The organism is Pseudomonas sp. Irchel s3a18, assembly GCF_900187535.1.
Classification (GTDB): domain Bacteria; phylum Pseudomonadota; class Gammaproteobacteria; order Pseudomonadales; family Pseudomonadaceae; genus Aquipseudomonas.
Genome location: NZ_FYDV01000020.1, coordinates 1 through 56843 on the forward strand (window position 1 = coordinate 1; position 56843 = coordinate 56843).

Sequence of the window (56843 nt, forward strand, 5' to 3'; positions counted from 1 at the left end):
TCTTGGCCAGGTCGACCCCAATTCGCATAAGCTTCATGTGTGGACTCCTTCTCACCGTTGACTGTGGTTCGCACTTTCAGTCTGGCACTCAAGATGCCGAAGTGAGGAGGAGTCCATCCCATTGCTTATGGCTGATTGCTGCCTGTCGCAGAAAGGCAGTGTCCGCCCCATAGGCGACGTTCGTCGATTGAACAACGGCATCGATGGCTGGGCCGTTGAACGTCAGGGACCTGAATCCTGGGTCGAGAGCTAACCGTTATGATAGATAGCTCTAGACCATGGCGGCATTTGTAACGGAAACCGCTAGCAAACATTCACGCTACGCCTGCTAGCGGAATTCGCGCTATGGGCTATCGTTTGTGCCAGCATATTGGAATCACGATCTGAAGCGCAGGTGATTTCGAACCAATAAGGATGGGCTACGGTGTTTTCAAAAGCTGATGGCTCGGTACAGCCGCTGCTTAATCATCTCTTGGGCGAGCAGCTACAAACGGAAGGTTTACGACATGTCTAGATGTACAGCACCGGTACATGGTCATCGTTCGGCAAGCGCAAGAGCAGCGTGTCCCGCATGTGGCAGCGGATATAGCGGGTACGGATCGCGATCGTATTCATCCTCGTCCTACGCACCATCCTATTCGTCCCCGTCTCATGGCGGGGGTGGTCGCAGTAGCGGCGGTTCATCCAGCAGCGCAAAGCCGCGCTGGTCGAAACCCGGATCCTCTGTGGCCTACACCTCCGCCGAGGTACGAACGCTCACACCGGTACGCGAAAATGTCGAGAGGCGTGCGACAGTACCTGATCTACGTGACGTATTTCTTTGTCACGCCTGGGACGACCGGAAAGGATCCGCGAAGGAGCTGCATGATGTACTCGAATCGCTCGGTGTTTCCGTTTGGTTCAGCGAGAAAGATGTCCTTCTAGGCTCTTCGTTACTGCGTGAAATTGATAAGGGATTGGCAAAGTCTCGAGTAGGAATTGTGCTGGTCACCCCTGCTTTGCTGCGCCGCCTAGCAGCCGAAGGCATCGCCGACAAAGAGCTTTCCGCGCTCCTCGCAAGGGATCTGCTGGTTCCCATCATTCACGACACAACATACGAATCACTGCGCGAAGTCAGTCCTCTACTCGGTTCGAGAAGCGGCCTAAGCACTGCTGAAGATACGTTTGCAGATATCGCGGCCAAGCTTTCCGAGTTGGTCGCCCCGTAGCTTCACTGTCCATGCGTACGGCTTTACTTACAGACCCGTTATCAATCGAAGGAGGTGAACACATGAGTATTAAACCCGGCCCCAAACCGATCGCTGAATCCACCGGCAAAAAGGACCAGCGCCGTCGTGTTACTGAAGAAAACAAACCCAAACATCCTGATCTGGAAGTACATAAACACAAAAAAGGTGACTGACTTTAAAAGCAGTGAGAGGGGGGCGAGTCACGTAGGTTAGGCCACTTCTGGCCGATAGCTACCTTTTAGCAACCACAGCTTTGAGCCGTTTGCTGTCGCTTAGCAAAGCTGGGGAGCAGTGTCCCCCTTGTCAGCATGACAGGCTGCCATGCCTCGAGGGCAATCGGTCGTAGTTTGGCTTTGCTTGCCTCTATGAAAGATCGAGCGAATCCCAAAGGATAGTTTTAGAGATAGAGAGCCGTACGCAAAAAAATAAAAACATTACAAATCATATAGTTATTAATATTTTCGACTCCTGGTGCCGAAACAACAAAGCCCTCGCAGAAATACGAGGGCTTCGTTGTTTCTGGGGTTTGAACATCCCCATCCTCCTGCCCTACCCAAATGATGGCTCACGGCCATCATTTTTCTTGACACCCCCTCGCATCTCCCTTAAAAAGCCGGCATATCGCCACTATCGAGCCAAGGATGTCGGCTAAATTCCCTCTGTTCAGCCTCAAGCAGTACGCGCTTGGGTTGGTAGTCCTGCTGATCGCATTGCTCGACCCTTTTGGTCTGTCGAGTTCGAGCGACAATGCTTCTGCCCAATGGCTGAACCGCATGTTCGCCAGCCTTTACGACAGCAAGGGCCAACAGCAGATCGCGGTCGTGGTGATCGACGATGCCTATCTGCTGCGCAACAACACTTTCTGGCCAATGCCTTATGGCGAGCAGAGCAAGCTGTTCAAGCGCTTGCTGGCTTACAAACCCAAGGCCGTGTTTGTCGATCTCCTGTATAGCCACGACCACTCGCCGGGCGACCCTGCGCAAGGCAGTCAATTACTGGCGAATGTGTTCGACCGCTACCGGCATCAGGGCATTCCCTTGCTGCTGGCCAACACGGGGCGACCGCGCGGGGAAGAGGGGCAAGCCAATACGCTCGAGCACCTGGCCCAGGTCACGACCCCGGTGCTGGTGGTATGGAGCGGGGTCGGCGACAAGTACCCGCTGGCCTTTGACACATCGCTGGGCTTGATGGAGACGCCTGCACTCGCGTTGTATCGCCAGTACTGTCAGGCCCATCAATGCCCGGATCTGCCAGGCGATGCGCAAGCGGCTGCGCAGGCGCCGCCAATCGCCATCCAGTGGGGGCTTGAGCTCGCCCCCGAGCAGGCGCGGATTGCCAACACTGCGGACTGTTCAACCGTTGATGGCTTCTTCTCGCAAACGCTCAAGCAGCTGGCCGAGGCGATTTTCTGGAAACTGGGCAAGTCCGCCCAGGCCAGTTGCCCCTACAGCCTGACCCTCACGGCCAGCGACCTGGAAGTCAGCGAGCCACAGGACCGTGCATTGATCGCCGAACTGCTGCGCGATCGACTGGTACTGGTCGGTGCACACATCACCTCCACCGGCGACCTGGTGCAGTCGCCCGTGCACGGCAAGCTTCCCGGGATCTATCTGCACGCCATGGCTCTGGATAACTTGCTCTCCGAGGGCATGTCTTACAAGCACGAGCCAGACAGCCTGCCACGCGTGGATATCAATTGGCTGGATCTGGTTGAAATCGCGCTGTTGGTGTTGATTGTCGTGCTCAAGGCCCTGCACGAGCACCGAGCGGCCAAGCATCGAACGCTAACGCCATGGCGGCGATGGGAGATCCGATTTTTCCACTCTCCTTGCCCTTCCTGGCTACTGGTCATGACGGTACTGACCGTCGCCAGCATCGCGCTGTATTTCGCCAACATCACCCCGGTCAACGTGCTGGGTATCGCCGTGCTTTCTCTGGTGCTGTTCAGCGAAAAAATCGAGGCGCTGCTCGGCTCCAAAAGCTGACGCTCCAGTGTTCGTCTAATTCAAGGAAACCAAGAATGACCAGAACAGCCGTTTTCCTCCTCAGCGTCGTGTTCAGCCAGGCGGCGTTTGCAGCGGCCTCTATTGTGAGCCCTCTCACCAATGACCCGGTGGAAGTACTCGATGAGCAGGGCAAAATGGTGCAAGAACTGCCACTCAAGGATGTGCCGAAAAATCCGCTGCCGGTGTTGCAGTACAACGAAGCTCTGGATCTGGTTCAGGTTGAGATGCTGGGTAAGCGGATCTGGCTGGACACCGTGACCCTGGACATCGATCCCCCCTTGAGCAAGGTGGTCAACCTGCCTTGTCAGAAAATGACTAAAAGCCAGGCCAAGGACAGCGAGAACAACTCGACCATCGGCTTTGGCCCAGGTTGCAACAAGTGAGCGGGCTACGGGCAAAGGGATCGCTGCTGGGGCTCAGCTTCGTCGCCGGGTCGCTACTGAGCGGTTGCAACACCATCAAAGGTGCCGACGATGCCTTTATGAATCTGGTTGGCCCTTCGACTCAGTCGCGGGTGACTGGACGTTATGTCGAGCACACCGAAGTGCGTCAGTACTACGTGCTGGATGTGCAGCAGCAAAGCAAGCAACGCTTGAGTTACGACGGCCATGCCATCCCTGCCGCACAGACACGCCAGCAAAACCTGGTGGATATCCCGATGCTGCAGAGCTACTTGCAGGGCATCGTCACGCGCCTGTCCAAAGGCTGGCCGGGCGAACTGCCGAAGTTGCAAGTGCGGATCACCGACAGCTATAGCTTCGGTCCGTCCACCGATCCGTTCGGCAACCTGTTCGTTCCGCTGGGCATGCTCGATAACGTCCAGAGTGAAGACGAAATCGCCGCGATGCTGGGCCACGAAATGAGTCACGTACTGTTGCGCCATCACGATCGCTTGGCAGCCTTCGAGCAGCAGAAAGAACTGATGTCCACCGTCGCAACCACCGTGGTGTTTGCTGCCATGGCCAGCAACACAGGTGTGGACAGAAGCTCCGGCCAGATGAAACTGGTCAGCAAAGACCCCCTCGGCACCCAGAAGACCATTGGCAACACCGTGCTCTATACCGCACTGGCCAACAGTTTTTCGGACAACATCTGGAGCACCGCCTGGGGTCGTAGCCAGGAAGACCAGGCCGATCTGCTGGGCACCGACCTGATGGTCCGCGCAGGCTACGCCCCCCGCGCCGCGACCTACAGCCTGCAACGGCTGAACGACTTCCAGGGCAAGCAGAAACCATTGCTCGGTAGCTTTCTCAGCGCTCGCACCACTGCGATGCAAGCGTCGCTGGAGCAGTTCAACCTCAACCGCTTCACTCAAGAGCTGAACGTGTTTCTCGACCAGGGACTGAGCACCAGCATCAACGCGGCGGGCCAGTACTTCAACCGCTCGCACATGTCGCCCATGGACCGCGAAGCCGACCTGAAACAGTACCTGCAACGCGAGTACCGTCAGGAGCGCCGCGCCCGGGTCGACCCGCACAGTTGGCCGAAAGTGCGCGATGCCGCGCCCGTCGCCACGGCCCTGCAAGGCTACAAGGACGCCTACACCGCTACCGCGGCCCTGGAACAAGGCAAGGTGCGCGAAGCTGATACCTTCAATCAACGCGCACTGGCGTCCCCGGTGAAGGACCAACCCGGTATCCGTCGCACCGCCTTCAGCGTGCACCTCGCCCAGGGCAAGAGCCAGGAAGCATTGAAGGATCTGGAGTCGATCAAGGACTGGTCCCTGGCCGGACCGTCCATCTACGACCTGATGATCTCGTACCACCTCAAGCGAGGCGATCCGCAATCGGCCTTGACCATGATCGACAAGGCCGAACGCAACCTGGGGTCACAAGAGCTGTTCATCACCGAGAAGCTACTGGCCAACCAGCAGTTGAAGAACGAATCGCAAGTGAAGAACGTTTTGCGCCAATGCGAGCAGTACCCGTCCCGCAAGGAGAGCTGCAAAAAACTGGCGCCGGTCAAAGCATGAGAAACGAGCATTCACAACGCTCTGTTGGCGTGAACGCGGTGTAGCCGATAAACGAAAAAGCCCCGAATCAGTCGGGGCTTTCTCATTTCAACCTTGTATCAGGCCGCACTCACAGCATCAGAAAACGTTGATCGGGTAATCCACGAACACACGCACTTCGTTGCCGCTGACGTTGTACTCGCTGGACTTCTGCGACACGCGCAGGACCGAGCTGCGCAGTTTCACGCTCAGGTCCTTGGCCGGGCCGCTCTGGACCACGTACTTGAACTGGTTGAAGATCTCGCGCTCGGTGCCACCGGTGCTGGTGGAGGTGGTGATGTTGTCGCCACGCACGTAAGCCACGTTGTAGGTCAGGCCTGGCACGCCGAAAGTGCCGAAGTCGAGGCCGTAGCCCAGCTGCCAGCTGCGTTCGTCTTCAGCGTTGAAGTCGGACCAGTAGGAGTTGGCCAGGTAGATGGTGTTGCCACCGTCACCGACGCGGCCCTGGTCTTTCTGGTAGCCGCCGTAGGCATAGCCCAGGTTGCTGTCGCCCGTGCTGCGCTGGTGAGCGAGGGTGAACGAGTGCGGGCCGGTGGCGAAGGTCGCTGCCAGGCTCCAGATCTTGTTGTCGTCGCCCGTGGCGCCGCTTTCACGAACGTAGGAATCTTCCAGCTTGGTGCGGTAGCCGTTCAGGTCCAGGGTCAGGGACTGATCGGTGGCCAGCGGGAATACGTAGTTCAGGTTGATGTACTGCTTCTTCAGCACGTCTTCGACGTCGGAAGCGTACAAGCCGCCTTTGAACTGTTCGGTGAACTGGTAGCTACCGCCCAGGACGTTGATCGACTTCAGACCACCGCTGTCATGGCCTTCGGCGCTTTTGCGCGATTCGGCGGTGAAACGACCGGCGTTCAGCTCCAGGCCTTCGATCTCTTTGGAGGTGATCAAGGTACCGGTGTAGCTTTCCGGCAGCAGGCGGGAGTTGTCGTAGTTCAGCACCGGCAGGGCCGGCATCTGGTCACCGTAGGTCAGCACGGTGCTCGACAGGCGGAACTTGACCGCCGCGCCAGCCTTGGCCAGGTCGCTGGCAGCGTTGCCGCTGTCGCCTTGCTTGAAGAAGTCGATGCCACCGGCACCGCTACGGCCCTTGCCACCATCCAGGCGCAACGCGTAGAGACCGAAGGCATCAACACCAACACCGACGGTGCCTTGGGTGAAACCCGAGGAGAAGGTGCCGATGGCAGCCTGGCCCCACTCGGCCTTGTCTTCGTTGCCGTCCTTGTAATCGCGATTCATGTAAGCGTTGCGCAGCAACACTTTCAGGCTGCTGTCTTGCACAAAACCTTTGGACTCGGCTTGGTCATTGGCCATTGCTTGAGTCGCGCTCAACATCCCCAGTGCGATCAGACTAATACGCTTGTTCAACATGTTATTTTCCTTATTACGGGTTGATACGCGCTGTGACCGCTGGCTGAAATGGCTGCTTTTGCGCTCTTTTTTCATCCTTAAACAAAAGGGCCCGCCCACGCAGAAGCGTGGCGGGCCCTTTTATTGTTTTGAGGTCGTGGCTGCAAGCCACAGGCGTTGGGACGGATCCTAGCCGCGCCTATAACAAAGTGTCAATTTCGTGAATCTTCTGTAATAAGGCAAAAAATGTCTAAGAAATCACTTGCCTGCGATCGCCATTTGCACCGTGTGGCTGTCAACGAACTGCTCGAAGTGCGTGACTTTTCCGTTCGCCAGCGTCCACAAATGGGCCACACGAGCGTTCATCGGGCGGCCGGTCGCCTTATAGAGGCCACAGTAGTTCCCGTAGGCAAACACCTTGTCGCCTTGGGCGACATAGCTCTCGACCTTGAACTGAAAACCCTCCCATTCCGTGGCCAGGCGCTGGAAGACGTTCTCCACGATGGCCTCAAAACCAACGTAAGTCCCCGCATACGGGAACCCGGCCGCTTCGGTCCAGCTTGCATCGACGGCCAATGCGGCGGCGGTGTTGCGCGCGTTCTCCTGGGAGTTGGCGCCTTCGTAGGTACTTTTGATCAGGCTCAGGTTATCCATGGGCAGCTCCGGGTGAGTTCAGTGGGCGCAGCCGTCGAGGCCACAGGTTTGCGCGGTCAAAGAGGCTTCAGCGGTGGGCAGTGACTGACTCAACCATTGCGCGAAGGCTTGCGGCTTGCCGAACCAGGGGCCGATGTCGATCAGGGTGAATTGACCGTTGCGCTCCAGGACAAAGGTCGGGAAGCCCTGGCCACCCACCTTGGACAGCAGTGCGCGACTGTCCTTGATGTGGCCTTCGGTGTCGGCCGTCATGCATGCCTGCTGGAACGCTTGGGCATCCAGCCCCATTTGCGCGGCGAACGCCTGCAAAACCGCTTCGTCGGCGATGCGCTGCCCTTCCACGTAGTGAGCGCTCTGCAAACGTCCCAGCAGTTCGAGACCGCGACCCGCGATCTGTTCGGCGGCAAGAACCGCCGCGATCGGTGGCGCGGAATCGAAGACCGCCGTGTGGTCGCGCAACAGGCCCTCGAAGTACGCCTCACCGAACGGCTGGCCGGTGTACTCGGCAATGCGCCGATCATGGGGGATCACGTAGTTGCGCAATTGTGCCGAGACCGTCTGCCGGTTGGCACCGGTCATCATGCCGCCACCGTGGCCGAGCACTGGTAATACCGCCTGGGCGGCTTGCACCAGGGGCTTGGCGCCGTAGCACCATCCGCACAACGGGTCGTAGATGTAGTGAAGGATCATCGGAGGGCTCCGGCAAAAAGGTAGGAAAACGTGATGCCGGCAGACTAACCCTCTGTTGGTTGCTGAAAAACGCCGCAATGGCTACCAGTCTGTTTCAGTAATCGGACGAATCTATTACAGCCATTGTGTCGAGACAGACACAATTCGAAACAAACAAGCAATAAAGCGCATGAATAATTGCTCACGAAAGCAAATAACAAGCATTACCATTCGTACCCTTCTCGCTACACCCTCAACATCTACGGATACGCTTTTTAATGCCTGCCCCATTTCGTCTTACGCCCTTCAGCCTTGGCCTGTCTGCTTTGCTGACTGCCGGTTTTTCCTACGCTGAAACTACAACCTTGCCAGCAACGTCCATCAGTGCCGAAGCAGAGGTCGATGATCCACGGGTCAAGGAAGTCAGCACCGCGACGCGGACCGCAACCCCCGTACGCTACGTCCCGCAGGCCATCGACTCGGTGAAGACCTCGAACGTCTCCGACTATGGCACCAACGATCTGGGCACGGCATTGAGCGGCATCCCCAACGTCAGCAGCGGCGCCGACACCCGCTTCGACAGCTTGCGCATTCGCGGCTTCGACGCCAGCAACGACTTCTACCTCGACGGTATCCGTGACGACAGCCAGTACGTGCGCGACCTGCACAACATCGAGCGCATTGAAGTGCTCAAAGGCCCGGCCGCCGTGCTGTATGGCCGTGGCAGCCAGGGCGGGATCGTCAATCGGGTGAGCAAGTTGCCGGAGTTCGGCCGCCGCTCGACCCTCGAGGCCCAGGGCGGCAGCGAAGATTTGCGCAGCCTGTATGCCGACCTGAGCACCGACCCGACCGAGAACATCAGCCTGCGCCTGAACATGGGCAACATGGACGAAAACAGCTTCCGCGACGGGGTCAGCGGCAGCCGCCAGCTGTTCGCGCCATCGATGAGCTGGCAGTTGACCCCGGATCTGAACTGGCTGGTGCAGTACGAGTACAGCCGTTACAACCGCACCCCCGATCGCGGTATTCCCGGTATTGATGGACGCCCCGCCGATGTGGGCCGCGATACCACCTACGGCACTGACAACGACTTCATCGACGACAAGTCGCAATCCCTGCGCTCGAAACTCAGCTATGAGGTTGCCGACAACTGGCAACTGCGCCACACCCTCGGGGTGTTCAAGCTCAACAGCGATTTCGACAACACCTACGTGACCGGTTACACACCAGCGACCAATAAGGTGGTGCGCCAGCACTGGCAGCAGGACCTGAACACCCGCAACGTGTTCAACAACCTCGAACTCGAGGGCGGCTTCGACACCTTTGGCCTCGAGCACCGCTTGCTCACCGGGCTTGAGTTGGGCAGCCAACGCCGCGACCCGAAGCTGTACAACGCGGCCACCACGCCACCGGGCAACAGCCCCGTGCCGGGGCTGGATCTGTACAACCCCGACCGCAACATCGTCCACACCGGACGCATGCAGGTCTTCAGCGACTCGCACACCGAAGTTGAAAGCCGCGCCATCTACCTCCAGGACCAACTGCGCCTGAACGATCAATGGCAGCTGCTGGCCGGTGTGCGCTACGACACCTTCGAGGTCGACTCGACCAACCAACTCAAGGACATCTCCGAAAACCGTGACAGCCACAGCACCAGCCCACGGCTCGGTGTGGTCTGGACGCCGCTGCAGAACCACTCGTTCTACGCTTCCTGGAGCAAGACCTTCTCGCCGGTCGGTGGCGGTCTGATCGGCATCACGCCAGGGGTGACCACCAACGTCAACGACCTGAGCCCCGAGCTGACCAAACAGAAAGAAATCGGTGTGAAGAGTGACTGGCTCGACGACCGCTTGAGCACCACCCTGGCAATCTACGAGCTCGAGCTCTACAACCGCCGCACCAGTGACCCGAACGATCCCACCATCACCTTGCTCACGGGCGTGCAACGCTCAAGGGGTATCGAGCTGACCGGTGCGGGGAAAATCACCGGCAACTGGTACGTACGCGGCGGTGTAGGTTTCCAGGACGCAACCGTCGAGAAAGACAACAACGGCTTTGAAGGCAAACGCATCAGCAATGTGGCCAAGCGCAACGGTAGCCTGTTCATTACCTGGAAGCCGGAGCTGGGCTGGTATGCCGAGACCGGTCTGACCCTGGTCGGTGACCGCTACGCCGACAACCTCAACACCACCGTGTTGCCGGGTTATGGTCGTTGGGATGCGCTGGCCGGGTTCCGTCAGAAGGACTGGGACTTGCGTGCTGCGGTGAACAACATCAGCGACAAGACGTACTACGAGTCGTCCACCAGCGCCTACCAGATCCAGCCGGGCGCGCCACGCAGCCTGGTCGTCACGGGAACCTACAGTTTCTGACGGTGAGCCCTCAAGGGCCTGATGTTGACCGCCTATCCATGGACAAAAAAAAGCGCTGCCATCCGGGCAGCGCTTTACCAATCCTTTGCTTGCTATCCTTCCATCACATCCCACAACGCTTCAAGTTCTGCCTCGCTGAATAAACCAGCCGGGTATCGCTCGATCATCATCCTGCGCGGGTCAGTTTCCCTGACCTGTCGCGTTCCGTTGGACTTCAACCATTGCGCCAGCACCTGAAGCGATTCGCCATTCATAGCCAAGGGATGCGATGTTCGCTCGCTGACCCTGTTCATCCCAGCGCTCTCTCCTGGTTTGTGAGCGGCTAACTTATCCAAGGTTTATGACAGAACAATGCTGTTCCACATTCCCAAGAATGACTCTCAAACAGATACAAGAGCTATGCCAAAGTGCCAGACTGCCCGGCAGGCGACCATAAAAAAGCCCGCAGACCATAAGGGCTGCGGGCTCTGTCGGCGGGTCAGCGATTGAGGAAGCCAGAGACCTCCTCAATCAGCTGCCAACACTTGTTACAACTTCACTCAACCTTTGTGCGGGGCTGGCTGCTGTTGGGTAAGGCAATGAATATTACCGCCGCCCAGTAACAGTTCACGACCCGGCACCATCACCACTTCATGCTGCGGGAACAGGTTCTGCAGGATTTCCCTGGCCGGCGCGTCCAGCGGATCGTCAAAGCTCGGCGCAATGATGCCACCGTTGACGATCAGGAAGTTCACGTAGGAACCGGCCAGGCGCACCGAAGGATTGCGCTCCTGAGTACCGTCCACCGGGTCGACACCGGCACACTCTTCCTCGGTCGCATACAGGGGGCCGGGTATCGGCATCTTGTGCACGATGAACGGGCGACCCTTGGCGTCGGTGCTGCTTTCCAGCACGTTCATCGCCGCCTGGCAACGCGGGTAGTTGGGGTTTTGTGGGTCATCGGTCCAGGCCAGCAGCACTTCACCCGGTCGCACATAGCAGCAGAAGTTATCCACATGACCATCGGTTTCGTCGTTGTACAAACCGTCCGGCAACCAGATGATTTTATCCACAGCCAAATTGGCACTGAGCACCGCTTCGATTTCGTCACGGCTCATGTGCGCGTTGCGATTGCGGTTGAGCAGGCACTCTTCGGTCGTGATCAGCGTGCCTTCGCCATCGACGTGAATCGAACCGCCTTCGAGCACGAAACCCTCGGTGCGGTAACGCGCACTGCGCTCGATTTCGAGGATCTTGCCGGCCACTTGCGAATCCCGATTCCAGGGCGAGTACAGGCCGCCATCAAAACCACCCCAGGCGTTGAAGTCCCAATCGACGCCACGGACTTCGCCGCTGTTGTCGATGACGAATGTCGGGCCGGTATCACGGACCCAGGCGTCGTCGCTGGACATCTCGACCAGGCGGATATTCGGCACGTCCAGGCGGGCCCGGGCGTTTTCGTACTGGGCGGCCGACACGGCAACGGTCACTGGCTCAAACCGGGCGATGGCCTTGGCCACCGCCACGTGAGCGGCTTGTGCCGGCTTGCCTCCCAGGCGCCAGTTGTCCGGGCGCTCTGGCCAGACCATCCAGGCCTGGGTCTGGGGCGCCCATTCGGCGGGCATGTAAAAGCCGTCGGCGCGAGGTGTGCTGTTCAAAGTGGTCATGGCAATCAGGATTCCAGGGAGCCGTCGAGGGTTTTAAGGGCGCCATACAGGTTCGGGCGGCGGTCACGGAACGAACCCCAGGCGCTGCGGATGTGCTCCAGCTCGTCCAGGTCAAAGCTCTGAACCAGAACGCCTTCTTCGGTTTCGTTGAGTTCCTGAACCTTCTCGCCGAACTGATTGGCGATAAACGACGAGCCGTAGAAGGTGATGTCGTAGCCGTCCTGTTCTTCGTTGCCGATACGATTGCTGGCAATCAGCGGCATCAGGTTGGCGCCGGCATGACCCTGCTGCACGCGCTGCCAATGATCGCGCGAGGAGATGGTTTTGTCATGCGGTTCGCTGCCGATGGCAGTCGGGTAGAACAGGATTTCCGCGCCTTGCAGCGCCATGCTGCGGGCGCATTCCGGGAACCACTGGTCCCAGCAGATGCCCACGCCGATTTTTGCGTAGCGGGTGTTCCAGACTTTGAAGCCGGTATCGCCCGGGTTGAAGTAGTACTTTTCGTGGTAGCCAGGACCATCCGGGATATGGCTTTTACGATAAATCCCGAGGTTGCTGCCATCGGCATCGATGATCGCGATGCTGTTGAAACGGGCACGACCGGCCAGCTCGAAGAAGCTGATCGGCAGGACGACTTGCAGTTCTTTGGCCACCTTCTGGAAATGCTTGATGGCCACGTTGTCTTCAACGGTCGTCGCCAGTTGCAGATAGTCCGGGTTCGGCTTCTGGCAGAAGTACGGGGTCTCGAACAACTCCTGGATCAGGATGATCTGCGCGCCTTTGCCTGCGGCCTCACGGACCAACCTTTCAGCGGTCTCGATGTTGGCTTCAAGGTCCCAGGAACAAGCCATCTGGGTAGCGGCGACAGTAACGATACGGCTCATGAATCATCTCCTGGCGGGGGCAGAACGGTCGAGCATGGCATCGACCGATGACAGAAACGGGAACGGCCGGGCGTGGTGATCCACGCCGAGGTGTCCGGCGACTTTATAACCGATAAAAATCGACTTTAAAAGCCTGTTACGTTCTGTTCGTCGAGAATATTCAATAAATAACCGATAATAATCGAACTAATGGAGGTCCCTGTGGGAGCGAGCCTGCTCGCCCCCGCAGGGAATGTGATGGACTACAGCCCTTCGTCCAGCACCTTCGACAGCATGTCGACAAAGAAGTCGACGCTTTGTCGCGAGGTCACCATCGGCGGTTTGATCTTGAGGATGTTCAGGTAGTCGCCGGTCGGCTGCATGAAGATCCCCAACTCGCGCAGGCGATCGCACAGCAACGTGGTTTCTTCGGTAGCCGGCTCCAGGGTTTCACGGTTGCGGATCAACTCCACCCCCAAATAGAAACCGGAGCCATGCACCGCGCCCACCAGTGGATGACGGTCGATCAAGGCTTCAAGTCGCTCCTTGAAGTAGCCGCCAACGATCTGTGCGTTCTCCCAGAGTTTTTCTTCATTCATCACATCCAGCACCGCCATGCCAATGCGGCAGCTGACCGGACTGCCCCCGGCCGACGAGAAGAAATAACCTTCCGCCTCCAGCGCTTCGGCAATTTCCCGGCGGGTGATCACCGCACCCAATGGCTGGCCGTTGCCCATGCCCTTGGCCATGGTGATGATGTCGGGCACCACGCCCTGTTCTTCAAAGCCCCAGAAAAACTTGCCCATGCGGCCATAACCCACCTGCACCTCATCGGCGATGCACACGCCACCCTGGGCGCGGACCAGGGCATAGACCTGCTTCAGGTAGCCCGGTGGCAGTGAAATCCCGCCGGCGTTGCCATACACCGGCTCACAGATGAAGCCCGCCAGTTGCCGTTTCTGCTCGGCAATTTTCGCCAGATTGTGCTCGACGCTTCGCACGTAATCCGGCGCGCTGTCGAGGCCACGGAACTCACCCCGATAGGTGTTCGGCGCGGTAACCGGGTGTACCCAGTCCGGCCGGCTGTCGAGGGCTTTCGGGTTGTCGGCGATCGAAGTCGAGACCGCGTCGGCGGCCACCGACCAGCCGTGATACGCCTCCAGCACGCTGAGCATGTCGCGACCGCCGCTGTAGGCCCAGGCCAGGCGAATCGCCAGGTCATTGGCCTCGGTACCGCTGTTGACCAGAAACACTCGGTCCATCGAGTCCGGTGCCAGTGCCAGCAAGCGCTCGGAGAACTCGGCGATGGCCGCGTAATGGAAACGCGAGTTGGTGTTGAGCAACGACCACTGGCGGCTGGCCTCGGCCGCCATGCGTGGGTGACCATGGCCGAGCACGGCGACGTTGTTGAGCATGTCCAGGTAAGAACGGCCCTGCATGTCGATCAGGTGATTGCGCCAGCCGCGTTCGATACGCGGCGGGTCGACGTAATAGTGTTTTTGCGAACGGGCGAAGCTGGCATCACGACGTGCCAGCAAGGTGTGCGGGTCGAGCTCGACTGGCGCATCACAGGCCAACCCCAGCAGCGCCGCCGGCGACGGACACAGGGCCTGCCAGGCGCGAGCGCGGGACGGTGTACAGAACAGCGGTGGATTCAGGTCGGCACCACGACTCAGCTGTACCCGCAACGCCCCCTCGACCTCACCCAGCACCTGCCCCTTCAACACCGCTGCACCACTGTGCAGCGAAGGGCTGACACCCCACAGGCACACGCTCAACTGTGGGCTGTCCAGTTGCAAGCGGCCATCGGCCGACAGGTGCACGACACCGGCAAACGGCGCCTCGACCGTAGTACCCCGAGGCACCTGCAAATCAACGTGCAACGGACAGGTGTCCGGCTCGACCGCACTGTCAGGCCGGGTACGGGACAAACGGTATTGCCCGTAACGGCTGGCGGCCAGGCCATGGGCGGCGGCCGCTTCGACCAGCAAGCGCTGATCGATGCCGTCCTGCTCCCAGTTGCCCGCTTCGAAATGCGGGCTCAACACCCCCAGGTCGATCAGTGCGAACTCGCGCCCCACCAGACTCGGCAGCAACGGCGCAAAGCCCTGGCTGGCAATTGCCGGCAACGCTTGGTCGACCGCCACCAGAATGGCCGCCTCCATCAGCTCGGACGGCACCGACGTCGCGACGCGAAAGATTTCCCACTCATGCTCAAGGTTGTCGCGGCTGTACTGATTCTGCGGATCGATGCTGACCTGCTGTTCACCGCTGAGCACCAGCACCGCCGCCCGCGCAACGATCAACGGCCACAATGCCTGCAGCTCTTCGCGCTTGAGTGGGTTGACGTCATGGTAGGCCCGTACCGCCGGCAAGATGACCATCGGATCGCCGTCGGCATGGTGCAACAGCGCCGCACAGGTCACGGACAGGTCAGTAATGCGCCAGGTACGGATCAAGTCGCCAAAATCGATCACGCCCTGCAACTGCCAGTGGCGCTGCTGATCGCGTTTCCAGACCACGTTGTCGTCGGTGATGTCCATGTGGATGGCCTGCACCGGCAACTTCGCCACCAGTGGCTGCAACCGCCGTTCGGCGCGCTGCGCGGCCTCGGCGATCAACCCTCGCTGCCGCTCGTCGGCAATTACCGGCAACAGGTGCTCGATCAGCGCACTGGCGTGCCGGGCATCCCACTGCAAGGTACGCTCAAGGCCCGGATGGTCGAAACCCGCCAGGGCCAGGTCCATTTCGCCGCAGAGCCGACCGAAGCCGGCGACAACGTCATGGCCAAGGTGGTCGAGATGGGTCAGGGATTGACCTTCGATGTAGTCGAGCAGGCGCACGTGCACCGACTGGTCGGCAAACGTCAGGGTCAGCAGGTCTTCGCCAGTTTTCGTCGGGATCACCCGCGGGACATGCAGGCCGGGCCGCGTCCCCAGGTGTTTGAGCGCGGCGTGCTGGGCCTGAAGCTCCAGCGCGGCGTAGTCGCCACGGCAGATCTTGAGGACAAAACGGCCCTGGTCGCTGTCGAGCCGGTAGTTGAGATCCTGCTGGCTGCCCAACGACTGCAGCGTCCCGCTCAGGCCGTAATGCTCGCGCAGCAGTTCCAGCGCTTGCTCTGCGGTAACCTGCGGACTGGCCAGACTGGCGCGGTGAATCAACGTGGCGAGCAACATACAACGACCCCTGATTTTTTTGTAAGGCGTCTATATCGCCACTGCTCAGAGCGATACGCAACCCCCTGTAGCGGTCAGTGATCGGCCAGGACTGAGGCATTGGTGCTCTTGTTGCAGCCCTCGACCCGCCGACACGCTATGATCCATACGCTTAGACGTCATACGGAAAAAGGCCTTCTCCATGCGCATTCTCATCACCGGCGGTGCCGGCTTTATCGGTTCGGCGCTGATTCGCCATCTGATCCGGCACACCGAACATGAAGTGCTCAACCTGGACAAGCTGACCTACGCCGGCAATCTGGAGTCGCTGAGCTGCGTTGCCACCGACACTCGCTATGAGTTCGTGCAAGCCGACATCGGCGATCAGGCCGCCGTCAGCACAGTGCTGGCACGGTTCCAGCCGCACGCGATCATGCACCTGGCTGCCGAATCCCATGTCGATCGCTCCATCGACGGCCCGGCGGACTTTATCCAGACCAATATTGTCGGCACCTACAGCCTGCTTGAGGCCACTCGGGCCTATTGGCATACCCTCGGTGAGCCTGAGAGAAGAGCCTTTCGCTTTCACCATGTCTCCACAGACGAGGTGTATGGCGACCTACAGGGGGGTGACCACTTGTTCAGTGAAACCACACCGTATGCACCCAGTTCACCGTACGCCGCCAGCAAGGCAGCATCAGACCACCTGGTCCGCGCCTGGCAGCGCACCTATGGTTTACCGGTGCTGGTGAGCAATTGCTCAAACAACTACGGACCGTTCCACTTTCCTGAAAAGCTCATTCCGCTGACGATTCTCAACGCGCTCGCCGGGAAGCCACTACCGGTGTACGGCAATGGCCTGCACACTCGCGACTGGCTGTTTGTCGAAGATCATGTAGGCGCGCTACTGGCCATCATGACCCAGGGTACGCCCGGCCAGACGTACAACATCGGTGGCTGCAACGAGCAGAAGAACATTGATGTGGTGCGCAGCATCTGCACGCTGCTGGAAGAGTTGGCCCCGCAAAAACCCGCGGGGGTCGAGCGCTATTTCGACCTGGTCACCTTCGTCGAAGACCGTCCAGGCCATGACCTGCGCTATGCCATTGATGCCGAAAAAATCCAGCGCGAACTGGGATGGCAGCCTCACGAAACCTTCATCAGCGGCCTGCGTAAAACAGTACAGTGGTATATCGATAATCAGGAGTGGTGCCAGCGGGTTCAGGATGGCCGCTATCAGGGACAGCGGCTGGGCTTGACTGACTACAAGGGCTTGATCGCATGAAGGGCATCGTACTGGCAGGCGGTTCAGGTACTCGCCTGCACCCGATCACGCTCGGGGTCTCCAAACAGCTGTTGCCGGTTTACGACAAACCCATGATCTATTACCCGATCTCGGTCCTGATGCTGGCCGGAATCCGGGACATCCTGGTCATTTCCACGCCCCATGATCTGCCGCAATACCGCAACCTGCTGGGCGACGGCAGTCAGTTCGGCGTGCAACTGAGCTATGCCGAGCAGCCGGCACCGGAAGGCCTGGCCCAGGCGTTCCTGATTGGCGAGTCATTCATCGGCGATGATTCGGTGTGCCTGATTCTGGGCGATAACATTTTTCACGGACAGCACTTCACCGAAAAGCTGCAACGAGCCGCCGAAAAAACCAGCGGGGCAACGATTTTCGGTTACTGGGTCAAGGATCCACAACGCTTCGGGGTAATTGATTTCGACGATCAGGGCAACGCGCTGTCGATCGAAGAAAAGCCCCGGCACCCCAAATCCAGTTACGCGGTAACCGGCTTGTACTTCTATGACAATTCAGTGGTCGAGATCGCCAAATCACTCAAGCCTTCAGCCCGGGGCGAACTGGAAATCACCGACATCAACAATGCTTATCTACAGCGAGGAAACCTGCGTGTCGAACGCTTCGGGCGCGGATTCGCCTGGCTTGATACTGGCACCCACGACAGCCTGCTGGAAGCATCGCAGTACGTACAAACCATCGAACATCGCCAGGGACTGAAAATCGCCTGCCTTGAAGAAATTGCCTACAACCTGGGCTGGATCGACCGCGCTCAACTCCTGCAACACGCCCAATACTTTGGCAAGACCGGTTACGGCCAGTACCTGTTCAGCCTGGTCGGTGAAGCACCATGAACGTCATCGCCACCGAACTGCCGGAAGTCCTGATTCTCGAACCGAAGGTCTTTGGAGACGAACGCGGATTTTTCTACGAAAGCTACAACGCCCGGACTTTCCAGCAGGTCACCGGATTGAACCCAACGTTCGTTCAGGACAACCATTCGCGCTCACGCAAGGGCGTGCTACGTGGCCTGCATTACCAACTGGAACATTCCCAGGGGAAACTGACACGCGTGACCATGGGTGAAGTCCTCGACGTTGCCGTGGATATCCGCCGCAGCTCGGCAACCTTTGGCCGTTGGGTGGGTGTACGCTTGTCGGCCGAAAATCACCGTCAACTATGGATCCCGGAAGGGTTCGCCCACGGTTTCGTGGTGCTCAGCGAATACGCCGAACTCCTCTACAAAACCACCGATTACTACACCCCTTCGGCCGAACGCTGCATCCGCTGGGATGATCCTCAATTGGCGATCGACTGGCAGCTTATGCACCCCCCTCAACTGTCCGCCAAGGATCAGGCCGGAAAGCGGCTAAGCGAGGCGGATCTGTTCCCATGAGCACGCCGCTGAAAATTCTGATCAGCGGTCAACATGGCCAAGTGTCGACCGAGTTGCAGAACCACCTCAAAGGACTGGGTCAATTGATTGTGCCGGGGCGCAACGAGTTCGATCTTGCACAACCGCAAATGATTCGTCAGCAAGTGCGCAACCTACGCCCGGACCTGATCATCAATGCCGCCGCGTATACGGCGGTGGATAAGGCCGAACGCGAGCATGCGTCAGCCTTCGCCATCAATGCCACGGCACCGGGAATACTCGCCGAGCAAGCTTTCGAACTTGGCATCCCGCTGATCCACTACTCGACCGACTACGTGTTCGACGGTCGTAAAAGCACCCCCTATACCGAGGCCGACCAGCCCAACCCGCTGAATGTCTACGGTGCCAGCAAACTGGCGGGCGAACAGGCCATCCGCGCGGTCAACGGCGAGCACCTGATCCTGCGCACCAGTTGGGTTTATTCCAGGCACGGGCGCAACTTCCTGTTGACCATGTTGCGACTGCTCCAGGAAAAACCGCACCTGCGCGTCGTCGCCGATCAGATCGGTGCACCGACCTGGGCCGGTACCATCGCGGCCAGCACGCGCGCCCTGATAGAACGCTGGCAAGCGGGGCAACACGGCGCCTGGGGCACCTATCACCTGGCCTGCCAGGGTGAAACCTCATGGTTCGGCTTCGCCCAGGCCATCGCGGAGTCTTTACAGGCGCAGCACCAACCCTGCGCACAACTGCAGGCGATCCCCAGCCGTGATTACCCGACACCCGCCGTTCGGCCGCTGAACTCGCGGCTCGATTGCAGCTTGCTGCAACGACAATGGCAGGTCACTCAACCTGACTGGCGTGATGCGCTCAGCGAGTGCCTTGCGCAACAGGCCTAGGCATAATGCAGCTGTTCCCTCAGGCACCCGATGCTCATGACTCCAGCCCTCCCCCGCAGACCCCGTTGGCGCAGCCTGGCCCTGCTCGCCCTGTGCCTGGCACCTTTGCTGTGGCCACTTGAGCATCTGGCCGAGCGTTATTACCGCAGTGAACTGGCGGGGCAGAATCGTCAGACGCTGGACCTCTACGTCGCCAACCTGCTGGGCACCCTGCACCGCTACGAAGTCTTGCCACAGATCCTCGGCGACCTGCCTGCCCTGCGCGCCGTACTGGGGGCGCCGCAAGACGGTGTCATCCAGGGCAATGCCAACCGTTTCCTGAAAAACATCAGCGCCCAGACCGGCGCCGAAGTCATGTACCTGATGGACACTCGAGGCAACACCCTGGCAGCGTCCAACTGGGACAAACACGACAGCTTTGTCGGCCGAAACTTTGCCTTCCGGCCGTACTTCAGCGAAGCCATGCAAGGCCGCCTCGGGCGTTTTTTCGGCTTGGGCACCACCTCCGGCAAACGCGGCTACTTCTTCGCCGCCGCCGTGCGCAAGGGTGAACAGATCATCGGCGTGCTGGTGATCAAGGTCGACCTGGACCACACCGAAAGCCTGTGGGGTAAAACCCCTGAACAACTGTTGCTGACCGACCATAACGGCGTGGTCATTCTCACCTCGCGAGCCGATTGGCGCTTTCGCGCCACTCGCCCGCTCACTGAACAAGAGCGCCAGGCGATCGCTGCGGTGCAACCCTACCCGACCCGCGATCCCCAGCCGCTGAACCTCAACCCCAACGCCTGGCTGACCCAGACTCAACGGATCGAGGAAACCGGCTGGAGCGTCAGCATTCTTGCGCCCAGAACCCTGATTGATCGCCCGGTGCGCACGGTGGTCGCCATCGGTGGCGCGGCGCTGTTGGTGTTGATGCTGCTGCTGGGGCTGCTGATGCAGCGTCGACGTCACTACCTGCAGCGCATCGACTTCGAAGCCAAGACCCGCCGAGAACTGGAAGCCCGGGTCGCCGAGCGGACCAGCGACCTGGAAGGCCTCAACCGGCGCCTCAAGCAGGAAGTGCTGGAGCGCGAACACGCGCAGCAGGAACTGGTGCGCGCCCAGGATGACCTGGTGCAGGCCGGCAAACTGTCGGCGCTGGGCACCATGTCGGCGAGCATCAGCCACGAACTCAATCAACCGCTGGCCGCGATTCGCAGCTACGCGGAAAACGCCGAGATACTGCTCGACCATGAGCGCACCGAAGACGCCCGCGGCAACCTGAAACTGATCAGCGAGCTGACTGGACGAATGGCCTCGATCATCGCCCATTTGCGCGCCTTTGCCCGTCGCGACCGCCACGCCCCGGAGAGCGTCGCGCTGCAACCGGCGCTGGACGATGCGCTGGCGTTGCTGGCCAAGCGTCGCCGCAGCATGGACGTCGAGCTGATCCGCGACCTGCCGGCGGCCACGCTGTGGGTCGAGGCCGGCGAAACCCGTTTGCGCCAGGTGCTCGGCAATCTGCTGGCCAATGCCCTCGACGCCCTCACCGAAAAAGGCCCGCCGCGCAAACTCTGGCTGAGTGCCGAATCCACTGCCGAGGGCGTCAATCTGTACATTCGCGACAACGGCCCGGGGTTTTGCATGGAAGCCCTGGGACGCGCCAGCGAGCCGTTCTACACCACCAAGACCCGCACTCAGGGGCTTGGCCTGGGACTGGCCATTTGCGAAACCCTGATGCGCGCCTTCGGTGGCGAACTGTCGTTCGCCAACCACAAGGAAGGCGGCGCCCTGATCACCCTGCGGCTGCGCGCTGGCGCACCCGGTGTAAGCCTGCAACCGTCCGAGGACCGCAGTGAATGAGCAACTTCATCGACAACCGCATCCAGGTAGTGCTGATCGACGACGATCCGCACCTGCGCCAGGCCTTGAGCCAGACGCTGGACCTGGCTGGCCTGAAGATCCTGCCCCTGGCCGAAGCCAAGGGCCTGGCCTCGCGTCTTGAGCGCGATTGGCCGGGCGTGGTGGTCAGCGACATCCGCATGCCCGGCATGGACGGTCTCGAACTGCTGAGCGAACTGCACGCCCAAGACCCGGAGTTGCCGGTACTGCTGATCACCGGACACGGCGATGTACCGTTGGCGGTGCAGGCCATGCGTGCCGGTGCTTATGACTTCCTCGAAAAACCCTTTGCCAGCGATGCGTTGCTCGACAGCGTGCGCCGCGCCCTGGCCCTGCGCCAGCTGGTGCTGGAAAACCGCAGCCTGCGGCTGGCCCTGAGTGACCGCAATGAACTGAGTACCCGGCTGATCGGCCACTCGGCGTCGATGCTGCGCCTGCGCGAGCAGATCGCCGCACTGGCGCCGACCAAGGCGGATGTGCTGATCCTCGGTGAAACCGGCGCTGGCAAGGAAGTGGTGGCCCGCGCCCTGCACGACCTGTCGAACCGGCGCAACGGGCCGTTTGTCGCGATCAACGCCGGAGCGCTGGCGGAGTCGGTGGTCGAGAGCGAACTGTTTGGCCACGAGCCCGGCGCCTTCACTGGCGCGCAAAAACGCCGCATCGGCAAATTCGAGTTTGCCAATGGCGGCACGCTGTTCCTCGATGAAATCGAAAGCATGAGCCTGGATGTTCAGGTGAAGCTGCTGCGCTTGCTGCAAGAGCGGGTGGTCGAGCGCCTCGGTGGCAATCAGTTGATCCCGCTGGACATCCGGATCATCGCCGCCACCAAGGAAGACCTGCGCCAGGCCGCCGACCAGGGGCGTTTTCGTGCCGACCTGTACTACCGCCTGAACGTTGCGCCGCTGCGCATTCCACCACTGCGCGAGCGTGGCGAAGATGCGCTGATGATGTTCCAGCACTTTGCCAATGAAGCCAGCGAGCGCCATGGCCTGGCGCCACACGAACTGCAACCGGGCCAGCGCGCCCTGCTGCTGCGCCATACCTGGCCAGGCAACGTGCGCGAACTGCAAAACGCGGCGGAACGCTTCGCCCTCGGGTTGGAGCTGGCGCTGGACATCAATACCCCCGATGGTAGCCCTGCACCCGCCAGCACCCAGTTCGACGGAAACCTGAGCGAGCAAGTGGAAAGTTTCGAAAAGAACCTGATTGCCGCTGAGCTGGCACGCTCTCACAGCTCGCTGCGCAGCGTTGCCGAGGCACTGGGGATTCCACGCAAGACCCTGCATGACAAGCTGCGTAAACACGGGTTGAACTTCGCCGATGCCGCGGGTACCACCACCCACGCCGACGAGATCGATTGAGCCGCGCCGACTAACCTTTACTTAAGCACCAGCACTTTGAGGCCCAGCATGAACCGCGACAGTCGTCACCTGGAATCGATCCTGCACCGCGACATTCCCCTCACGCGGGCCATGGGCTTGAAGGTGCTTGACTGGCAGTCCCATCAACTGCGCCTGCAGCTCCCACTGGAAGCGAACGTCAACCACAAGAGCACCATGTTCGGTGGCAGCCTGTACTGCGGCGCAGTGCTTGTTGGCTGGGGCTGGCTGCATCTGCGCCTGCGTGAAGCCGGCATAGAGAATGGGCACATCGTGATCCAGGAAGGGAAGATCAACTACCCGCTGCCAGTGACCAGCGATGCAACGGCCATTTGCCAAGCGCCGAGTGCAGCGGTTTGGAAAAAATTCGTGACGATGTATGAGCGTTATGGCCGGGCACGGTTAACGCTGCATACGCGGATTGTGAATGTGGGGAGTGATGAAGATGCGGTGACGTTTACCGGGCAATACGTGCTGCACCGCTGAAAAGACCTCGCGGGCAAGCCTTGCTCCAGATGATAGTTCTCACGCTCTGCGTGGGAACGATCAAACAAAGGTGCCGTATGTTCAGGAACGGGCCAGTTCCAGCAGTTTCTCACGCCACGCGGCTTTAGCCGGCAAGGCCAGAAAGAATGAGTTAAGCAACGATTCGCGCGCCGGATAGCTGAACCGTTCGCCGCTCAACTCCAACACTTCACCACCGGCCCCTTCCAACACGCCTTGCGCCGCCGCGGTATCCCATTGCGAAGTCGGTGCCAACCGCGGATAACAATCCGCCGCGCCTTCGGCCAGCAGGCAAAACTTCAGCGAGCTGCCGATATTGGCCAGTTGCAGTTGACCCAGGCTGTCGCTCAACCCGGCCAGCAAACGCTCCTGCTCAGGGCTGGAATGTCGGCGGCTGGCGACCACGGTGAACGCCTCGCCTGCCGGCGGGGTTTCGCGGACCTGGATCGGCAACGGTGCAGCGTCTTTGTCGGCACGCCATGCACCCAGACCGGCACCGCCGAAGTAGCAGCGACCGTTGGTCGGCATCGACACCACGCCAAACACCACCCGGCCCTGTTCAATCAACGCGATGTTGACGGTGAACTCCTCACTCCCGGAAATGAACTCCTTCGTGCCGTCCAGCGGGTCCACCAGCCACCAGCTCTGCCAACCCGCGCGTACGCCTTGAGGGATGTTGGCGTCTTCTTCCGACAACACCGGAATGTTCGGATCAAGGGCTGTCAGCCCCGCCAGAATCACGTGGTGCGCCGCCAGGTCAGCGGCGGTGACCGGCGAATCGTCAGCCTTGGCGGTCACGGCCGTGCCTGTGCGCCAGAACGGCAGGATCGCCTCTCCAGCCTTCAATGCCAGCTCGACGACCGGCGCCATCAACGGATGAGGGAACGTCATGGCTGGAACACTCCACGCTGAGTCAGCAAGTCACGGGCGAGATATAGCGCCGCCAAGGCGCGCCCCTCGGTGAACTGCGGATTCTGCGCCAGCGCCGCCAGCTCACGCAGATTGACCCGATCCAGCCGCATCGGTTCTGGCTCATCACCTTCTAGCCGTTCTTCGTACAGGTCGGTCGCCAGCACCACCTGGATTTTCTGGCTCATGTAACCGGGCGACAGCGACAGCTCGGTCAGGTGCTCCAGTTGCCGCGCGCCATAGCCAGCTTCTTCCTTGAGTTCACGCTCGGCGGCGGCCAGCACGTCTTCGCCGGGTTCGATCAGGCCCTTGGGCAACGACATCTCGTAGGCATCGGTACCACCGCAATACTCTTCGACCAGCACCGCGTGGTCGGCATCGAGCATCGCCACGATCATCACTGCGCCATACCCGGCGCCCTTGCCGACCAATCGCTCATAGGTACGCTCGACGCCATTGGAAAAGCGCAGTTGTACCTCTTCAACGCAGAACAAGCGGCTGGTAGCGACGATCTCGCGGGCTAGGACTTCGGGTTTCTGGCGCATGGCGGCTCCTTGGCGTGAACGGGTTACTATACCCGGCCTGCCCTGATTGTTTATGTCGGATATCTGTTTACCGCTGGAGAAGTCTTCAATGCCATCACTGCCCTGGCGCGACATCGATACCGTTCTGCTGGATATGGACGGCACACTGCTGGACCTGCACTACGACAACCATTTCTGGATGGAGCACCTACCCCAGCGTTACGCCGAGCTGCACGGGGTGAGCCGGGCCATGGCCGAGCTGGAGCTGCAGCCGCTGTTCGAGCGTAACGCCGGCCAGTTGCAGTGGTATTGCCTGGATTTCTGGAGCAGTGAACTGAAGATCCCGGTGCGCGAGCTGAAGCTGGAGACCGCTCATCTGATTGCGCTGCGCCCGGACGCCGATACCTTTCTGGCGGCGATCAAACAGGCCGGCAAGCGCGTGATCCTGATCACCAATGCGCACCGCGACTCACTGTCGCTGAAACTGGAAAGAATCGAGCTTGCACCGTACTTCGAGCGGCTGATCAGTTCCCACGACTACGGCTTCCCCAAGGAAAACCCGCAATTCTGGGACGCCCTGCGCGCCGATATCGACTTCGACCCGGTACGCAGCCTGTTCATCGACGATACCTTGCCGATCCTGCGCAGTGCTCGGGATTTTGGCGTGGCGCATTTACTGGCGGTGAGTGTGCCGGACAGCCGCAAGGCGCCCAAAGACACCGCGGAGTTTGCGGCGGTGGGTGATTATCGGGCATTGATCGAAGGGTTGTAGCAAGCATTGTGGAGAGGGAGCTTGCTCCCTCTCCACAGGTCCCGTGTTACTCAGGAATACGCAACGACTGCCCTGGATAGATCTTGTCCGGGTGCGACAGCATGGGTTTGTTGGCTTCGAAAATTTTGTTGTACAGGTTGGCATTGCCGTACACGGTCAGAGAAATCGCGCTCAGGGTGTCGCCCTTCTTCACCACCACAAAACGGGCTGCCGCGACAGCCGGGCCGGTCACGACGATCTGATCGTCCACACTGCCAACGCCAGCAATATTGCCCACCGCCAGGAGGATTTTTTCTTTCTCTTCCTGACTGGCCACTTCGCCGGTCACCGTGACCTTGTCACCATCCACCGTGGCCTGCACATTCGGGTTGCCCAGGCCGACCTTCGCGATATGCTCCTTCAATTGCTCGCTCGCATTGGCGTTACCCGGTGTCAGCAAATCAATCAGTTTCTCGCCTGCTTCTTTCACAAAGCTCAAAAGACTCATGGTGCACTCTCCTTGGGTTTATAGGTCCGGTCGCGAAAGACTAGACCAAGACGGTGCAACGTGGTTCCCGGCCGACCAATGACGCCCATTACGCACACGCGCTAGAATCCTCCTCCTGGCCTGCTGCGCACTGGAGCGACGATGGACATCAAACAGCTGAAATTCCTCATCGCCCTCGACGAAACCCGGCACTTTGGCCAGGCGGCCGCGCGCTGCCACATCACCCAGCCCACGCTGTCGATGCGCTTGCGCAGCCTTGAAGAAGAGCTTGATTTGCCACTGGTCAATCGTGGCCAGCGCTTTGAAGGGTTCACCGCGCCGGGCGAGCGGGTGCTGGCCTGGGCGCGCACCGTGCTCGCCGCCTATGACGGGCTGCAGGCGGAGGCCGCAGCCTGTCGCGGCAACCTGGTCGGTACGCTGCGCCTGGGGGTGGTGCCGCTGTCGAGTTTCGATCCTCTGCCGCTGATGCAACAACTGCACGGCGAACACCCCAATTTGCGCTTCGAACTGTCCGCCTTGAGTTCCGAACAGATCCTCGAGCAACTGGCCAACAACCGGCTGGACTTGGGAGTGTCCTATCTGGAGCGTCTGGACGGCGAACGCTTCGACTCGCTGGCGTTCAGCGAAACCCGCATGGGCTTGCTCTATGACCAACGCTTCTTCAGCTTCGGTGACACGCCATTGAGCTGGGAGGCGCTGATCGAGTTGCCGCTGGGCATGCTCACCAGCGGCATGCACTTTCGCCAGTCCATCGACCACAACTTCCACAGCCGGGGCCTTAACCCGCAACCGCTGCTGCAGACCGACGCCGTTCATCAACTGCTGCAAGCCGTACACGGCGGCCTGTGTTGCGCGGTGATGCCCCTGGAAGGTGGCCTGGAATCACTGACCGAACACTTGCGCCTGCAACCGATTGAAAACGCGCAAACCCTTGGCCGACTGGGCTTGATCATGCGTCGCAGCGCACCACGCTCGGCGCTGGCGGAAGCCTGTTTTGCGATCTATCAGAAATCACTGACAGGCTTTTGATCGACGGCATCTATCGGCAGATCAGTAATAGCGATTAGACGCGACACTTTGCCGCGCCTAGGATTAAGGCTGGATAACCCGCCGGTATTGCCCCATGAACGCCAAGCGCCCGGCCTGCGCGGCGCCTGCTCCAGTAACGCCCGCGCCCGCCGCCAGTCAGAGCTACCAGTACTGCAACCTTGATCACAGTGAGTCAGCCAGCACCGCGCTCGCTGAGGAAGTGGCGCTGGCGATCGCCTACAACGGCATCAGCCAGGCCGTGATGCTGGTCACCCCGACCGACCTGGAAGACTTCATTGTCGGCTTCAGCCTGGGCAGCGGGATCATCAGCGACCTGTCCGACATCTATGACCTGCAATTGACGGGCGCAGGCAGCGCGCAGTACGCGCAGGTCAACATTGCCAGCCGCGCCTTCTGGAACCTCAAGCAGCAGCGTCGGCAACTGGCCGGCACCAGCGGTTGCGGCCTCTGCGGCGTGGAAGCCGTGGAACAGGCCCTGCCGCAACTCAAGGTACTGCCCGGGGCACCGCTGCCTCCCGCGCACTGGCTCGAGGGCCTGCGCCAGCGCATTGGCGCCTTCCAGCCTCTGGGCCAGCACTGCGGTGCGGTGCATGCGGCGGTGTTCATGAACAACCAGGGCGAGCTGCTGCTTGGCCGTGAAGACATCGGCCGGCACAACGCCCTCGACAAGCTGATCGGCGCCCTGGTGCGCCAGAACATCCCGACGGCCGGCGGGCTGGCGATTGTCACCAGCCGCTGCAGCCTCGAACTGATCCAGAAAGTCCTGCGCGCCGGCATCCAGACCCTGGTCAGCCTGTCGTCGCCCACCGGCCTTGCCTTGCAATGGGCACGCCGGCACAACCTCAACCTCATCCACCTGCCGCAGAAAAGTGCGCCGCGGGTCTACAGCCCAGCGATGGAGAATCAAGCGTGAGCACTCATCATCAAGCCGACCAGACACCCACCCCGCGCTACAAGCCCTACAAGGGCCCGGCCGGTGGCTGGGGCGCATTGATCAGTGTTGCCCAGGCCTGGCTGACCAGCGACAACGCGCTGAAAAACCTGCGCATGATGCTCAAGACCAACCAGAACGGCGGTTTCGACTGCCCGGGTTGCGCCTGGGGCGATTCCCCGGAAAGCGGCCTGGTCAAGTTCTGTGAAAACGGTGCCAAGGCCGTCAACTGGGAAGCCACCAAGCGTCGCGTCGATGCGGCATTCTTTGCCAAGCACAGCGTCAGCGCCCTGCTGGAACAGAGCGACTACTGGCTCGAGTACCAGGGCCGGTTGACCGAACCCATGCGCTACGACGCCGACACCGATCGCTACACCCCGATCAGCTGGGACGCGGCGTTCACGCTGATCGGCCAACACCTGCAGAACCTGCCAAGTCCCGATCAGGCCGAGTTCTACACCTCGGGGCGCGCCAGCAACGAAGCGGCGTACCTGTATCAATTGTTTGTCCGTGCATTCGGCACCAATAACTTCCCTGACTGCTCGAACATGTGCCACGAGGCCAGCGGCGTGGCCCTGGCGCAAAGTATCGGGGTCGGTAAAGGGACCGTGACCTTCGACGACTTCGAACATGCCGACGCGATTTTCGTCTGGGGCCAGAACCCCGGCACTAACCACCCGCGGATGCTCGAACCCCTGCGCGAAGCGGTCAAGCGCGGTGCCCAGGTGGTGTGCATCAACCCGCTGAAAGAGCGGGGCCTGGAACGCTTCCAGCACCCGCAGCACCCGATCGAAATGCTCACCAACGGCGACAAACCGACCAACACCGCGTATTTCCGCCCGGCGCTGGGTGGTGACATGGCCTTGTTGCGCGGCATGGCCAAGTTCCTCCTGCAATGGGAGCGCGAAGCCCAGGGCAGTGGGGCGCCGGCCGTGTTTGACCATGCCTTCCTCAACGAACACACGGTCAATATCCTCGACTACCTGAACCAGATCGACGACACCCCGTGGGAGCAGATCGTCGAGCAGTCCGGCCTGACGCTGGTCGAGATCGAACAAGCGGCGCGCATGTACGCCAAAGGCCAGAACGTCATTATGTGCTGGGCCATGGGCATCACCCAGCACCGCCACTCGGTGCCAACCATCCAGGAAATTGCCAACCTGATGCTGTTGCGCGGCAACATCGGCCGTCCAGGCGCGGGCCTGTGTCCGGTGCGCGGGCACAGCAACGTGCAAGGCGACCGGACCATGGGCATCAATGAACGCCCGCCAGTGGCTTTCCTGGATTCACTGGAGCGTCGCTTTCAGTTCAAGGTGCCCCGTGAAAACGGCCACAACGTGGTCGAGGCGATTCACGCCATGCTTGAAGGCCGTTCGAAAGTCTTTATCGGCCTGGGTGGCAACTTCGCCCAGGCGACACCGGACAGCCCACGGACCTTCCAGGCGCTGCGTAACTGCGACCTCACGGTACAGATCAGCACCAAGCTCAACCGCAGCCATCTGGCCCACGGCAAAGAAGCGTTGATCCTGCCGTGCCTGGGCCGCACCGACATCGACCTGCAAACCGAAGGGGCGCAAGCGGTCACCGTGGAAGACTCCTTCAGCATGGTTCACGCCTCCAATGGCCAGCTTCAGCCGCTGTCCCGCCAGATGCGTTCCGAGCCATCGATCATTGCCGGTATCGCCGCCGCAACCCTGGGCAGCACACCGGTCGACTGGACCTGGCTGGTCGCCGATTACCGCCGTATTCGCGAACTGATCGCCGACACCATCCCGGGCTTCAAGGACTTCAACCAGAAGATCGAACACCCGGGCGGCTTCTACCTGGGCAACAGTGCCGGCGCCCGGCGCTGGAACACGGCGTCAGGACGCGCCAACTTCCGCCCCAACATCCTGCCGTCGGACCTCGTGCACGAACGCACCCGCGCCACCGGGCAGTTGCCGGACCTGATCATGCAGTCGATGCGCTCCCACGATCAGTACAACACCACCATTTACGGGCTCGATGATCGTTACCGTGGTGTCAAGGGGCAGCGTGACGTGCTGTTCGTCAATGAAGCCGACATCATTCGCCTGGGCTTCAAGCCCGGGCAAAAGGCCGACATCGTGTCGATCTGGGATGATGATCGTGAACGGCGGGTCAAGGGCTTCACCCTGCTGGCCTTTGACATTCCAGCCGGGCAGGCGGCAGCCTACTACCCGGAAGTGAACCCGCTGGTGCCTCTGGAAAGCACCGGGGATGGCAGCCATACGCCAACCTCCAAGTTCGTGGCGATCCGCCTGGAGGCGGCCAGTGACAGTGGGCTGATCATGGCCAGGTCGGCCTGAGGCAAGGCGCCTGCGTATTCAGCCAATATCCCTGCCGGCTGCACTCGCTTCACGTTTCAAACGCCCACAAAAAAGGCCGCTTTTACATAAAAGCGGCCTGTCTCAAGTAGCTAAAGACCCGCGAAAACCAATAAAGTTCCGTCTAAAAAACAACAACTTAGCAAAATGTGCACAAGTCGTGTTACTCGTCGGATTTCGATTGTAACCGTCCTGTCACAGCCTCAGGATCGCCTCGTCATCCCTTTGAGGCTCCTCTAATGAAGTTCTCCTCGATTCTCTTGTTGTCCCTTGGCCTGATCAGCGGCGTAGCGTCAGCTGGAGGCAACACCGAAGCCGGTGTGGGCGGCGCATTGGGCGGGGTTCTTGGCTCGGTCGTCGGTCAGTCACTGGGCGGTAACACCGGCTCGACCATTGGTGCCGCACTGGGTGGTGCGGGTGGTAGTGCGGTGGGTGCCAACAAACACAGCCGTGGTGAAGCCGCCATCGGCGGTGCACTCGGCGCGGCCGGCGGCAACGTGGTCGGTCGCAACGTAGGTGGCACTACAGGTAGCCTGATCGGCGCAGCCGCTGGCGGTGGTGCGGGTGGCGCGCTGGGCAACTACATGGGCAACAAATACGATAACGATGATGACGATGACGATAACGGTCATCGCCGCTATCGCGGTGGCCACGACGATCGCCGCTACTACCGTGATGGTCACCCGGGCCGTGGCCATGCCTATGGGCATCGCAAGCACAAGCACCGTTACTATCGCGACTAAACACCACGCCGCATCACGACCGAGACTCAAAAAAAATCGCAGCCCCCGGGCTGCGATTTTTCGTTTCACACCACCAACCGCTCCAGGGCCTGGCGTAACCCGCCAGGAATCGTCACCGGCTGGTTCGACGCCCGGTCCACAAAAACGTGGACAAAGCGCCCCGCCGCACAAGCCTCCTCTTCCCCGGCCTTGAACACGGCCAGCTCGTACTGCACCGAACTGTTGCCCAGTTTGCCCACCCGCAAGCCGATCTCGATGCGCTCGGGAAAGGCAATCGATGCGAAGTAGTCACAGGCCGAGCTCACCACAAAGCCCACGACCTCGCCGTCGTGAATATCCAGACCACCGACTTCGATCAGGTAGGTGTTCACCGCCGTATCGAAAAAGCTGTAGTAGGTCACGTTGTTCACATGACCGTAGACATCATTGTCGTGCCACCGGGTGATGATCGGCTGGAAGTGACGGTAGTCGGTACGTTGTGGCATGCGGTCGGTCATCGGGTTTCTCGTCAAAGGGACTGGCAGTGTGCTGATTGTGATGGTCGATCAGACAGCCTGTCACTGGGCGAAATGTCCGCCCTTGACCGCCAGCTCAGCGATCACTTGTGCCGGCTTCCACAACGCCCCCTGCTCCGCCTCAAGGCGCAGCAAACGGGCATGGATGTTCGCCAGCCCCTGCTGATCGGCCCAGGCCATTGGCCCGCCCTTGTCCGCCGGAAAACCATAGCCGTTGAGGTACACCCGATCGATGTCGTGAGCGCAATCGGCGATACCTTCCTGAAGAATCTTCGCCCCTTCGTTCACCAGGGCCAGCAGGCAGCGCTCAAGGATCTCTTCGGTGCCGATCTCCCGGCGCTGGTAACCCAGTTCTTCACTGACTCGCTGCACCAGCGCATCCACCTCGACATCGTGCTCGGCCTGACGGCTGCCGGGCTCGTAGTGGTAAAAACCGTTGCCACTCTTCTGACCGAAACGCCCCAGTTCGCACAGGCGGTTATCCACCTGAATCTCGGCTTCGTCCTGACCGATACCCGCCAGCTCCCGGGCCCGCCAGCCGAGGTCGATGCCAACCACGTCGTACATGCGAAATGGCCCCATGGCAAAACCGAAGCCTTGCAACACGGCATCCACTTGATAGGGGAATGCGCCTTCAAGCAACATCTTGCGTGCTTCAAGCACGTAGGTATTGAGCATCCGGTTGCCAATAAAACCGGAGCAGTTGCCTGCCACCACACTGACCTTGCCCATGCGCTGGCCAAGAACCCCGGCAGCCTCGAGCACCGCAGGGACCGTCTGCTCACCCCGGACGATTTCCAGCAGTTTCATGATGTGCGCCGGACTGAAGAAGTGCAGGCCCAGCACTTGTTGAGGACGCTGTGTCACGGCGGCAATGGCGTCGATGTCCAGCGCCGAGGTGTTGCTGGCGAGAATCGCTTCTGGCTTGAGCAGGCCATCGAGCTCACGGAAAATGTTCTGCTTGAGCTCGAGGTTTTCGTAGACCGCCTCGATCACCAGGTCGACGTCGCGGATCGCCGGATAGTCGAGCGCCGCGGTCACCCGAGCGATACGCGCATCGGCTTCGGCTTGATCAATGCGGCCCTGACGGACGTTGTGAGCCCAGGTGTCGGCAATGGCTGTAAGGGCCTGGTCGAGCATCTGCGGATTGTTGTCGACCCATTGCACCGGCACCCCGGCGTTGGCCAGGCACATGACGATGCCACGGCCCATGGTGCCTGCGCCGATCACGGCGGCACGCTGAATCTGGAAGGGCGTCTGGCTCATTGTTTGCTCTCTTGTTGGCGATCCAAAGACAGCGTCCACCATAGTCAGCCCGGCAGCGTTTTTGAAGTTTATTCCCGTGATGGGCGACATTCAGCGGATGGATGTTCCTCCCGACTCAACGCTCGATCTTTCCCTCGCTCTGCGTGGAAATGCAGCCCGTGACGCTCCGCGTCAGCCCGGCAACTGGCTTTGCGCCCAACCCCGCACCTCGGCATAGGGATAATTCTCCAGTGCCGCAAACCCGTGAATCGCGCGGGCCTTGAGCTTGGTGAACAGCGGCACGCTGATACCGCACAAGAACCGGGTCAGGCGCTCTGCACTCGGCACACTGCCGTTGTAGGCCTGATGCTTGTGGATAAAATCGCCACAGAGCGCATCGAAGTTTTTATCCACAAGCGCAGGCAACAGCGGCGGCTCCGGTAAACGGGCAACCTGTCCATGACACACCGAACAATGCCCACATTGTTGCGGTGCATTATCGTCGCCGAAATACCGCGCCAAGCGGTGACCCAGGCAGTGCTCGGTGGCGAACAGGTCGAGCATCGCGTGGATACGTGAGATTTCCGTACGCTCATGTCGGGTGAAATAGGCGTGCAGTTCGACGCTCAAGGCCTGAGCGTCAAAATGGCTCTGCAACAGGCTGTAGACCTCGGTCATCTGCTTGCTTTCAAGCTCGACCCAGCCTTTTTCCTGAAAGTAATCCAGCGCCTTGACCACCCGGGCACGCTCGGCCTGATGCTGGAGATACAGCGCGTCGAAATTCACGGTGGCCCAGGTTCGCGCCCGGTTCGAGGTCTGGATGATCGCGTCGACGAAGTCCCGGCGCTCGCCCTCGAAACGCGCCAACAGCACCTCGGGTTCCACCAGGAACTTGAACCGGTACTCGGCAAAGTAGGCATAACGAGGCGCGATCAAACCTTTGAGCTCAAGCTGCACCAGCAAGGTCTTGAGCGGCAACTGGCGAATGTTGCTCTGGTCGGCCAGCGGCCCCAGCAGGAACTCCCACTGCCCGTCCGGCGCTGCGGCCTGCAGCTCATCCAGCACACAACGGATGCCCTCCAGCTCCGGCGTATCGCCGTAGACGAAGTTCTCCAGCACGTTGAGGCTGTCGCGGTTGGCCAGCACCAGGCAATCGGACGGCTGCCCGTCACGCCCGGCACGACCGATTTCCTGGCTGTAGTTCTCGATGGATTTGGGCAGATCAAAGTGCACTACGTTACGGATGTCGCTCTTGTCGATACCCATGCCGAAAGCGATGGTGGCGACGATGCAAGTGGACTGCCCGCCCATGAACCGACGTTGAATCGCCTCGCGCTGCTCATGGGGCAAACCCGCGTGGTAGGCCTCGGCCTGAAGCCCGTTCTGGCTCAGGTGCTGAGCAATCTGCTCGGCGGTTTTCTGCAAGGTCACGTAGACGATGCTCGGCTGCCCGGCACGTTGGCCCATCCACTCCAGCAGGCGGCGGCGCTTGTCCTGGCCGCGCACCGGTTCAACCAGCAAATTGAGGTTAGGCCGGTAGAATCCGGTGGTCACCACATCGTCTGGTGCGATGGCGAACTTCGCCTGCATGTCGGCGATCACCTTGGGCGTGGCGGTCGCGGTCAGCAGCAAGGCCTGGGGGATATTGAACTGACGCTGGTAGTCCGGCAGCTTCAGGTAATCGGGGCGGAAGTTGTGACCCCACTCGGAAATGCAGTGCGCCTCGTCCACCACCAACAACGAGATCGGCACCTGCTGCAGGAAGTTGCGAAAGCGCTCGTTCTTCAGGCGCTCCACGGAAATCATCAGGATCTTCAACTCGCCACTGCGCGCCCGCGCCATCACCTCGTTGGCGTCGTCGCGACTCTGGGCCGAATCAATACTCGCTGCCGCGATCCCGTGGCGCTGCAAGAACGCCAACTGGTCCTGCATCAGCGCCAGCAACGGCGAGACCACCAGTGTCAGGTGCGGCAGCAACAAGGCGGGCAGTTGATAACACAAGGACTTGCCAGACCCGGTCGGGAAAATCGCCGCTGCCGAACGTCCGGCCAGCACCGCACTGACTGCCGCTTCCTGGCCAGGCCGGAACTGTGGATAACCAAAGACCTGTTCGAGGGTGTTGTGCATAAGCGGTCACTCCGTTGACGGCTGCCACGCCAAAGGCCCGGACAGAGAAGCAGCGCGTAGAGAAAAGGTCGGGGGCGAAACGCTCTCGATAGATACAAACAGAACCACTAATTCTCTCATGAACCAAGGGTTCAATCGTTTAGGTTCATGACTCACCTGACGGGCCTGAGCGCCCCATTGAAAACCCGGCCACAGGCGAAGCGTCCTCGTCGCAGGAAGCTTCGCAGGCATGGATGCCACTGAAGGAACACCCTATGAATCAAATGCTACCGTCTCTTGCTCTCTTGCGACCGTCACGCCTGGGCTTGGTCGCCCTGCCGCTGCTGCTGAGCGGCTGCCAGAACATGACCACACCTGCCGTAGTCGACCCTGCCGCACAGGGTTACGAAACACCGGAATATCACGCCCTGAAAGGGCTGGCGATCATTAAAGCGTCGTCAATCTACGCTCGCGGCGCAAGCGGTCAGGGCGTGAGCGTCGCCCTGATCGACTCCGGGCTGAATGCCGACCTGCCTGAGTTCCAGGGACGCATTGGCGATCCTGGATACGATTACGTGACGAACCAGCCGGGTACGACCGACAGGGTCGGCCACGGAACACAGATGGCCGGCATCATTGCCGCCAACAAGGATGATCAAGGCATGCATGGTGTCGCTTTCAGCGCCCAACTGATCCCCATGCGATTTGGCGATGATGATCAACCCTTCTTCTTCGACAGTGAAATCGCTCAGTCGTGGACGTATGCGTTCGGCAAAGGGGCGCGTATTTTCAACAACTCATGGGCCAATGACATTCCGGCAACCGAGATCACCGAGTCGCGCTACAAGCAGGTCATGCCCGAATCCCTCACCGTGGCCCGGCAACTGGTCAATGAGGGCGCGGTATTCGTGTTTCCGACCGGCAATGAGCTCAGACGCGAACCCCTGGCCGAGCCCGGCTTGCCAGTGGCGGTGCCGGAGCTGGAAAAGGGATGGCTCGCCGTCGTTGCCCTGAAGCAGGACGGCACAGCTATCAACGCCAAATCAAACTACTGCGGCGTTGCCAGGGACTGGTGCATCGCTATTCCCGGGGGTGACTCCTCCGCCGGCACTGGCTTGCAGACCACCTTGAAGTCCGGCAAATACGGCGAAACGGCGGGTACTTCACCGGCTGCGGCCATGGTCAGCGGGGCCCTGGCCGCATTGCAGAGCCGTTACCCGCAGATGAGCCCGCAACAGATTCGCCAGCACCTGCTCAAACACACAAACCGGACCGGCATCTATGCCAACAGCGAAGTGTACGGCCAGGGCCTGCTGGACCTTGAAGCTGCCTCCCGTCAACCACCACAGCACGTGATCGGGCAAGGAACTGATTGAAACATCGATACCTCACAGCAGCCGGAGACGACTGCTGTACGGGAAAGCCCCTACAAATATTGACGCCCCCTCTGCTGCAGTTTTACAGGTGAAACCACGCAAGCACCTGAACAATCCGACTTATCGATCGCTCACTACGAATACCTCAACCCTCGAGTAGGACGAGGACGCAACAGCCTGAAAACGCCCTACAGATCCTGTCCATGCGGGCCATCTTGCTGAATTCAAACAGCCCTCTTTATAGTTTGCTGCGCAGCCGAGCAACCGTAAGTGTGAACTCTCTTGCGTCAGCGCACGGCCCTGCCGAGCGACTCCGCCAATGCGCACTGGACTGACCCCGATGAACACCAGCACCTCGCCAACAGACCGTTACCACCCGCTCAATTCCACCGCGGGTGACACTCCCGCGCTGCTCATCGACACCCTGGCCAGCCCCCAGGCCCTGCTCGAAGCCGCCCAGCAACGCATCCGTGCCGCCAGCGACCTGCTCGAAACGCTGTATTGCCTGAGCTTCAACCAGGCCGACTGCAAAGACATCCCGCACATCGTCAACGCGCTGTACCTGTTGACGCAGGATGGCAGCGATTTGCTGCAGGTGGTGCAACAGCGGATGGCGCAATAAAACGAGCCTTGCTCGCGGAGCCAGAACCTTTCCCGCAAGCCCGGCACGCCCTACCATGCCTGCCTGCCTGCCTCAACCGGAAGGTCAACCATGAACCTCGCCCCCCACTTCCCCGATGACCACGCCATGCGCCTGCTCATGCAGTTGCTGCACGAAGAACTCGGCCTGCCCGAACGCAAAACCATCAGCCTCGATACCTCGATCAATTTCGATCTTGGCTGCGACGGCACAGATGCCCGGCACCTGATGGAAGCACTGGAAGAACAGTTCGCCATCGACTTCATCGACTACGACGCCTATCGCTACTTCCAACCCGAAGGCTACGATGTGTTCATCAAGCGCAGGGCCAAGGGGCGGGGCGATAAGCTCCCGCTGACTATCGGCATGCTCTACCAGGCCAGCAAGGCCCAACGCTGGGACACGCAGGTGCTCGAAGGCCTGTAGCGTCCACAGCGCATCACTATAAGGACATAGCGTGGACGTACTGATGGGCCTGTTGGCGGCTGCACTCTGGGGGGGCACGGATTTTTTCATGGGCCTGAACGCCCGCGCGGTCGGCGTGAAGCGCGCCGTGTATTTTGGCCAGGCCCTGGGCTTTGTGATCATGAGCCTGCTGCTGGTGATATTCCCCGCCTACCTGCTCAAATCCCTCGCTGCGCCCTTGAGCGTCTGGGGCATGGGTGTGTGCGCCGCCGTGCTCACCGTCTCCGGCGCCCTGTCGCTGTCCAAGGCCTTCTCCCTCGGCAAGGCCTCCATCGTCGCGCCGCTGGTGACCTCCTATGGTGTGGTCACCACCCTGCTGTCCTGGGCCAGTGGTGAACACATCAGCCTGATCCAGTGGCTGTGCATTGCCCTCTGCGTGGTCGGCGTCATCCTGTCCGGCCGCCACGCCGACAACGGCCTGCCCCACAGCACGGATACCCGTCAATCCATTGCCTTCGCCCTGCTTGCCGCCGTGTTCTACGGCACCAGTTTCTGGCTGCAAGGCCAGTTCATCCTGCCGGTCCTGGGGCCGATCACCATGCTCTGGCTCGCCTACCTGGTGGGCTTCAGCGTATTGGTGTTGATCGTTCTCAAGATCAAGGATGGCCTGAAGATCCCACCGCTGAAAAACTGCATGACCCTCACCGCCGCCAGCCTGATGAACCTCGGGGGTTTTTCTTCGTTTGCCTGGGGCGCGGCGGTGGGTTCAGTGTCCGTGGTGACCGTGATCAGCACACTGTCTGGCGGGATTGCGGCAATCCTGGGGTATGTGTTTTTCAAAGAGCGCCTGGGAAAAGTACAGGTGCTGGGGGTTGTCCTGGTGCTGGTGGGGGCGTTTGTATTGCACCTGAAAACCTGAGGCGAACGCTGAATGACAAAAAAAAGCCGCCCCGAAGGGCGGCTTTCTCATTTGCATCAAACCAACACTTACAACTTAGGACCCGCAGCCTTGATCGCGTCGCTCACGTCGAACTTCTTGAAGTTCTCGATGAACAGGCCGGCCAGTGCCTTGGCGGCTTCGTCGTAGGCGGCTTTGTCAGCCCAGGTGTTGCGCGGGTTCAGCAGGCCAGTCTCAACGCCCGGTACGGCCAGTGGCACGTCGAGGTTGATGGTGTCCAGGTGCTCGGTCTCGGCACCGATCAACGCGCCGCTCTGGATCGCTGCGATCACGCCGCGAGTGGTCGGGATGTTGAAGCGGTTGCCAACACCGTAGCCACCGCCGGTCCAGCCGGTGTTGACCAGGTAGACCTTGGAGCCGAAGCCGCGGATGCGCTTGATCAGCAGCTCTGCGTATTCGCCAGCCGGACGCGGGAAGAACGGTGCGCCGAAGCAGGTGGAGAAGGTCGACTTGATGCCACTGCCCGAACCCATTTCAGTCGAGCCCACCAGAGCGGTGTAGCCGGACAGGAAGTGGTAGGCCGCTTGCTCTTCGCTGAGGATCGACACAGGTGGCAGTACGCCGGTCAGGTCGCAGGTCAGGAAGATCACAGCGTTTGGCTCGCCACCGAGGTTTTGCTCGGAACGCTTCTCGACGTGTTCCAGCGGGTAGGCTGCGCGGCTGTTCTGGGTCAGGCTGCCGTCGGCGTAGTCCGCTTTCTTGGCATCGTCCAGCACAACGTTTTCCAGGACCGCGCCGTGCTTGATGGCTTTCCAGATAACCGGCTCATTCTTCTCGGACAGGTCGATGCACTTGGCATAGCAACCGCCTTCGATGTTGAACACCACGCCCTCGCCCCAGCCGTGCTCGTCGTCACCGATCAGGTAACGGCTTTCATCGGCGGACAGGGTGGTTTTGCCAGTACCGGACAAACCGAAGAACAGGGTCACGTCGCCCTCTTCACCGATGTTGGCAGCACAGTGCATTGGCAGCACGTCGGCGGCCGGCAGCAGGAAGTTCTGCACCGAGAACATGGCTTTCTTCATTTCACCGGCGTAACGCATGCCAGCGATCAGTACTTTCTTCTGAGCGAAGTTGATGATCACGCAGCCATCGGAGTTGGTGCCATCACGCTCTGGAACGCACTCGAAGTTGGCAACGTTGAGGACCTGCCACTCTTCACGGCCAGCCGGGTTGTACTGGGCTGGATTGATGAAGAGGCAGCGGCCGAACAGGTTCTGCCAGGCGGTCTGAGTGGTCATTTTCACGGCCAGGTAGTGCTCGGCGGCCGCACCTACATGCACGTGGGAAACGAAATGCTCTTGCCCGTTGTTGAACGCCTCGACGCGAGCCCACAGGGCATCGAACTTGTCGGCCGGGAACTTGCGGTTGATCGCGCCCCAGGCGATTGCGTCCTGAGTGCCTGGCTCTTCAACAATGAAACGGTCAGCGGGCGAGCGGCCGGTACGGTGACCGGTGCGAACAACCAGCGCGCCGGTATCGGCAAGCTCGCCTTCACCGCGATTGAGGGCTTGTTTAACCAGATCATCAACACTCAGATCGGTGTACACGGCGTTATTGGCTTGCGTCATGAGGTTCCCCGTCGGCCAGTGGCCGAGTGCTCCAAACGTTTTGTAGTAGAAAGTCCTGCACTACTACCGCGAAAAAAGTGGGCCGGATTATGCCAGAAACGCCCAAAAAAAGTAGGGCCCTCCCGTCAGGACGGCGTTATACCAGCATTTGCCAGTTAATTTACCTGCGCTGAAACGTTTTAGTGACGAGTATCTGACGGCGTATCGACACCCGCTCCGGCGAACAATTGGGTGATATCGGCCGCATCGAACAGATAACGCTCATTGCAGAACTGGCAGTCGATCTCGATCGCGCCACCGTGCTCAAGCACCAACTTCTGAGCATCGTCCTGACCCAGGCTGACCAGCGCGTTACCGGAGCGCTCACGGGAGCAACTGCAACGGAAGCGCAGTTTCTGCACGTCGAACAGACGGACCTGCTCTTCGTGATAGAGGCGGTGCAACACGGTTTCGTTGTCCAGGCTCAGCAGTTCATCGGCGGTCAGGGTGCTGCCCAGCGCGGTGATGTGCTGCCAGCTGGCGGCGCGTTCTTCTTCATCTTTCAGGCGGTCGGCCGGCAGTTGTTGCAGCAGCAGGCCACGGGCGCGACGGCCATCGGCGTGCAGCCAGAAACGCGTACCCACTTGTTGGGACATGACGAAATAGTTGGTGAAGCATTCCGACAGGGTCGCGCCGTCGAGGTCGACGATACCCTGATAGCGCTGGCCCTGGGTCGGGTCGACGGTCAGTGCCAGGACACCGTTGGGCATCAGGTCGGCCAGGGTCGCATCAGGAGCGATCTTGTCCGCCTCATAACGGGCCAGGCCGCGAATTTCGCGCGCGCTCGAGCATTCGATCATCAGCAGCGGAACCGGGCCTTCGGAGCGCGCCTGAAGGATCAGCAAGCCATCGAACTTCAAGGTGCCGACCAGCAGCGCCGCGGCCGCCATCAACTCGCCAAGCAGTTGAGCTACCGGCTCCGGATAGGGGTGCTTGGCAAGGACTTCGGCATAGCTACGCTCCAACGCAACCAGCTCGCCGCGGGTATCGCTGTCATCGAAGATGAAGCGTTGGGTGTAGTCGGTATCCGGTAGATCAGTCATAGGTCTGGGTATCTGAAGTGATAACAAAATAAGTACGAGGGCCGGAAATCACAAACTCGCACCCCCTTGGGTGCGTGATTTTCAACCATGGGAGGCATTTTATGGACAATCGGGGCGCGTTCCAAGCAAGGTTGGACGCTCGGCGATGGATGCGCTGTCATTGAGTCCCGATAACGCTACCGGGATCAGGTTACTCCGCTGTATTCCCACCATGGAACTTGAACAGATCCCGGCGCTGTTTCTTGCTCGGCTTGCCGTCGGTGCTGACGCCCAGGGCGCCAGCCTTGCGCTGGGCAGCGGCGTTTTCGCGCTTGGCGATACTGGCTGGGGTCTCAACGTACAATGTCTGGGCTTCGGGGGCACCACGACGCACGATCGACAGCGCCTGGACCACCACCGTGCGCTCGTCGAAACCGGTCCGGATCTGAAACTCGTCACCGATTCTAGGCTCCTTGCCCGGCTTGCAACGCTCACCCCGACAATGCACTTTGCCGCTCTCGATGGCGGCCTTGGCCAGCGCGCGTGTCTTGTAGAATCGCGCCGCCCACAACCACTTGTCGAGACGGACTTTATCGTCCTCTTCGGTTTTTTGTGCCATGGGATTTCCTCATTCTGAAATATTTCCGAACTGTACTACCGTTTCTGTCGTGCCATGAATTTCACCCGGTCAGCTTACAATGCGCGACGTCCTCGGGCTGCACCCGAGGGAAGGAAATCCGGGCTGTAGATATCTGTCGCCTTTTAACCACTATTCTGCGTGAATACTGCACATTCGACCGCATCGCGGTACAGCGGTTTTCTCACCGGCTGAGCACATTTGAAGACATTTGACCATTTGACCGTTGTGGGTCTGCGCGAGTGGGTGGCGCTTCCCGGCCTGGGAGTCGCGGGCCTGCGGGCGAAAATCGACACCGGTGCCAGCACCTCCAGCCTGCACGCCACCGATATCGAGCCGTTCGAGCGCGACGGTGAGAAATGGGTGCGTTTTACCGCGCACCTGGGCACGGTGGTGCAATTGCGTCACCGCCGCTGCGAAGCACCGCTGGTGACGCGCAAAACCATTAAAAGCTCCAATGGCCAGGCGCAGGTGCGCTACGTGATCAGCACCACCCTGGCGCTCGGTGACCGGGTCTGGCGGGTCGAGTTCACGCTTGCCTGCCGCAAGTCCATGCGCTATCGCCTGCTACTCGGCTCCAAAGCCCTGATCGACGGCCAGTTGGTCGTCAACCCAGGCATTAAATACGTACAAGACAAGCCGGTGTTCCCGGCGTCCACTACCTTCTCCACAGGTGTTGCATGAAGATCGCTGTGCTGTCGCGAAACCCGCGTCTGTATTCCACTCGTCGTTTGGTTGAAGCCGGGACCGAACGCGGCCATGAGATGGTGGTGATCGATACCCTGCGCGCCTATATGAACATCGCCAGTCATAAGCCGCAGATCCACTATCGGGGCAAACCACTGGAAGGCTTTGACGCGGTAATCCCGCGAATCGGCGCTTCGGTGACGTTTTATGGCTGCGCGGTGTTGCGCCAGTTCGAAATGATGGGCGTGTTCCCGCTCAACGAGTCGGTGGCCATCGCCCGCTCGCGGGACAAACTGCGCTCGCTGCAACTGCTGTCACGTCGTGGAATCGGTTTGCCGGTCACCGGTTTTGCCCACTCCCCGGACGACATTCCTGACCTGATCGACATGGTCAACGGCGCGCCGCTGGTGATCAAAGTGCTGGAAGGCACCCAGGGCATTGGTGTGGTGCTGTGTGAAACGGCCACCGCGGCGGAATCGGTGATCGAAGCGTTCATGGGCCTCAAGCAGAACATCATGGTTCAGGAGTACATCAAGGAAGCCGGCGGCGCGGACATTCGCTGCTTCGTGGTCGGCGACAAGGTGATTGCCGCGATGAAGCGCCAGGCCAAGCCCGGCGAGTTCCGCTCCAACCTGCACCGGGGCGGCAGCGCCAGCCTGATCAAGATCACTCCGGAAGAGCGCATGACAGCATTGCGCGCGGCCAAGGTCATGGGCCTGGCGGTCGCGGGCGTGGACATCCTGCGTTCCAACCACGGGCCACTGGTGATGGAAGTGAATTCATCACCGGGCCTGGAAGGGATTGAAACCACCACCAACAAGGACGTGGCGGGGATCATCATTCAGCACCTGGAGAAGAATGGCGGGCCGAACATGACGCGGACCAAGGGGAAAGGATAAGAGCAGCTGTAAGCCTCAAGTTATAAGCTGCAAGAGAAGAGCAAGAGCGGTCCGAGCCTGGCGCCGCTTTTCTCTTGCAGCTTGAAGCTTCCCGCTGCTTCTAGACTGCATCTCTTGGCAACATCAACCCCAGTGGCAATCTCACCCGCGCTTCCAAGCCGCCACCAGAACGGTTGCGCAGCTCGACGTTACCGCCATGCATCGAGGCAATCCGCTTGACGATGGCCAGGCCCAGCCCGGTCCCTTTACCACCCCGGGCCCGGTCGCCACGGGTGAAGGGGTTGAAGATCGCTTCCAGCTCCGACGGATCAATGCCGGCCCCGCGGTCCATAACGCTCAGCACCACGTATGGCGCGCTGACATCGCCCGAGACATAGGCCGCCACCTCGACGTCGCTACCGGCATGATTCAAGGCGTTACCGATCAGATTGTTCAGCAGGCGCTTCATCGAGACCCGACGCAACGGGAACGGCTGGATCGGCTCCAGGCGCAAGCGCACCCGCTCCTCGTTCTGGTTGAACGGTGCCGCTACTTCACGCACCAGATCACTCAGGTCGACGGCTTCCACCGATTCGTCACGACCATCGCGAATGAACGCCAGGAACTGGTCGAGAATCGCATCCATGTCCTCGATGTCGCGCACCATGTCGTCGGTCAGGTCGCTGCGGTTACCCATCAGCTCCAGCGACAGACGCAAGCGGGTCAACGGTGTGCGCAGATCGTGGGAGACGCCCGCCAGCATCAACTCGCGCTCACGCCCAGCCTGCTCGACGTCCTCAGCCATCTGATTGAAGGCGCGATACACCTCGGCCATCTCACTGGGTGTGTCGCTGATCGGTAGCCGCACGCTGCGGCCCTGCCCCAGTTGCCTGGCGGCATCGACCAGGCGCTTGAGCGGCTGATTGAGCTGACTGACGAATATCCACGCCGAAGCGGTGGAGAGCAGGCCAATGGCAAGGAACCAGCCGAGCACGCTCCAGATTTTCTGGCCGCGCAAGGGGTGCGGGTACAGCGGCACTTTCAGCCAGCCATCCCCCAGACTCGGCGCCTTCACCCACAATGCAGGCGGAGCATGCATGCGCAGACGCACCTCCGTGTCGCCCCCCAGTTCGTCCTGCATTTGCCGTTGGTAGATTTCACTGTAGGGCCAGTGTTGCTCGCCATCGGGAACGCCAGCACCCACAACACGAATCAAGCCGACGGAATCGGCAATCTTGTCTCGGTTCTCTTCATCGGCGGCCCAATAGGCGCGCAACGTCAGGGCAACGCCGTGGCTGTATTGGCGATCCACCAGCACGTCCTCGTTCATCAACAGATAAACCAGGGTCAGCGCCTTGGAAAACAGCACGACAATTAGCACCAGCCAGAGGGTGCGAGAGAAAAAACTCTGGGGAAACCACACGGGGGTTTTCATAGACGACAGCTACACACTTTGCAGGAACGAGTCAGACTCGCAGAATTGCGGATCGCGAATCAACCGGATAATGCCTTATCCGGCTGACCCGTTCCTGCAAATCACCGGTTACTTGGTCGCGGTGCCGTCTGGAACGAACACATAACCCACGCCCCAGACCGTCTGGATGTACCGTGGTTTCGATGGATCCGGCTCGATCATCCGGCGCAGGCGAGAGATCTGTACGTCGATGGAGCGCTCCAGCGCATCCCACTCGCGGCCACGGGCCAGGTTCATCAGCTTGTCGCGGGTCAGCGGCTGACGGGCGTTCATCACCAGTGCCTTGAGGACCGCGAACTCACCGGTGGTGAGCATGTGGACTTCCTCGCCGCGCTTGAGCTCGCGAGTCGCCAACGACAATTCGTAATCCCCGAAGGTCACGCTTTCGTCTTCGCTGCCCGGTGCGCCTGGCACCGGAGCCGATTGACGACGCAGGACCGCCTTGACGCGCGCCATCAGCTCGTCCGGGTTGAACGGCTTGGCCAGGTAATCGTCGGCGCCCAGTTCGAGGCCCTTGATACGGCTCAGCTCATCGCCCTTGGCGGTGAGCATGATGATCGGAATCTGGTTGTTCGCGCCACGCAGGCGGCGGCAGGCGGTCAGGCCGTCTTCGCCGGGCAGCATCAGGTCGAGGACGACCAGGTTGAACACTTCACGCGCCAGCAGGCGATCCATCTGTTCGGTGTTCGGTACGGCGCGGGCACGGTAGCCCTTGCTGACGAAAAAACGCTCCAGCAGGCTGCTGAGCCCAGGATCGTCGTCAACGATAAGAATTTTTTCGCCTTCAGCAGTTTGTGCAGTGCTGCTCATTAGATGCTCCTTTTATCTCGGTGCGCATTATGGCGTAGCTGCCGTTATACGCACCGTGTGCATTGTTAGCAGATTTTTCCTCTACCGCCAGCAATACAGGCATTGTGCCTAGAGGCTGCGATACCCCCCGAAGGTCGGAACGCTGGTTATAATGCGCGGCCTTTTGTGTCAGGCAACCTCTGATCGTTACGGCGTGTGGCGACTGTTATTTTTCATCGCCGCGCAGTAATTGTTCGATTTCACGGGTCAATGGGATGCCTTTTGATCCAGGTGGCGGCGCAGGCCAGGCCGCTCAACCAGACTCGCCGGGCCCTGATTACTGTGCCCGCGAGCCTGCTTTCACAATTTGTCAGGTGGTTTTATGGACAGCATCAACAGCCGCATCGCCGAGGAACTCGGTGTACGCCCACAACAGGTCGAAGCGGCCGTCGCGCTACTCGATGAAGGCTCCACGGTGCCCTTCATCGCCCGCTACCGGAAAGAAGTGACCGGCAGCCTCGACGATACGCAATTGCGTCATCTGGAAGAGCGTCTGCGCTACCTGCGAGAACTCGACGAACGGCGTATCAGCATCCTGGCCAGCATCCAGGAACAAGGCAAGCTGACCCCGCAACTTGAGCGCGACATCAAGCTGGCCGACACCAAGACCCGCCTCGAAGACCTGTACCTGCCGTACAAGCAGAAGCGCCGCACCAAGGGCCAGATTGCCCTGGAAGCCGGCCTCGGCGAGCTGGCTGACGGCCTGTTCAATGACCCGAGCCTCGCGCCCGAAGCGGAAGCCGCACGCTTTGTCGACGCCGAAAAAGGCGTGGCAGACGTCAAGGCCGCCCTCGAAGGCGCCAAGTACATCCTCATGGAACGCTTCGCCGAAGACGCCAGCCTGCTCGACAAGCTGCGCAGCTACCTGAAGCAGGAAGCGACCCTCAGTGCCCGCGTGATTGCCGGCAAGGAGGAGGAAGGCGCCAAGTTCCGCGATTACTTCGAACACGACGAACCGCTCAAGAGCATGCCGTCCCACCGTGCCCTGGCGATCTTCCGTGGCCGCAACGAAGGCATCCTCAGTTCCGCGCTGAAAGTCGGCGACGAGCTGCCCGGCACCATGCACCCGTGCGAAGGCATGATCGGCCAGCAATTCGGCATCGCCAACCAGAACCGCCCGGCCGACAAATGGCTGGGCGAGGTGGTGCGCTGGACCTGGAAGGTCAAGCTCTACACCCACCTGGAAACCGACCTGCTGGGCGAGTTGCGTGACGGCGCCGAGACCGAAGCGATCAACGTTTTCGCCCACAACCTGCACGATCTGCTGCTGGCCGCTCCCGCCGGCCCTCGTGCCACCCTGGGCCTGGACCCCGGCCTGCGTACCGGCTGCAAGGTGGCCGTGGTCGATTCCACCGGCAAAATGCTCGACCACGCCACGGTCTACCCGCACGTGCCACACAACAAGTGGGACCAGACCATCGCCGTGCTGGCTGCCTTGTGCGCCAAGCACTCGGTGGACCTGATCGCGATCGGCAACGGCACCGCCAGCCGTGAAACCGACAAGCTCGCCGCCGACCTGATCAAGAAATACCCGGCGATGAAAATGACCAAGGTCATGGTGTCCGAAGCCGGCGCTTCGGTGTACTCGGCCTCGGAGCTGGCCTCCAAGGAATTCCCGGACCTCGACGTATCGATCCGCGGTGCCGTGTCGATTGCCCGTCGCCTGCAGGATCCGCTGGCCGAACTGGTGAAGATCGATCCGAAATCCATCGGTGTCGGCCAGTACCAGCACGATGTGTCGCAGCTGAAACTGGCTCGCGGCCTGGATGCCGTGGTCGAGGACTGCGTGAACGCCGTCGGCGTCGACGTGAACACCGCTTCCGTCGCGTTGCTGGCCCGCATCTCCGGCCTCAACGCTACCCTGGCGCAGAACATCGTGACCCACCGCGATGAACATGGTGCATTCAAGACCCGCGCGGCCTTGAAGAAAGTCGCACGCCTGGGGGAAAAAACCTTCGAGCAGGCCGCCGGCTTCCTGCGCGTGATGAACGGCGACAACCCGCTGGATTCGTCTGCCGTTCACCCGGAAGCCTATCCGCTGGTGCAACGCATCGCCGCTGAAACCGACCGCGACATTCGCTCGCTGATCGGCGACGCCGCGTTCCTCAAGCGCCTGGACCCGAAGAAGTACACCGACGAATCCTTTGGCCTGCCAACGGTCACCGACATCCTGCAAGAGCTGGAAAAACCAGGCCGCGACCCGCGTCCGGAGTTCAAGACCGCCGAGTTCCAGGAAGGCGTCGAAGACCTCAAGGACCTGCAGCCGGGGATGATCCTCGAAGGCGTGGTGACCAACGTGACCAACTTCGGTGCCTTCGTCGATATCGGCGTGCATCAGGACGGTCTGGTGCATATCTCCGCACTGTCCGAGAAATTCATCAAGGATCCCCGCGAGGCGGTAAAAGCCGGTGACGTGGTCAAGGTCAAGGTCATGGAAGTCGACATCCCGCGCAAACGCGTTGGCCTGTCGATGCGCATGAGCGACACCCCCGGCGAGAAGATCGACGGCGCCCGTGGCGCACGTCCGGGTTCGGCGCCACGTCAGTCGCAAAACACCGCACCGCGCAAGGAGGCCGCAGCGCCAGCCCCGAGCAACAACGCCATGGCATCGCTGTTCGCCAACGCCAAGCAGTTGAAGAAACGCTGATGGAGATCCCGGCAGGATTGACTGAAAGCGCGTTTTTCAAACTGCTGGGTTGCCGTTTGCACAGCCTGGAAACCGGGGTGGCGCACGTTGCCCTGGCCCTCGAACCTGAACTGCGCAATCGCGGTGGCAAGCTGCACGGCGGAGCATTGTTCAGCCTGGTGGACATTGCCATGGGGCTGGCCTGTTCCAGCGTGCATGGCTTTGATCAACAGAGCGCGACCATCGAATGCAAGAACAACTACATCCGCGCCGTCAGCGAGGGTGAAGTGATGTGCACGGCGCGGGTGATCCACCCGGGCCGCCGCACGCTGGTAGTCGAAGCCGATGTGATGCAAGGCGACAAACTGGTCGCAAAAGCACAAGGCACGTTCGCTGTCCTGTAGATACATGTCATCAATTTGAGTTAATTTCGGCGCTGCGAAAGCTGCGCCGAAGTTTTTTCGTGCGCGACAGCCAGATTCAGGGATGGAGCATTGGCACTTGTGAGTGGGTCATTACGGCTCGATAACGAGGCGAAAACGCCAGTTTCAACTTCACCCTTGTAGACCGTCCTGCCCACCCCCATATTGGGGCGACTGACGCGTGAAGGAATCCAACTTGAGCGAACTTCTCAACCGCCGCCTGGCTCTGCTCGGTGAGCGCGCCAACCTCTCTCTGCTCGAACAGTGTCTTCACGGCATCGAACGTGAATGCCTGCGCGTGACGGGCGAAGGTCGCCTGGCGCAAACGCCGCACCCGGATGAATTGGGTTCCGCGCTGACCAACGAACAAATCACCACCGACTATTCCGAGTCGCTGCTGGAGTTCATCACCCCGGCGTTGCCAGATCCCGCCGACACCCTGGCGAGCCTGGACAGTATTCACCGCTTTGCCTACAGCAAGCTCGGCAGCGAGTACCTGTGGAGTCCATCGATGCCGTGCCCGTTGCCGGCCGAGGAAGACATTCCGATCGCCTACTACGGCACCTCCAACATCGGTCAGCTCAAGTACGTGTATCGCAAGGGGCTGGCCCTGCGCTACGGCAAGACCATGCAGTGCATTGCCGGGATCCACTACAACTTTTCCCTGCCGGAAAAGCTCTGGCCGCTGCTCAAGGCCGACGATGGCTTTGCTGGCACCGACCGTGACTATCAATCGGCGGCCTATATCGCGCTAATTCGCAATTTCCGTCGTTACAGCTGGTTGTTGATGTACCTGTTCGGTTCCTCGCCAGCCCTGGATGCCGGCTTCCTGCGCGGTCGTTCGCATCAGCTGGAACAGCTGGATGCCGACACTCTGTACTTGCCGTACGCTACCAGCCTGCGCATGAGCGACCTGGGTTACCAGAGCAGCGCGCAAGCCGGGCTGACGCCGTGCTACAACGACTTGAACAGCTACACCGACAGCCTGCGCAAGGCAGTGGCCACCCCTTACGCTCCGTATGTTGAAGTCGGCACGCACAAGGACGGTGAGTGGGTCCAGCTCAACACCAACATCCTGCAGATTGAAAACGAGTACTACTCTAACATCCGCCCTAAACGCGTGACCTACACCGGTGAGCGGCCGATCCAGGCGCTGGTGGCCCGTGGCATCCAGTACGTCGAAGTGCGCCTGCTGGACATCAACCCGTTCCTGCCAATCGGTATCGATCTGCCAGAAGCGCGCTTCCTCGACGCCTTCTTGCTGTACTGCGCGCTGAACGAAAGTCCGCTGCTGACCAGCACTACCTGCGGCAACGCCACCTCGAACTTCCTCAGTGTGGTCAAGGAAGGGCGCCGTCCGGGCCTGCAACTGCAACGCGACGGTCAGCCGGTGGACATGAAAGAGTGGGCCTGTGAGCTGCTGGAAAACATCGCCCCGCTGGCCGCGCTGCTGGACCAGAGCCACGGCGGCGACGCCCACAGCAAAGCCCTCGACGCGCAACTGGCGAAGGTCCAGGATTCGTCCCTGACACCCTCCGCCCAGGTGCTGGCCGCGATGAGCGAACACAAGGAGAGCTTCGCCCAGTTCTCCCTGCGCCAGAGCCAGGCGCACGCCGAGTACTTCCGCCGCGAACCGCTGGCCCCTGACGAACAAGCGAAGTTTGAAGCGCTGGCCCGTGCGTCCCTGGCCCAGCAAACCGAGCTTGAACAGAACGAAGTCGGTGATTTCGATGTGTTTGTCGGCGCGTATCAGGCGAGCATTCTGGCGATCAGTAACTAAAGCCACCGATCGTTCCTACGCTCGCGCACAGGAACGATTCTTCAGCCCAGGAATGCGCGACCATGCACACCACGATCATCATCACCTTCGGCCTGGTCCTGTTGGCGTTGATGCTGTTCATCGGTCAGAAACTGGGCTTCAACCGTGACACCCTGACCTACAGTTTCGTTGCCCTGTGGCTGGCGCTGACGGTCATCAACGGTGCCATCGGCATGATCAGCACAGGGCAATCGCTGACGAACGAGTTGATGGTGGGGTTCATGGTGTTTGCGGTACCCGTGGCGGCCCTGGTGTTGTTCATGTCCTTGAGCAACACCTGAGCCACCACCCCCGTCAGCGCACCAGGTGCAGGAACTGCATGTGCCGCTCGTACTGGTCGAGGATGTCGTTGATGATTTGCTCCTTGGTGTAGCCCATCAAATCGTAATCCTGACTGCCCTCGCTCAAGTGCACTTCGGCGCGGTAGTAACGGCGGTTGCGCAACTCCTTGGGCCCCATCCCGCCACGGGCGAATGACGGCGTGAAGTAGCCGCGCATCTGCACCTGGTAAATGAATGGGTGCTGGTCGCCGTGGCCGATTTCCAGGCTGACGCTGTCATTGGCCGGGTCCGGTTGAGTGATCACGTTCAGGCCCTTCTCGACGAACACCGCGGTCACCTCTTCGATGGCCGGACGCACCGTGGTGTCGAGGAAGCGATACACCTCATCGCGAGACGGGAAGTGCACCGCCTGGGTCAAGCGCTGGCGCCAACCACCCTTGCCGCGCCGGGAGGCCGAGACCGGTGCCAACGAATGCATCTGGGCGATCTTCTTCTGCGATTCGAGGTAGAACGCTTTATGCAGCCCCCACATCATCAGCAGCAAGATCAGCGAGAACGGCAACGAAGTCAGCACCACCGCTGACTTCAACGAATCGATGCTCCCCGCGAACAACAGGGCGCTGGTGACCAGTGCCGTCATCGCCCCCCAGAACACCCGCAACCATTTCGGGCCGTCTTCGTCGGCGCTGCCACCACGGGCCGACAACGTCGAGAGCACCACGGTGCCGGAGTCGGCCGAAGTGACGAAGAACACGAAGCTGATGAACACCGTCACGCCGATCACCGTTTTGCTCCAGGGGTAGGTCTCCAGCAACAGGTAAAGGGTCATCGACGGATTCTCGATGGCCGACAAGCCCAGGGCACTCATGCCGTGATTGAGCACCTGGTCGATGGCGCTATTGCCGAAGATCGACATCCACGCCAGGGTAAAACCAAGGGGAATCAGCAACACGCCGAAGACGAATTCGCGGATGGTCCGGCCACGGGAAATCCGGGCAATAAACAGGCCCACGAACGGCGACCATGCAATCCACCAGGCCCAATAGAACACAGTCCAGCCACCCAGCCAGTCGCTGGGTTTGTCGTAGGCGTACAGGTCGAAACTCTTCATCGGCAAGGCGCCGAGGTAATCGCCGAGGTTCTGGATCAGGGTGTTGAGCAAGTGCTGGGTAGGACCTGCGAACAAGACAAACAGCAACAGCGCGCAGGCCAGCAGCATGTTGATATCGGACATCACCCGCACGCCCTTATCGACACCCGCGACCGCCACGATAATCGCCGCGCCCATCATCAAGGTGATCAGGCCGACCTGAACCCATTGCGTGTGGGCAATGCCGAACAGGTAGTCCAGGCCGGAATTGAGGTGCAACACCCCAAAACCCATGTCCGCGCCCAGGCCGAACACCGTGGCAATGATGCCAAAGCCGTCCACCGCGTAACCGATGGGGCCGTTGATACGCTTGCCAATCAGCGGATACAGCGCCGAACGCAGGGCCAGCGGCAAATTATGCCGGTAGGCAAAGTACGCCAGCGCCATGCCGACAAAGGCGAATACGCCCCAACCGTGCAGGCCCCAATGCAGAAACAGAATCTGCATCGCCTGGCGCGCCGCATCAGCCGTGCCGGCTTCACCCTGTGGTGGTTGCAGCATGTGCGTCAGGGGTTCGGAGACGCAGAAGAAAAACAGCGTGATGCTGATGCCGGCGGCGAACAGCATGCCGGCCCAGGACAGGTAACTGAATTCGGGCTCGTCGTGGTCGGCACCGAGCTTGATCTTGCCATAGCCAGACAAGGCGGTGACCACCACGAAGACCAGATACAGGGTCATTGCCAGCATGTAGTACCAGCCGACCGTGTTGGCCGCCCAGTCTTGCGCGGCCAGCAGCCAGGCACCGGACTGTTGCGGGTAGGCGATGACCACCAGGCCGAACAGCAAAATGAAGGTCGCCGCGAAGTAAAACACCGGCGGATTCATGCGCATCTGACCGCTTGGAGGGGTAGTTGATGCACTCATGCAGGGTGCACCTCGAGGGGGTAAAACGTGGCTGTCAAAAACGGACTCAGCAAAGGCAAGCCTCCTGTTGTGAGCGGGCAGCGAACCACCGGTTTAACTTGAATGAACGTTCAAGTTAAACATGGATAGGGTGCTAAGGACTAATCGCAGGGCTCGGCGGTACTGTCGTACGCTAGCTCAAGGAAGACGATGAGGTGGGGTTTGAAGGATGTGTTCAATGAAAAATCGGCAGAATGCCACTGCCGTGGCGAGGGAGCGTGCTCCCTCGCCACAAAGCGGACCCAACATCGCCCTACTTCTGAGTCCCGTCATCATGCTGCAGATTGGCCTGGGTCAGGTTGCTTCCGGCCGGCACGCTGCGGGTCAGCCAGACATTGCCGCCGATGCTCGAGCCCTTGCCGATGGTGATCCGCCCCAGAATGGTTGCACCGGCATAGATCACCACATCGTCCTCGACAATCGGATGGCGCGGGTGGCCCTTCTGCAATTGACCGTCTTCATCCGCCGGAAAGCGTTTGGCACCGAGGGTCACGGCCTGGTAGATACGCACGCGCTCGCCGATGATCGCCGTCTCGCCGATGACCACGCCGGTCCCGTGGTCGATAAAGAAACTGCGACCGATCTGCGCGCCCGGGTGAATGTCGATGCCGGTAGCCGAGTGGGCGATTTCCGAGCTGATGCGGGCCAGCAACGGCAAACCGGCGCGATACAGATGGTGCGCCAGGCGATGGTGAATCACCGCCAGAATCCCCGGATAGCACAGCAGCACTTCATCGACGCTGCGGGCCGCCGGGTCACCGTGATAAGCGGCCAGCACATCGGAGTCGAGCAGGCTGCGCAACTGCGGCAGGGCCAGGGCGAAACCCTGGATCAGGCCGATTGCCCGCGCCTCGACGTCGGTGTCGACCTGCGCGCTTTGCCGCGCAACGTAGCGCAGCTCCAGGCGCGCCTGACCCAGCAAAGCGTTCAGCGCCACATCCAGCGTATGTCCGACGTAAAAGTCCTCGCTCTCCTCACGCAAGTCCACCGGCCCCAGGCGCATCGGGAACAACGCGCCACACAACGCCTCGAGAATCTCCACCATCGCCGCACGCGACGGCAGCTCACGCCCCCCCTGCTCGCCGCTGCTGCGACCATTCTGCGCGCGCCACTGGTCGCGGGCCGCGCGCAGTTCGCTGACGATGGTCTGTAATTGCCAATGGCTGGAACGCTCGCTCACGATAAAACTCCTCACAGGCTGTGGCCGTACAGTCGGCCGCCTAAACGGCATTCACTTTACGGTATGGGTCCAAAACGCAATTAAGAACGAATTGTGCTGTTCTCAGCACTTTTTGGCATAAGCGTTTCGCGGTTGCCCGAGCAAATCAGCCTGCCTATAGTCCAGACATCTCCTACAACCCGTACGGACCCATGATCAAACAACAGCTGGCTCGTTTTAATCGCCTGGATCTCCTCACCCACGCCACCCCCCTGGAAAAACTCGATCGCTTGTCGAGCTGGCTGGGGCGTGATGTCTATGTCAAACGCGACGATTTGACGCCGCTGGCCATGGGCGGCAACAAGCTGCGCAAACTTGAGTACCTGGCCGCCGACGCACTCGCGCAAGGTGCCGACACGCTGATCACCGCCGGGGCCATCCAGTCCAACCATGTGCGCCAGACTGCCGCCCTGGCCGCTAAGCTGGGCCTGGGGTGCGTCGCCCTGCTGGAAAATCCGATCGGTACGGATGACAGCAATTACCTGGGCAACGGCAATCGTCTGTTGCTGGACCTGTTCGATGCCAAGGTCGAGTTGGTGGACAACCTCGACAACGCCGACCAACAGTTACTGGCCTTGGCCGAGCGGCTGCGCAGTAACGGCAAGAAACCCTATCTGGTGCCCATTGGCGGTTCCAATGCGTTAGGCGCACTGGGTTATGTGCGGGCGGGGCTGGAACTGGCGGAACAGATCAAGGATACCGGCCTGGAATTCGCCGCCGTGGTCCTGGCTTCGGGCAGTGCTGGCACCCATAGCGGGCTGGCGTTGGCGCTGAGCGAAGTGCTGCCAGACCTGCCGGTCATCGGCGTCACCGTATCGCGCAGCGACGAAGACCAGCGGCCCAAGGTTCAAGGCCTGGCCGAACGTACCGCCGAGCTGCTGGGCGTGAGCTTGCCGGCGAGTTTCAAGGTTGAGCTGTGGGACGAGTATTTTGCCCCGCGTTACGGCGAGCCGAACGCCGGCACCCTGGCCGCCGTGAAGTTGCTGGCGAGCCAGGAAGCCCTGTTGCTGGACCCGGTCTACACCGGCAAGGCCATGGCCGGCCTGCTCGATGGCATTGGTCGTCAACGCTTCAATGACGGGCCGATCATCTTTTTGCACACCGGTGGCGCGCCAGCGTTGTTTGCCTATGCGTCGGTCTTGTAAGTCAGTCGCAGAGACTCCCGCTGTGGCTAGGGTATGACGCATACATTCATTATTCTATTTCGGAATAAATGAATGAATTTATATTATTTTCCAATCTAAAAGCCGCGTCATATAGTCCCGCCGCAGGCGCAATTGCCGCGAGACGCATACGCTGCTTTAAGGCAGGATGTTGCAGTCGTTCCATTCCCGGTTTTGCCTGCTTCCTAAAACAACGTCTTCATAAGAAAACACAGGGGCTTGTCATGAATTTTTCCGCATTTCGTCGAAATCTGCTGGTGGGCTCGCTGGGCCTGGTCCTGGGTGCCGGACTTCTGGGGCAAGCGGTTGCTGGTGAGCAGCTGCAAAAAATCAAGGAGGCTGGCGTGATCAACGTAGGCCTGGAAGGCACTTACCCACCGTTCAGCTTCGTCGACGCCGACGGCAAGCTGGCCGGCTTCGAAGTCGAATTTTCCGAGGCCCTGGCCAAAGAGCTGGGCGTCAAGGTCAAGCTGCAACCGACCAAATGGGACGGCATCCTCGCGGCGCTGGAGTCCAAGCGACTGGACGCGGTGATCAACCAGGTGACCATTTCCGAAGAGCGCAAGAAGAAATACGACTTCTCCGAGCCCTACACCATCTCCGGGATCCAGGCCCTGACCCTGAAAAAGAACGAAGGCACCATCAAGACCGCTGCCGACCTGGCGGGCAAGAAAGTCGGGGTCGGCCTGGGTACCAACTATGAGCAGTGGCTCAAGGACAACGTTCCACAAGCCATCATCAAGACCTACGACGATGATCCGACCAAGTATCAGGACCTGCGTGTAGGCCGTATCGACGCCATTCTGGTGGACCGCCTGGCCGCTCTGGAGCTGACTGCCAAGGCCAAGGACACCGCGGTTTCCGGCGAACCCTTCTCCCGTCAGGAAGCCGGTATTGCCCTGCGCAAGGGCGAGCCTGAACTGCTGGCAGCGGTGAACAAGGCCATCGAGAAACTGCGCGCCGACGGCACGCTGAAAAAGATCTCGGAAAAGTACTTCAACGCTGACGTCACTCAATAATGGAAGAAGGTTTCCAACTCGCGCTGGACTCCGCGCCCTTCCTGCTCAAGGGCGCGTACTACACCGTCATCCTGAGCCTGGGCGGCATGTTCTTCGGCCTGCTGCTGGGGTTTGGCCTGGCGCTGATGCGCCTGTCACGCTTCAAGCTAGTGAGCTGGATCGCCCGCATCTACGTGTCGTTCTTTCGCGGCACGCCGTTGCTGGTGCAGTTGTTCGTGATCTATTACGGCTTGCCGCAATTAGGAATCGAACTTGATCCACTGCCCGCCGCCCTGATCGGCTTCTCGCTGAACATGGCGGCCTACGCCTGCGAAATCCTGCGTGCCGCCATCAGCTCCATCGAGCGCGGCCAATGGGAAGCCGCTGCCAGTATCGGCATGACCCGTGCACAGACCCTGCGCCGGGCCATCCTGCCGCAAGCCGCGCGCACGGCACTGCCGCCACTGGGCAACAGCTTTATCTCGCTGGTCAAGGACACAGCATTGGCCGCCACGATCCAGGTGCCGGAACTGTTCCGCCAGGCACAACTGATCACCGCCCGTACCTTCGAAATTTTCACCATGTATCTTGCCGCCGCGCTGATCTACTGGGTTCTGGCCACGGTGCTGTCGCACCTGCAGAACCAATTGGAAGAGCGGGTCAATCGGCACGACCAGGAGTCCTGACCCAATGATTGTCGTGGAAAAACTGACAAAGCAGTTCAAGGGTCAAGTGGTGCTCAATGGCATCGATCTAGAGGTCAAGGAAGGCGAGGTGGTCGCCATCATCGGCCCCAGCGGCTCGGGCAA

Annotated in this window: 52 protein-coding genes (1 of these 52 running past the window's edge); 32 read left to right on the forward strand and 20 right to left on the reverse strand. The window is 60.4% G+C overall.

The window, feature by feature from the left end; translation table 11 throughout:
- Positions 1 to 725: 725 nt before the first annotated feature.
- The 5 genes from CKW29_RS21675 (at position 726) to CKW29_RS21690 (ending at position 5207) form a co-directional block, all read left to right on the forward strand.
- Positions 726 to 1208, forward strand: a complete 483-nt coding sequence (locus tag CKW29_RS21675; RefSeq protein WP_235972406.1) for a toll/interleukin-1 receptor domain-containing protein — start codon at positions 726 to 728, stop codon at positions 1206 to 1208.
- A 62-nt stretch (positions 1209 to 1270) separates the two neighbouring features.
- Positions 1271 to 1402, forward strand: a complete 132-nt coding sequence (locus CKW29_RS26150) for a hypothetical protein (protein WP_017337405.1) — start codon at positions 1271 to 1273, stop codon at positions 1400 to 1402.
- Positions 1403 to 1870: 468 nt separating this feature from the next.
- A complete protein-coding gene (locus CKW29_RS21680) occupies positions 1871 to 3214 on the forward strand; it encodes a CHASE2 domain-containing protein (RefSeq protein ID WP_095149093.1) in 1344 nt (447 codons plus the stop codon).
- Positions 3215 to 3249: 35 nt separating this feature from the next.
- Positions 3250 to 3618 carry a hypothetical protein gene (locus tag CKW29_RS21685; RefSeq protein ID WP_095144550.1) on the forward strand — a complete coding sequence of 123 codons (369 nt, stop codon included), beginning with the start codon at positions 3250 to 3252 and terminating at the stop codon, positions 3616 to 3618.
- A gap of 98 nt (positions 3619 to 3716) precedes the next feature.
- Positions 3717 to 5207 carry a M48 family metallopeptidase gene (locus CKW29_RS21690; RefSeq protein WP_095149121.1) on the forward strand — a complete coding sequence of 497 codons (1491 nt, stop codon included), beginning with the start codon at positions 3717 to 3719 and terminating at the stop codon, positions 5205 to 5207.
- 117 nt (positions 5208 to 5324) lie between these two features.
- Here CKW29_RS21690 and CKW29_RS21695 read toward each other — a convergent pair whose 3' ends face one another.
- The 3 genes from CKW29_RS21695 to CKW29_RS21705 all read right to left on the reverse strand — a co-directional run bounded on the left by CKW29_RS21695 (position 5325) and on the right by CKW29_RS21705 (position 7934).
- Positions 5325 to 6611, reverse strand: a complete 1287-nt coding sequence (locus CKW29_RS21695; protein WP_095144549.1) for an OprD family porin — start codon at positions 6609 to 6611, stop codon at positions 5325 to 5327.
- A 237-nt stretch (positions 6612 to 6848) separates the two neighbouring features.
- Positions 6849 to 7244 (reverse strand): nuclear transport factor 2 family protein, encoded by a 396-nt coding sequence (locus tag CKW29_RS21700; RefSeq protein ID WP_095144548.1) that lies wholly within the window; start codon positions 7242 to 7244, stop codon positions 6849 to 6851.
- Between the two features lie 18 nt (positions 7245 to 7262).
- Complete coding sequence (locus CKW29_RS21705; RefSeq protein ID WP_095144547.1) at positions 7263 to 7934, reverse strand: DsbA family protein; 672 nt, start codon at positions 7932 to 7934, stop codon at positions 7263 to 7265.
- A gap of 257 nt (positions 7935 to 8191) precedes the next feature.
- Here CKW29_RS21705 and CKW29_RS21710 point away from each other — a divergent pair, with 257 nt between their 5' ends.
- Positions 8192 to 10285, forward strand: a complete 2094-nt coding sequence (locus tag CKW29_RS21710; protein ID WP_095144546.1) for a TonB-dependent siderophore receptor — start codon at positions 8192 to 8194, stop codon at positions 10283 to 10285.
- A 92-nt stretch (positions 10286 to 10377) separates the two neighbouring features.
- On the opposite strand, the gene CKW29_RS21715 is transcribed toward CKW29_RS21710, so the two are convergent.
- From CKW29_RS21715 to CKW29_RS21730, 4 genes are all read right to left on the reverse strand, one after another.
- Positions 10378 to 10578, reverse strand: a complete 201-nt coding sequence (locus CKW29_RS21715; RefSeq protein ID WP_095144545.1) for a hypothetical protein — start codon at positions 10576 to 10578, stop codon at positions 10378 to 10380.
- Between the two features lie 246 nt (positions 10579 to 10824).
- Complete coding sequence (gene aguA, locus CKW29_RS21720; protein ID WP_095149094.1) at positions 10825 to 11931, reverse strand: agmatine deiminase; 1107 nt, start codon at positions 11929 to 11931, stop codon at positions 10825 to 10827.
- A 5-nt stretch (positions 11932 to 11936) separates the two neighbouring features.
- Entirely contained in the window at positions 11937 to 12815 is an 879-nt protein-coding gene (gene aguB, locus CKW29_RS21725; RefSeq protein WP_095144543.1) for an N-carbamoylputrescine amidase, read from the reverse strand.
- A 242-nt stretch (positions 12816 to 13057) separates the two neighbouring features.
- Positions 13058 to 15970 carry an aminotransferase gene (locus tag CKW29_RS21730; RefSeq protein ID WP_095149095.1) on the reverse strand — a complete coding sequence of 971 codons (2913 nt, stop codon included), beginning with the start codon at positions 15968 to 15970 and terminating at the stop codon, positions 13058 to 13060.
- A gap of 181 nt (positions 15971 to 16151) precedes the next feature.
- Between CKW29_RS21730 and rfbB the strand changes: the two genes are divergently transcribed.
- Genes rfbB through CKW29_RS21765 form a run of 7 tightly spaced genes read left to right on the forward strand, consistent with a single transcriptional unit; the run spans position 16152 to position 23272 of the window.
- The gene (gene rfbB, locus CKW29_RS21735; RefSeq protein WP_095144541.1) at positions 16152 to 17234 is read left to right on the forward strand and encodes a dTDP-glucose 4,6-dehydratase; all 1083 of its coding nucleotides are present in this window, start codon (positions 16152 to 16154) and stop codon (positions 17232 to 17234) included.
- Entirely contained in the window at positions 17231 to 18103 is an 873-nt protein-coding gene (gene rfbA / locus CKW29_RS21740) for a glucose-1-phosphate thymidylyltransferase RfbA (RefSeq protein WP_095144540.1), read from the forward strand. Before rfbB ends, rfbA begins: the two co-directional genes overlap by 4 nt.
- Positions 18100 to 18645 (forward strand): dTDP-4-dehydrorhamnose 3,5-epimerase, encoded by a 546-nt coding sequence (rfbC, locus tag CKW29_RS21745; protein WP_095144539.1) that lies wholly within the window; start codon positions 18100 to 18102, stop codon positions 18643 to 18645. Before rfbA ends, rfbC begins: the two co-directional genes overlap by 4 nt.
- A complete protein-coding gene (gene rfbD / locus CKW29_RS21750) occupies positions 18642 to 19523 on the forward strand; it encodes a dTDP-4-dehydrorhamnose reductase (protein WP_095144538.1) in 882 nt (293 codons plus the stop codon). Before rfbC ends, rfbD begins: the two co-directional genes overlap by 4 nt.
- A gap of 36 nt (positions 19524 to 19559) precedes the next feature.
- Positions 19560 to 21368, forward strand: a complete 1809-nt coding sequence (locus CKW29_RS21755; protein ID WP_095144860.1) for an ATP-binding protein — start codon at positions 19560 to 19562, stop codon at positions 21366 to 21368.
- A complete protein-coding gene (locus CKW29_RS21760; RefSeq protein ID WP_095144537.1) occupies positions 21365 to 22768 on the forward strand; it encodes a sigma-54 dependent transcriptional regulator in 1404 nt (467 codons plus the stop codon). The genes CKW29_RS21755 and CKW29_RS21760 overlap by 4 nt, the downstream gene beginning before the upstream one ends.
- 48 nt (positions 22769 to 22816) lie before the next feature.
- Positions 22817 to 23272, forward strand: coding sequence for a thioesterase domain-containing protein (locus tag CKW29_RS21765; protein WP_095149096.1), 456 nt, complete (start codon positions 22817 to 22819; stop codon positions 23270 to 23272).
- A gap of 81 nt (positions 23273 to 23353) precedes the next feature.
- Here CKW29_RS21765 and cysQ read toward each other — a convergent pair whose 3' ends face one another.
- Entirely contained in the window at positions 23354 to 24181 is an 828-nt protein-coding gene (gene cysQ / locus CKW29_RS21770) for a 3'(2'),5'-bisphosphate nucleotidase CysQ (protein ID WP_095149097.1), read from the reverse strand.
- The gene (gene nudE, locus CKW29_RS21775) at positions 24178 to 24744 is read right to left on the reverse strand and encodes an ADP compounds hydrolase NudE (protein ID WP_095082169.1); all 567 of its coding nucleotides are present in this window, start codon (positions 24742 to 24744) and stop codon (positions 24178 to 24180) included. The genes cysQ and nudE overlap by 4 nt, the downstream gene beginning before the upstream one ends.
- An 88-nt stretch (positions 24745 to 24832) precedes the next feature.
- Here nudE and yrfG point away from each other — a divergent pair, with 88 nt between their 5' ends.
- Positions 24833 to 25495 (forward strand): GMP/IMP nucleotidase, encoded by a 663-nt coding sequence (gene yrfG, locus CKW29_RS21780; RefSeq protein ID WP_095144534.1) that lies wholly within the window; start codon positions 24833 to 24835, stop codon positions 25493 to 25495.
- Between the two features lie 46 nt (positions 25496 to 25541).
- On the opposite strand, the gene lysM is transcribed toward yrfG, so the two are convergent.
- A complete protein-coding gene (lysM, locus tag CKW29_RS21785) occupies positions 25542 to 25982 on the reverse strand; it encodes a peptidoglycan-binding protein LysM (protein ID WP_095149098.1) in 441 nt (146 codons plus the stop codon).
- A gap of 141 nt (positions 25983 to 26123) precedes the next feature.
- Between lysM and CKW29_RS21790 the strand changes: the two genes are divergently transcribed.
- The 4 genes from CKW29_RS21790 (at position 26124) to CKW29_RS21805 (ending at position 31051) form a co-directional block, all read left to right on the forward strand.
- Complete coding sequence (locus CKW29_RS21790; protein WP_095149099.1) at positions 26124 to 27011, forward strand: LysR family transcriptional regulator; 888 nt, start codon at positions 26124 to 26126, stop codon at positions 27009 to 27011.
- Positions 27012 to 27105: 94 nt separating this feature from the next.
- Positions 27106 to 27945, forward strand: coding sequence for a formate dehydrogenase accessory sulfurtransferase FdhD (fdhD, locus tag CKW29_RS21795; protein ID WP_095149100.1), 840 nt, complete (start codon positions 27106 to 27108; stop codon positions 27943 to 27945).
- Positions 27942 to 30290 carry an FdhF/YdeP family oxidoreductase gene (locus CKW29_RS21800; RefSeq protein WP_095149101.1) on the forward strand — a complete coding sequence of 783 codons (2349 nt, stop codon included), beginning with the start codon at positions 27942 to 27944 and terminating at the stop codon, positions 30288 to 30290. Before fdhD ends, CKW29_RS21800 begins: the two co-directional genes overlap by 4 nt.
- Before the next feature lie 257 nt (positions 30291 to 30547).
- On the forward strand, positions 30548 to 31051 hold the full coding sequence (locus tag CKW29_RS21805) for a glycine zipper domain-containing protein (protein ID WP_095144529.1): 504 nt from the start codon (positions 30548 to 30550) through the stop codon (positions 31049 to 31051).
- A 65-nt stretch (positions 31052 to 31116) separates the two neighbouring features.
- On the opposite strand, the gene CKW29_RS21810 is transcribed toward CKW29_RS21805, so the two are convergent.
- The 3 genes from CKW29_RS21810 to CKW29_RS21820 all read right to left on the reverse strand — a co-directional run bounded on the left by CKW29_RS21810 (position 31117) and on the right by CKW29_RS21820 (position 34938).
- On the reverse strand, positions 31117 to 31548 hold the full coding sequence (locus tag CKW29_RS21810) for a thioesterase family protein (RefSeq protein ID WP_095149102.1): 432 nt from the start codon (positions 31546 to 31548) through the stop codon (positions 31117 to 31119).
- 60 nt (positions 31549 to 31608) lie between these two features.
- Entirely contained in the window at positions 31609 to 32832 is a 1224-nt protein-coding gene (locus CKW29_RS21815) for a 3-hydroxyacyl-CoA dehydrogenase (RefSeq protein ID WP_095149103.1), read from the reverse strand.
- A gap of 171 nt (positions 32833 to 33003) precedes the next feature.
- Positions 33004 to 34938 carry an ATP-dependent DNA helicase RecQ gene (locus CKW29_RS21820; protein WP_095149104.1) on the reverse strand — a complete coding sequence of 645 codons (1935 nt, stop codon included), beginning with the start codon at positions 34936 to 34938 and terminating at the stop codon, positions 33004 to 33006.
- Between the two features lie 263 nt (positions 34939 to 35201).
- On the opposite strand from CKW29_RS21820, the gene CKW29_RS21825 reads away from it, so the two are divergent.
- The 4 genes from CKW29_RS21825 to CKW29_RS21840 all read left to right on the forward strand — a co-directional run bounded on the left by CKW29_RS21825 (position 35202) and on the right by CKW29_RS21840 (position 38257).
- Complete coding sequence (locus CKW29_RS21825) at positions 35202 to 36293, forward strand: S8 family peptidase (RefSeq protein ID WP_371850804.1); 1092 nt, start codon at positions 35202 to 35204, stop codon at positions 36291 to 36293.
- A 340-nt stretch (positions 36294 to 36633) separates the two neighbouring features.
- On the forward strand, positions 36634 to 36915 hold the full coding sequence (locus CKW29_RS21830) for a hypothetical protein (RefSeq protein WP_095149106.1): 282 nt from the start codon (positions 36634 to 36636) through the stop codon (positions 36913 to 36915).
- Positions 36916 to 37005: 90 nt separating this feature from the next.
- A complete protein-coding gene (locus CKW29_RS21835) occupies positions 37006 to 37359 on the forward strand; it encodes a DUF1493 family protein (RefSeq protein ID WP_095144523.1) in 354 nt (117 codons plus the stop codon).
- Between the two features lie 43 nt (positions 37360 to 37402).
- Positions 37403 to 38257 carry a DMT family transporter gene (locus tag CKW29_RS21840; RefSeq protein WP_095149122.1) on the forward strand — a complete coding sequence of 285 codons (855 nt, stop codon included), beginning with the start codon at positions 37403 to 37405 and terminating at the stop codon, positions 38255 to 38257.
- Between the two features lie 68 nt (positions 38258 to 38325).
- Here the strand turns inward: CKW29_RS21840 and CKW29_RS21845 are convergent, their stop codons facing one another.
- The 3 genes from CKW29_RS21845 to CKW29_RS21855 all read right to left on the reverse strand — a co-directional run bounded on the left by CKW29_RS21845 (position 38326) and on the right by CKW29_RS21855 (position 41547).
- The gene (locus CKW29_RS21845) at positions 38326 to 39867 is read right to left on the reverse strand and encodes a phosphoenolpyruvate carboxykinase (protein ID WP_095144522.1); all 1542 of its coding nucleotides are present in this window, start codon (positions 39865 to 39867) and stop codon (positions 38326 to 38328) included.
- Between the two features lie 179 nt (positions 39868 to 40046).
- Positions 40047 to 40949, reverse strand: a complete 903-nt coding sequence (gene hslO / locus CKW29_RS21850) for an Hsp33 family molecular chaperone HslO (RefSeq protein WP_095144521.1) — start codon at positions 40947 to 40949, stop codon at positions 40047 to 40049.
- Between the two features lie 190 nt (positions 40950 to 41139).
- Positions 41140 to 41547 carry an RNA-binding S4 domain-containing protein gene (locus CKW29_RS21855; protein ID WP_095144520.1) on the reverse strand — a complete coding sequence of 136 codons (408 nt, stop codon included), beginning with the start codon at positions 41545 to 41547 and terminating at the stop codon, positions 41140 to 41142.
- A 279-nt stretch (positions 41548 to 41826) separates the two neighbouring features.
- Here CKW29_RS21855 and CKW29_RS21860 point away from each other — a divergent pair, with 279 nt between their 5' ends.
- Both CKW29_RS21860 and rimK read left to right on the forward strand, forming a co-directional pair.
- Positions 41827 to 42249, forward strand: a complete 423-nt coding sequence (locus CKW29_RS21860) for an ATP-dependent zinc protease (RefSeq protein ID WP_256578000.1) — start codon at positions 41827 to 41829, stop codon at positions 42247 to 42249.
- Complete coding sequence (gene rimK, locus CKW29_RS21865) at positions 42246 to 43151, forward strand: 30S ribosomal protein S6--L-glutamate ligase (protein ID WP_095082137.1); 906 nt, start codon at positions 42246 to 42248, stop codon at positions 43149 to 43151. Before CKW29_RS21860 ends, rimK begins: the two co-directional genes overlap by 4 nt.
- A gap of 100 nt (positions 43152 to 43251) precedes the next feature.
- Here the strand turns inward: rimK and CKW29_RS21870 are convergent, their stop codons facing one another.
- Together CKW29_RS21870 and ompR are read right to left on the reverse strand one after the other, a co-directional pair.
- Positions 43252 to 44565 (reverse strand): ATP-binding protein, encoded by a 1314-nt coding sequence (locus tag CKW29_RS21870; RefSeq protein ID WP_095144519.1) that lies wholly within the window; start codon positions 44563 to 44565, stop codon positions 43252 to 43254.
- A 108-nt stretch (positions 44566 to 44673) separates the two neighbouring features.
- Complete coding sequence (ompR, locus tag CKW29_RS21875) at positions 44674 to 45414, reverse strand: two-component system response regulator OmpR (RefSeq protein WP_007983158.1); 741 nt, start codon at positions 45412 to 45414, stop codon at positions 44674 to 44676.
- A gap of 361 nt (positions 45415 to 45775) precedes the next feature.
- On the opposite strand from ompR, the gene CKW29_RS21880 reads away from it, so the two are divergent.
- From CKW29_RS21880 to CKW29_RS21895, 4 genes are all read left to right on the forward strand, one after another.
- The gene (locus tag CKW29_RS21880; RefSeq protein WP_095149107.1) at positions 45776 to 48100 is read left to right on the forward strand and encodes a Tex family protein; all 2325 of its coding nucleotides are present in this window, start codon (positions 45776 to 45778) and stop codon (positions 48098 to 48100) included.
- The gene (locus tag CKW29_RS21885) at positions 48100 to 48483 is read left to right on the forward strand and encodes a PaaI family thioesterase (protein ID WP_095149108.1); all 384 of its coding nucleotides are present in this window, start codon (positions 48100 to 48102) and stop codon (positions 48481 to 48483) included. The genes CKW29_RS21880 and CKW29_RS21885 overlap by 1 nt, the downstream gene beginning before the upstream one ends.
- A 214-nt stretch (positions 48484 to 48697) precedes the next feature.
- On the forward strand, positions 48698 to 50281 hold the full coding sequence (gshA, locus tag CKW29_RS21890; protein WP_095149109.1) for a glutamate--cysteine ligase: 1584 nt from the start codon (positions 48698 to 48700) through the stop codon (positions 50279 to 50281).
- Between the two features lie 62 nt (positions 50282 to 50343).
- Positions 50344 to 50601 carry a hypothetical protein gene (locus tag CKW29_RS21895; protein WP_095149110.1) on the forward strand — a complete coding sequence of 86 codons (258 nt, stop codon included), beginning with the start codon at positions 50344 to 50346 and terminating at the stop codon, positions 50599 to 50601.
- Between the two features lie 13 nt (positions 50602 to 50614).
- Here CKW29_RS21895 and betT read toward each other — a convergent pair whose 3' ends face one another.
- Positions 50615 to 52576, reverse strand: coding sequence for a choline transporter BetT (gene betT, locus CKW29_RS21900; protein WP_177452464.1), 1962 nt, complete (start codon positions 52574 to 52576; stop codon positions 50615 to 50617).
- A 331-nt stretch (positions 52577 to 52907) separates the two neighbouring features.
- Complete coding sequence (gene epsC / locus CKW29_RS21905; RefSeq protein WP_095149112.1) at positions 52908 to 53834, reverse strand: serine O-acetyltransferase EpsC; 927 nt, start codon at positions 53832 to 53834, stop codon at positions 52908 to 52910.
- A 191-nt stretch (positions 53835 to 54025) separates the two neighbouring features.
- Between epsC and CKW29_RS21910 the strand changes: the two genes are divergently transcribed.
- From CKW29_RS21910 to tcyN, 4 genes are all read left to right on the forward strand, one after another.
- Positions 54026 to 55018, forward strand: coding sequence for a D-cysteine desulfhydrase (locus CKW29_RS21910; RefSeq protein ID WP_095144514.1), 993 nt, complete (start codon positions 54026 to 54028; stop codon positions 55016 to 55018).
- Between the two features lie 242 nt (positions 55019 to 55260).
- Positions 55261 to 56055: a cystine ABC transporter substrate-binding protein gene (gene tcyJ / locus CKW29_RS21915; protein WP_095082121.1), complete on the forward strand. Its 795-nt coding sequence runs from the start codon at positions 55261 to 55263 to the stop codon at positions 56053 to 56055.
- Positions 56055 to 56720 carry a cystine ABC transporter permease gene (tcyL, locus tag CKW29_RS21920; protein WP_095082119.1) on the forward strand — a complete coding sequence of 222 codons (666 nt, stop codon included), beginning with the start codon at positions 56055 to 56057 and terminating at the stop codon, positions 56718 to 56720. The genes tcyJ and tcyL overlap by 1 nt, the downstream gene beginning before the upstream one ends.
- A gap of 4 nt (positions 56721 to 56724) precedes the next feature.
- Positions 56725 to 56843, forward strand: partial view of an L-cystine ABC transporter ATP-binding protein TcyN gene (tcyN, locus tag CKW29_RS21925; RefSeq protein WP_095144513.1) — the start only. It continues 628 nt past the right edge of the window; the window shows 119 of its 747 coding nt (coding positions 1–119); the start codon lies at positions 56725 to 56727; the stop codon falls past the right edge of the window.

What these genes read in the sequence shown, in the direction of transcription:
- CKW29_RS26150 (WP_017337405.1), top strand. Translation starts at nt 1,271, where the DNA reads ATGAGTATTAAACCCGGCCCCAAACCGATCGCTGAATCCACCGGCAAA.
- CKW29_RS21680 (WP_095149093.1), top strand. Translation starts at nt 1,871, where the DNA reads ATGTCGGCTAAATTCCCTCTGTTCAGCCTCAAGCAGTACGCGCTTGGG.
- CKW29_RS21685 (WP_095144550.1), top strand. Translation starts at nt 3,250, where the DNA reads ATGACCAGAACAGCCGTTTTCCTCCTCAGCGTCGTGTTCAGCCAGGCG.
- CKW29_RS21690 (WP_095149121.1), top strand. Translation starts at nt 3,717, where the DNA reads ATGAATCTGGTTGGCCCTTCGACTCAGTCGCGGGTGACTGGACGTTAT.
- CKW29_RS21695 (WP_095144549.1), bottom strand. Translation starts at nt 6,611, where the DNA reads ATGTTGAACAAGCGTATTAGTCTGATCGCACTGGGGATGTTGAGCGCG.
- CKW29_RS21700 (WP_095144548.1), bottom strand. Translation starts at nt 7,244, where the DNA reads ATGGATAACCTGAGCCTGATCAAAAGTACCTACGAAGGCGCCAACTCC.
- CKW29_RS21705 (WP_095144547.1), bottom strand. Translation starts at nt 7,934, where the DNA reads ATGATCCTTCACTACATCTACGACCCGTTGTGCGGATGGTGCTACGGC.
- CKW29_RS21710 (WP_095144546.1), top strand. Translation starts at nt 8,192, where the DNA reads ATGCCTGCCCCATTTCGTCTTACGCCCTTCAGCCTTGGCCTGTCTGCT.
- CKW29_RS21715 (WP_095144545.1), bottom strand. Translation starts at nt 10,578, where the DNA reads ATGAACAGGGTCAGCGAGCGAACATCGCATCCCTTGGCTATGAATGGC.
- aguA (WP_095149094.1), bottom strand. Translation starts at nt 11,931, where the DNA reads ATGACCACTTTGAACAGCACACCTCGCGCCGACGGCTTTTACATGCCC.
- aguB (WP_095144543.1), bottom strand. Translation starts at nt 12,815, where the DNA reads ATGAGCCGTATCGTTACTGTCGCCGCTACCCAGATGGCTTGTTCCTGG.
- CKW29_RS21730 (WP_095149095.1), bottom strand. Translation starts at nt 15,970, where the DNA reads ATGTTGCTCGCCACGTTGATTCACCGCGCCAGTCTGGCCAGTCCGCAG.
- rfbB (WP_095144541.1), top strand. Translation starts at nt 16,152, where the DNA reads ATGCGCATTCTCATCACCGGCGGTGCCGGCTTTATCGGTTCGGCGCTG.
- rfbA (WP_095144540.1), top strand. Translation starts at nt 17,231, where the DNA reads ATGAAGGGCATCGTACTGGCAGGCGGTTCAGGTACTCGCCTGCACCCG.
- rfbC (WP_095144539.1), top strand. Translation starts at nt 18,100, where the DNA reads ATGAACGTCATCGCCACCGAACTGCCGGAAGTCCTGATTCTCGAACCG.
- rfbD (WP_095144538.1), top strand. Translation starts at nt 18,642, where the DNA reads ATGAGCACGCCGCTGAAAATTCTGATCAGCGGTCAACATGGCCAAGTG.
- CKW29_RS21755 (WP_095144860.1), top strand. Translation starts at nt 19,560, where the DNA reads ATGACTCCAGCCCTCCCCCGCAGACCCCGTTGGCGCAGCCTGGCCCTG.
- CKW29_RS21760 (WP_095144537.1), top strand. Translation starts at nt 21,365, where the DNA reads ATGAGCAACTTCATCGACAACCGCATCCAGGTAGTGCTGATCGACGAC.
- CKW29_RS21765 (WP_095149096.1), top strand. Translation starts at nt 22,817, where the DNA reads ATGAACCGCGACAGTCGTCACCTGGAATCGATCCTGCACCGCGACATT.
- cysQ (WP_095149097.1), bottom strand. Translation starts at nt 24,181, where the DNA reads ATGACGTTCCCTCATCCGTTGATGGCGCCGGTCGTCGAGCTGGCATTG.
- nudE (WP_095082169.1), bottom strand. Translation starts at nt 24,744, where the DNA reads ATGCGCCAGAAACCCGAAGTCCTAGCCCGCGAGATCGTCGCTACCAGC.
- yrfG (WP_095144534.1), top strand. Translation starts at nt 24,833, where the DNA reads ATGCCATCACTGCCCTGGCGCGACATCGATACCGTTCTGCTGGATATG.
- lysM (WP_095149098.1), bottom strand. Translation starts at nt 25,982, where the DNA reads ATGAGTCTTTTGAGCTTTGTGAAAGAAGCAGGCGAGAAACTGATTGAT.
- CKW29_RS21790 (WP_095149099.1), top strand. Translation starts at nt 26,124, where the DNA reads ATGGACATCAAACAGCTGAAATTCCTCATCGCCCTCGACGAAACCCGG.
- fdhD (WP_095149100.1), top strand. Translation starts at nt 27,106, where the DNA reads ATGAACGCCAAGCGCCCGGCCTGCGCGGCGCCTGCTCCAGTAACGCCC.
- CKW29_RS21805 (WP_095144529.1), top strand. Translation starts at nt 30,548, where the DNA reads ATGAAGTTCTCCTCGATTCTCTTGTTGTCCCTTGGCCTGATCAGCGGC.
- CKW29_RS21810 (WP_095149102.1), bottom strand. Translation starts at nt 31,548, where the DNA reads ATGACCGACCGCATGCCACAACGTACCGACTACCGTCACTTCCAGCCG.
- CKW29_RS21815 (WP_095149103.1), bottom strand. Translation starts at nt 32,832, where the DNA reads ATGAGCCAGACGCCCTTCCAGATTCAGCGTGCCGCCGTGATCGGCGCA.
- CKW29_RS21820 (WP_095149104.1), bottom strand. Translation starts at nt 34,938, where the DNA reads ATGCACAACACCCTCGAACAGGTCTTTGGTTATCCACAGTTCCGGCCT.
- CKW29_RS21825 (WP_371850804.1), top strand. Translation starts at nt 35,202, where the DNA reads ATGCTACCGTCTCTTGCTCTCTTGCGACCGTCACGCCTGGGCTTGGTC.
- CKW29_RS21830 (WP_095149106.1), top strand. Translation starts at nt 36,634, where the DNA reads ATGAACACCAGCACCTCGCCAACAGACCGTTACCACCCGCTCAATTCC.
- CKW29_RS21835 (WP_095144523.1), top strand. Translation starts at nt 37,006, where the DNA reads ATGAACCTCGCCCCCCACTTCCCCGATGACCACGCCATGCGCCTGCTC.
- CKW29_RS21840 (WP_095149122.1), top strand. Translation starts at nt 37,403, where the DNA reads ATGGGCCTGTTGGCGGCTGCACTCTGGGGGGGCACGGATTTTTTCATG.
- CKW29_RS21845 (WP_095144522.1), bottom strand. Translation starts at nt 39,867, where the DNA reads ATGACGCAAGCCAATAACGCCGTGTACACCGATCTGAGTGTTGATGAT.
- hslO (WP_095144521.1), bottom strand. Translation starts at nt 40,949, where the DNA reads ATGACTGATCTACCGGATACCGACTACACCCAACGCTTCATCTTCGAT.
- CKW29_RS21855 (WP_095144520.1), bottom strand. Translation starts at nt 41,547, where the DNA reads ATGGCACAAAAAACCGAAGAGGACGATAAAGTCCGTCTCGACAAGTGG.
- rimK (WP_095082137.1), top strand. Translation starts at nt 42,246, where the DNA reads ATGAAGATCGCTGTGCTGTCGCGAAACCCGCGTCTGTATTCCACTCGT.
- CKW29_RS21870 (WP_095144519.1), bottom strand. Translation starts at nt 44,565, where the DNA reads ATGAAAACCCCCGTGTGGTTTCCCCAGAGTTTTTTCTCTCGCACCCTC.
- ompR (WP_007983158.1), bottom strand. Translation starts at nt 45,414, where the DNA reads ATGAGCAGCACTGCACAAACTGCTGAAGGCGAAAAAATTCTTATCGTT.
- CKW29_RS21880 (WP_095149107.1), top strand. Translation starts at nt 45,776, where the DNA reads ATGGACAGCATCAACAGCCGCATCGCCGAGGAACTCGGTGTACGCCCA.
- CKW29_RS21885 (WP_095149108.1), top strand. Translation starts at nt 48,100, where the DNA reads ATGGAGATCCCGGCAGGATTGACTGAAAGCGCGTTTTTCAAACTGCTG.
- CKW29_RS21895 (WP_095149110.1), top strand. Translation starts at nt 50,344, where the DNA reads ATGCACACCACGATCATCATCACCTTCGGCCTGGTCCTGTTGGCGTTG.
- betT (WP_177452464.1), bottom strand. Translation starts at nt 52,576, where the DNA reads ATGAATCCGCCGGTGTTTTACTTCGCGGCGACCTTCATTTTGCTGTTC.
- CKW29_RS21910 (WP_095144514.1), top strand. Translation starts at nt 54,026, where the DNA reads ATGATCAAACAACAGCTGGCTCGTTTTAATCGCCTGGATCTCCTCACC.
- tcyJ (WP_095082121.1), top strand. Translation starts at nt 55,261, where the DNA reads ATGAATTTTTCCGCATTTCGTCGAAATCTGCTGGTGGGCTCGCTGGGC.
- tcyL (WP_095082119.1), top strand. Translation starts at nt 56,055, where the DNA reads ATGGAAGAAGGTTTCCAACTCGCGCTGGACTCCGCGCCCTTCCTGCTC.